65 protein-coding genes and 6 tRNA genes (2 of these 71 running past the window's edge) are annotated in these 56901 nt (G+C 54.6%); 55 read left to right on the forward strand and 16 right to left on the reverse strand.

Features of this window, described 5'->3' with window-relative positions:
* Window positions 1–1287, reverse strand: the 5' portion of a protein-coding gene (locus tag VMF88_12760; protein ID HTY11930.1) for an HDIG domain-containing protein. Its footprint begins 1101 nt before the window's first position; the window shows 1287 of its 2388 coding nt (coding positions 1–1287); its start codon is at window positions 1285–1287; its stop codon lies off the left edge, out of view.
* 175 nt (window positions 1288–1462) lie between these two features.
* Here VMF88_12760 and VMF88_12765 point away from each other — a divergent pair, with 175 nt between their 5' ends.
* From VMF88_12765 to VMF88_12805, 9 genes are all read left to right on the forward strand, one after another.
* Window positions 1463–3811: a DUF5686 family protein gene (locus VMF88_12765; protein ID HTY11931.1), complete on the forward strand. Its 2349-nt coding sequence runs from the start codon at window positions 1463–1465 to the stop codon at window positions 3809–3811.
* A gap of 81 nt (window positions 3812–3892) precedes the next feature.
* Window positions 3893–4600, forward strand: coding sequence for a hypothetical protein (locus VMF88_12770; protein HTY11932.1), 708 nt, complete (start codon window positions 3893–3895; stop codon window positions 4598–4600).
* 272 nt (window positions 4601–4872) lie between these two features.
* Entirely contained in the window at window positions 4873–5709 is an 837-nt protein-coding gene (locus VMF88_12775; protein ID HTY11933.1) for a T9SS type A sorting domain-containing protein, read from the forward strand.
* A 176-nt stretch (window positions 5710–5885) separates the two neighbouring features.
* Window positions 5886–7436: a T9SS type A sorting domain-containing protein gene (locus tag VMF88_12780; protein HTY11934.1), complete on the forward strand. Its 1551-nt coding sequence runs from the start codon at window positions 5886–5888 to the stop codon at window positions 7434–7436.
* A 240-nt stretch (window positions 7437–7676) separates the two neighbouring features.
* Window positions 7677–8510 (forward strand): undecaprenyl-diphosphatase UppP, encoded by an 834-nt coding sequence (gene uppP / locus VMF88_12785; GenBank protein HTY11935.1) that lies wholly within the window; start codon window positions 7677–7679, stop codon window positions 8508–8510.
* 95 nt (window positions 8511–8605) lie between these two features.
* Window positions 8606–9238: a VTT domain-containing protein gene (locus VMF88_12790; GenBank protein ID HTY11936.1), complete on the forward strand. Its 633-nt coding sequence runs from the start codon at window positions 8606–8608 to the stop codon at window positions 9236–9238.
* A gap of 33 nt (window positions 9239–9271) precedes the next feature.
* A complete protein-coding gene (locus VMF88_12795) occupies window positions 9272–9538 on the forward strand; it encodes a hypothetical protein (protein HTY11937.1) in 267 nt (88 codons plus the stop codon).
* Between the two features lie 97 nt (window positions 9539–9635).
* Window positions 9636–10223, forward strand: coding sequence for a MarC family protein (locus tag VMF88_12800; GenBank protein HTY11938.1), 588 nt, complete (start codon window positions 9636–9638; stop codon window positions 10221–10223).
* A 21-nt stretch (window positions 10224–10244) separates the two neighbouring features.
* Window positions 10245–10895: a prolyl oligopeptidase family serine peptidase gene (locus tag VMF88_12805; protein ID HTY11939.1), complete on the forward strand. Its 651-nt coding sequence runs from the start codon at window positions 10245–10247 to the stop codon at window positions 10893–10895.
* 5 nt (window positions 10896–10900) lie between these two features.
* Here VMF88_12805 and VMF88_12810 read toward each other — a convergent pair whose 3' ends face one another.
* The 15 genes from VMF88_12810 to VMF88_12880 all read right to left on the reverse strand — a co-directional run bounded on the left by VMF88_12810 (window position 10901) and on the right by VMF88_12880 (window position 26256).
* Window positions 10901–12019 carry a glycosyltransferase family 4 protein gene (locus VMF88_12810; protein HTY11940.1) on the reverse strand — a complete coding sequence of 373 codons (1119 nt, stop codon included), beginning with the start codon at window positions 12017–12019 and terminating at the stop codon, window positions 10901–10903.
* Window positions 12020–12063: 44 nt separating this feature from the next.
* Window positions 12064–12837, reverse strand: coding sequence for a class I SAM-dependent methyltransferase (locus tag VMF88_12815; protein HTY11941.1), 774 nt, complete (start codon window positions 12835–12837; stop codon window positions 12064–12066).
* Between the two features lie 78 nt (window positions 12838–12915).
* Window positions 12916–14055 carry a radical SAM family heme chaperone HemW gene (gene hemW, locus VMF88_12820; protein ID HTY11942.1) on the reverse strand — a complete coding sequence of 380 codons (1140 nt, stop codon included), beginning with the start codon at window positions 14053–14055 and terminating at the stop codon, window positions 12916–12918.
* 8 nt (window positions 14056–14063) lie between these two features.
* On the reverse strand, window positions 14064–14960 hold the full coding sequence (lepB, locus tag VMF88_12825; protein ID HTY11943.1) for a signal peptidase I: 897 nt from the start codon (window positions 14958–14960) through the stop codon (window positions 14064–14066).
* A 17-nt stretch (window positions 14961–14977) separates the two neighbouring features.
* On the reverse strand, window positions 14978–15877 hold the full coding sequence (gene lepB / locus VMF88_12830; protein HTY11944.1) for a signal peptidase I: 900 nt from the start codon (window positions 15875–15877) through the stop codon (window positions 14978–14980).
* Between the two features lie 97 nt (window positions 15878–15974).
* Window positions 15975–17777, reverse strand: coding sequence for a translation elongation factor 4 (lepA, locus tag VMF88_12835; protein ID HTY11945.1), 1803 nt, complete (start codon window positions 17775–17777; stop codon window positions 15975–15977).
* A gap of 265 nt (window positions 17778–18042) precedes the next feature.
* Entirely contained in the window at window positions 18043–19017 is a 975-nt protein-coding gene (locus VMF88_12840; GenBank protein ID HTY11946.1) for a formimidoylglutamase, read from the reverse strand.
* Between the two features lie 13 nt (window positions 19018–19030).
* The gene (locus VMF88_12845; protein ID HTY11947.1) at window positions 19031–19669 is read right to left on the reverse strand and encodes a cyclodeaminase/cyclohydrolase family protein; all 639 of its coding nucleotides are present in this window, start codon (window positions 19667–19669) and stop codon (window positions 19031–19033) included.
* Window positions 19670–19771: 102 nt separating this feature from the next.
* The gene (gene ftcD / locus VMF88_12850; protein ID HTY11948.1) at window positions 19772–20791 is read right to left on the reverse strand and encodes a glutamate formimidoyltransferase; all 1020 of its coding nucleotides are present in this window, start codon (window positions 20789–20791) and stop codon (window positions 19772–19774) included.
* Between the two features lie 85 nt (window positions 20792–20876).
* Window positions 20877–21497 (reverse strand): DUF429 domain-containing protein, encoded by a 621-nt coding sequence (locus VMF88_12855; protein ID HTY11949.1) that lies wholly within the window; start codon window positions 21495–21497, stop codon window positions 20877–20879.
* Window positions 21487–22725: an imidazolonepropionase gene (gene hutI, locus VMF88_12860; protein ID HTY11950.1), complete on the reverse strand. Its 1239-nt coding sequence runs from the start codon at window positions 22723–22725 to the stop codon at window positions 21487–21489. Before hutI ends, VMF88_12855 begins: the two co-directional genes overlap by 11 nt.
* A gap of 214 nt (window positions 22726–22939) precedes the next feature.
* Entirely contained in the window at window positions 22940–23317 is a 378-nt protein-coding gene (locus VMF88_12865) for a GxxExxY protein (protein HTY11951.1), read from the reverse strand.
* Between the two features lie 215 nt (window positions 23318–23532).
* Entirely contained in the window at window positions 23533–25218 is a 1686-nt protein-coding gene (gene hutU / locus VMF88_12870; GenBank protein ID HTY11952.1) for a urocanate hydratase, read from the reverse strand.
* Window positions 25219–25251: 33 nt separating this feature from the next.
* Entirely contained in the window at window positions 25252–25734 is a 483-nt protein-coding gene (locus VMF88_12875) for an adenosine-specific kinase (GenBank protein ID HTY11953.1), read from the reverse strand.
* A gap of 321 nt (window positions 25735–26055) precedes the next feature.
* Window positions 26056–26256, reverse strand: a complete 201-nt coding sequence (locus tag VMF88_12880) for a cold-shock protein (GenBank protein HTY11954.1) — start codon at window positions 26254–26256, stop codon at window positions 26056–26058.
* Between the two features lie 624 nt (window positions 26257–26880).
* Here VMF88_12880 and VMF88_12885 point away from each other — a divergent pair.
* From VMF88_12885 to rpsK, 46 genes are all read left to right on the forward strand, one after another.
* Window positions 26881–26953, forward strand: a tRNA-Thr gene (locus VMF88_12885).
* A gap of 11 nt (window positions 26954–26964) precedes the next feature.
* Window positions 26965–27050, forward strand: a tRNA-Tyr gene (locus tag VMF88_12890).
* A 414-nt stretch (window positions 27051–27464) separates the two neighbouring features.
* Window positions 27465–27537: transfer RNA gene (locus VMF88_12895), tRNA-Gly, on the forward strand.
* Window positions 27538–27629: 92 nt separating this feature from the next.
* Window positions 27630–27702: transfer RNA gene (locus VMF88_12900), tRNA-Thr, on the forward strand.
* A gap of 90 nt (window positions 27703–27792) precedes the next feature.
* Entirely contained in the window at window positions 27793–27942 is a 150-nt protein-coding gene (gene rpmG / locus VMF88_12905; protein HTY11955.1) for a 50S ribosomal protein L33, read from the forward strand.
* A gap of 19 nt (window positions 27943–27961) precedes the next feature.
* A tRNA-Trp gene (locus VMF88_12910) sits at window positions 27962–28034 on the forward strand.
* 46 nt (window positions 28035–28080) lie between these two features.
* Window positions 28081–28263: a preprotein translocase subunit SecE gene (secE, locus tag VMF88_12915; protein HTY11956.1), complete on the forward strand. Its 183-nt coding sequence runs from the start codon at window positions 28081–28083 to the stop codon at window positions 28261–28263.
* A gap of 5 nt (window positions 28264–28268) precedes the next feature.
* Window positions 28269–28817, forward strand: coding sequence for a transcription termination/antitermination protein NusG (gene nusG / locus VMF88_12920; GenBank protein HTY11957.1), 549 nt, complete (start codon window positions 28269–28271; stop codon window positions 28815–28817).
* A gap of 31 nt (window positions 28818–28848) precedes the next feature.
* On the forward strand, window positions 28849–29274 hold the full coding sequence (gene rplK / locus VMF88_12925; protein ID HTY11958.1) for a 50S ribosomal protein L11: 426 nt from the start codon (window positions 28849–28851) through the stop codon (window positions 29272–29274).
* Between the two features lie 64 nt (window positions 29275–29338).
* Entirely contained in the window at window positions 29339–30031 is a 693-nt protein-coding gene (gene rplA, locus VMF88_12930; protein ID HTY11959.1) for a 50S ribosomal protein L1, read from the forward strand.
* A 126-nt stretch (window positions 30032–30157) separates the two neighbouring features.
* Window positions 30158–30679, forward strand: a complete 522-nt coding sequence (rplJ, locus tag VMF88_12935; GenBank protein ID HTY11960.1) for a 50S ribosomal protein L10 — start codon at window positions 30158–30160, stop codon at window positions 30677–30679.
* A 49-nt stretch (window positions 30680–30728) separates the two neighbouring features.
* A complete protein-coding gene (gene rplL / locus VMF88_12940; protein ID HTY11961.1) occupies window positions 30729–31103 on the forward strand; it encodes a 50S ribosomal protein L7/L12 in 375 nt (124 codons plus the stop codon).
* A 331-nt stretch (window positions 31104–31434) separates the two neighbouring features.
* Window positions 31435–35226 carry a DNA-directed RNA polymerase subunit beta gene (gene rpoB / locus VMF88_12945; protein ID HTY11962.1) on the forward strand — a complete coding sequence of 1264 codons (3792 nt, stop codon included), beginning with the start codon at window positions 31435–31437 and terminating at the stop codon, window positions 35224–35226.
* Window positions 35227–35307: 81 nt separating this feature from the next.
* Window positions 35308–39609, forward strand: a complete 4302-nt coding sequence (rpoC, locus tag VMF88_12950; GenBank protein ID HTY11963.1) for a DNA-directed RNA polymerase subunit beta' — start codon at window positions 35308–35310, stop codon at window positions 39607–39609.
* Between the two features lie 132 nt (window positions 39610–39741).
* Complete coding sequence (rpsL, locus tag VMF88_12955) at window positions 39742–40113, forward strand: 30S ribosomal protein S12 (protein HTY11964.1); 372 nt, start codon at window positions 39742–39744, stop codon at window positions 40111–40113.
* Between the two features lie 6 nt (window positions 40114–40119).
* Window positions 40120–40587: a 30S ribosomal protein S7 gene (rpsG, locus tag VMF88_12960; protein ID HTY11965.1), complete on the forward strand. Its 468-nt coding sequence runs from the start codon at window positions 40120–40122 to the stop codon at window positions 40585–40587.
* A gap of 75 nt (window positions 40588–40662) precedes the next feature.
* A complete protein-coding gene (gene fusA, locus VMF88_12965; GenBank protein ID HTY11966.1) occupies window positions 40663–42765 on the forward strand; it encodes an elongation factor G in 2103 nt (700 codons plus the stop codon).
* Window positions 42766–42819: 54 nt separating this feature from the next.
* A complete protein-coding gene (tuf, locus tag VMF88_12970; GenBank protein HTY11967.1) occupies window positions 42820–44031 on the forward strand; it encodes an elongation factor Tu in 1212 nt (403 codons plus the stop codon).
* 63 nt (window positions 44032–44094) lie between these two features.
* A complete protein-coding gene (rpsJ, locus tag VMF88_12975) occupies window positions 44095–44403 on the forward strand; it encodes a 30S ribosomal protein S10 (GenBank protein HTY11968.1) in 309 nt (102 codons plus the stop codon).
* Window positions 44404–44514: 111 nt separating this feature from the next.
* Window positions 44515–45135, forward strand: a complete 621-nt coding sequence (gene rplC / locus VMF88_12980) for a 50S ribosomal protein L3 (protein ID HTY11969.1) — start codon at window positions 44515–44517, stop codon at window positions 45133–45135.
* A gap of 35 nt (window positions 45136–45170) precedes the next feature.
* On the forward strand, window positions 45171–45800 hold the full coding sequence (gene rplD / locus VMF88_12985; protein ID HTY11970.1) for a 50S ribosomal protein L4: 630 nt from the start codon (window positions 45171–45173) through the stop codon (window positions 45798–45800).
* A 24-nt stretch (window positions 45801–45824) separates the two neighbouring features.
* Window positions 45825–46103: a 50S ribosomal protein L23 gene (rplW, locus tag VMF88_12990; GenBank protein HTY11971.1), complete on the forward strand. Its 279-nt coding sequence runs from the start codon at window positions 45825–45827 to the stop codon at window positions 46101–46103.
* 27 nt (window positions 46104–46130) lie between these two features.
* Window positions 46131–46955, forward strand: coding sequence for a 50S ribosomal protein L2 (rplB, locus tag VMF88_12995; GenBank protein ID HTY11972.1), 825 nt, complete (start codon window positions 46131–46133; stop codon window positions 46953–46955).
* Between the two features lie 12 nt (window positions 46956–46967).
* A complete protein-coding gene (gene rpsS, locus VMF88_13000) occupies window positions 46968–47258 on the forward strand; it encodes a 30S ribosomal protein S19 (GenBank protein ID HTY11973.1) in 291 nt (96 codons plus the stop codon).
* 31 nt (window positions 47259–47289) lie between these two features.
* Window positions 47290–47646 (forward strand): 50S ribosomal protein L22, encoded by a 357-nt coding sequence (rplV, locus tag VMF88_13005; protein ID HTY11974.1) that lies wholly within the window; start codon window positions 47290–47292, stop codon window positions 47644–47646.
* Between the two features lie 62 nt (window positions 47647–47708).
* Window positions 47709–48347: a 30S ribosomal protein S3 gene (gene rpsC / locus VMF88_13010; protein HTY11975.1), complete on the forward strand. Its 639-nt coding sequence runs from the start codon at window positions 47709–47711 to the stop codon at window positions 48345–48347.
* A gap of 44 nt (window positions 48348–48391) precedes the next feature.
* A complete protein-coding gene (gene rplP / locus VMF88_13015; protein HTY11976.1) occupies window positions 48392–48814 on the forward strand; it encodes a 50S ribosomal protein L16 in 423 nt (140 codons plus the stop codon).
* Window positions 48815–48826: 12 nt separating this feature from the next.
* Complete coding sequence (gene rpmC, locus VMF88_13020; protein ID HTY11977.1) at window positions 48827–49036, forward strand: 50S ribosomal protein L29; 210 nt, start codon at window positions 48827–48829, stop codon at window positions 49034–49036.
* A gap of 26 nt (window positions 49037–49062) precedes the next feature.
* The gene (rpsQ, locus tag VMF88_13025) at window positions 49063–49323 is read left to right on the forward strand and encodes a 30S ribosomal protein S17 (protein ID HTY11978.1); all 261 of its coding nucleotides are present in this window, start codon (window positions 49063–49065) and stop codon (window positions 49321–49323) included.
* A gap of 20 nt (window positions 49324–49343) precedes the next feature.
* Window positions 49344–49712: a 50S ribosomal protein L14 gene (rplN, locus tag VMF88_13030; GenBank protein HTY11979.1), complete on the forward strand. Its 369-nt coding sequence runs from the start codon at window positions 49344–49346 to the stop codon at window positions 49710–49712.
* Between the two features lie 20 nt (window positions 49713–49732).
* Window positions 49733–50056 (forward strand): 50S ribosomal protein L24, encoded by a 324-nt coding sequence (rplX, locus tag VMF88_13035; protein ID HTY11980.1) that lies wholly within the window; start codon window positions 49733–49735, stop codon window positions 50054–50056.
* Window positions 50057–50207: 151 nt separating this feature from the next.
* Window positions 50208–50774, forward strand: a complete 567-nt coding sequence (rplE, locus tag VMF88_13040; protein HTY11981.1) for a 50S ribosomal protein L5 — start codon at window positions 50208–50210, stop codon at window positions 50772–50774.
* Window positions 50775–50792: 18 nt separating this feature from the next.
* A complete protein-coding gene (locus VMF88_13045) occupies window positions 50793–50978 on the forward strand; it encodes a type Z 30S ribosomal protein S14 (protein HTY11982.1) in 186 nt (61 codons plus the stop codon).
* A gap of 33 nt (window positions 50979–51011) precedes the next feature.
* Window positions 51012–51407: a 30S ribosomal protein S8 gene (gene rpsH / locus VMF88_13050; GenBank protein ID HTY11983.1), complete on the forward strand. Its 396-nt coding sequence runs from the start codon at window positions 51012–51014 to the stop codon at window positions 51405–51407.
* 45 nt (window positions 51408–51452) lie between these two features.
* The gene (gene rplF, locus VMF88_13055; GenBank protein HTY11984.1) at window positions 51453–52004 is read left to right on the forward strand and encodes a 50S ribosomal protein L6; all 552 of its coding nucleotides are present in this window, start codon (window positions 51453–51455) and stop codon (window positions 52002–52004) included.
* A gap of 38 nt (window positions 52005–52042) precedes the next feature.
* Window positions 52043–52411, forward strand: coding sequence for a 50S ribosomal protein L18 (gene rplR / locus VMF88_13060; GenBank protein ID HTY11985.1), 369 nt, complete (start codon window positions 52043–52045; stop codon window positions 52409–52411).
* A 36-nt stretch (window positions 52412–52447) separates the two neighbouring features.
* Window positions 52448–52518 (forward strand) — tRNA-Gln (locus VMF88_13065).
* Between the two features lie 55 nt (window positions 52519–52573).
* The gene (gene rpsE / locus VMF88_13070; protein HTY11986.1) at window positions 52574–53077 is read left to right on the forward strand and encodes a 30S ribosomal protein S5; all 504 of its coding nucleotides are present in this window, start codon (window positions 52574–52576) and stop codon (window positions 53075–53077) included.
* A gap of 5 nt (window positions 53078–53082) precedes the next feature.
* The gene (rpmD, locus tag VMF88_13075; protein HTY11987.1) at window positions 53083–53277 is read left to right on the forward strand and encodes a 50S ribosomal protein L30; all 195 of its coding nucleotides are present in this window, start codon (window positions 53083–53085) and stop codon (window positions 53275–53277) included.
* 52 nt (window positions 53278–53329) lie between these two features.
* A complete protein-coding gene (gene rplO, locus VMF88_13080) occupies window positions 53330–53821 on the forward strand; it encodes a 50S ribosomal protein L15 (protein HTY11988.1) in 492 nt (163 codons plus the stop codon).
* Between the two features lie 9 nt (window positions 53822–53830).
* Window positions 53831–55171, forward strand: coding sequence for a preprotein translocase subunit SecY (gene secY / locus VMF88_13085; GenBank protein ID HTY11989.1), 1341 nt, complete (start codon window positions 53831–53833; stop codon window positions 55169–55171).
* Between the two features lie 23 nt (window positions 55172–55194).
* Window positions 55195–55953: a type I methionyl aminopeptidase gene (map, locus tag VMF88_13090; protein HTY11990.1), complete on the forward strand. Its 759-nt coding sequence runs from the start codon at window positions 55195–55197 to the stop codon at window positions 55951–55953.
* An 11-nt stretch (window positions 55954–55964) separates the two neighbouring features.
* Window positions 55965–56183: a translation initiation factor IF-1 gene (gene infA, locus VMF88_13095; protein ID HTY11991.1), complete on the forward strand. Its 219-nt coding sequence runs from the start codon at window positions 55965–55967 to the stop codon at window positions 56181–56183.
* A gap of 25 nt (window positions 56184–56208) precedes the next feature.
* Window positions 56209–56322: a 50S ribosomal protein L36 gene (gene rpmJ, locus VMF88_13100; GenBank protein HTY11992.1), complete on the forward strand. Its 114-nt coding sequence runs from the start codon at window positions 56209–56211 to the stop codon at window positions 56320–56322.
* A gap of 58 nt (window positions 56323–56380) precedes the next feature.
* A complete protein-coding gene (gene rpsM / locus VMF88_13105) occupies window positions 56381–56764 on the forward strand; it encodes a 30S ribosomal protein S13 (protein HTY11993.1) in 384 nt (127 codons plus the stop codon).
* Between the two features lie 133 nt (window positions 56765–56897).
* Window positions 56898–56901: the beginning of a 30S ribosomal protein S11 gene (gene rpsK, locus VMF88_13110; GenBank protein HTY11994.1), read on the forward strand. The gene runs 350 nt beyond the window's last position; 4 of the gene's 354 nt are visible here — the first part of the coding sequence; its start codon is at window positions 56898–56900; the stop codon falls past the right edge of the window.

Genomic DNA, 56901 nt, shown 5'->3' on the forward strand with positions numbered 1-56901 from the left:
GATGCCCGCAACGATAAACGCCATCGTCACCGTGCAATAGTACGCCACCCGCGAATCGAAGATGATAGCGAGCAGCATCGAGGCGGCCGGGACGATGATGAGCAGTTCGATCGGGGCGTCCGCGCTGATGCGGAGCGTAAGGTACGCCAGCAGCGCTTCGAACAATACGATGAGCGCTATCAGCAGGATCTTTGAGTTGTCGTGGAAGATCCGCTTGCGGAAGAGGTAGAGATAGATTCCGAACAAGAACGAGATGGCGAAAATTTGCAGCCATTTTCCGGCGAAGGTCGTCACTTTATTGATATCGGCGCCGCGCTCCGCCTTCGCTTTGCGGAGCGAATCGAGCTTGAGCTTTACGTCGTCCGTGATGCGTTCGTGCGTCGCGACGATGCGCTCATTTTCCTGGACGATCCCGACGGTCCGCGGTACTTCATCCATCGCGATGGCGATCTCTTTATCCGTCTGGTCTTTCTGGAAAATAATGTTCGGCGATAGGAACGAAAGTGCGATCTTCACCGCGATCGACACGGTGTCATTTTCTTTTTTGTAACCGGAGATGAAGGTCTGCTGGACGCCGCGGCCGAGGTCGTCGACGTCGAGAAATTTGCTGATCGGGGTTATTTGCTCGTCGGTCCGCCTGCGAAGGGCGATGGTGATGCCGGAGCCGACCGACTCCTTGCGAACGTTGAGAATTCCCTGGAGGTACATCTCGTTCACCACCAGCAGCACGTCCCGGCGAAGCCGCCGGAGCGAGAACTGATAGCGGGGATTGTTCGGGAATGCGTCGGCGAACCGGAGACGCTGCAGCGTCTCCCACTCGCTTGCAGTAATGCTGACGGGGATGTTCCGGATGCGGCCGCTCAAGGCCGCCGAGTCGACGGCGCGTTCTCTGCCGTTCGCCCGCTTGTTCTTTTGGAAGAACTCCCGCTGTCGGAAAAGTGCGGCGCGGGTGTCGAGGACCGCTTGGAGCTCGTTGAAGAATTTTTCAAGCGAGTCGATGCTGCTGTGCGAAACGGCGACATCCTCCTCAAAAACCTTGTGGACGTTCTGGGCCGCGGCGGCTCGTTCCTGCTGATAATCCCGCTCCTCCTTGTAGATCGGGAAAAGGAAGGGGGCGATGAGGTCTTTGTCGGTCCAGATCGTACCGACGTGATAATCGGCTTCGATCGATTCGCCGCTCGGAAACATCAAAGCGATGAGGAACACAAAGAGGAAAAAAATTCCCCCTTTCATCATCCTGCTGTCCCGTTCTCCCAGCTTTGCTATGTAATCGGAGATCCTACTCATTCAAGGACGGATATTCTTCACGTGAATATGGGAAGAAAATGGAGGAGATGCAACCTGAACGCGGTGAGCGCGCTGAAGGAGTTTTTTTATTGTATCAGTGGTGATAGATTTATACATTTACGTTGTTTTGTTAAATTTTTTTCCATCAACGGCTGACAGGGGAGAGTCGCTCTCCATGGCGTTTCATCGCATTCTGATCCTCCTGACTCTGGCATTTTTCCCGTTCGTTGTCTTCACTCAGACCTCCTCCACGGTCTCCGGCGTCGTCCTTGATGCGTCGACGGGCAAGCCGCTCCCCGCGGCGACGATCCGTGTCGCCGGTCCGTCCAACATGGGAACGATCACCAACGAACGGGGGCAGTTTCAGCTCTCGCATCTCTCCGGGGATTCTCTTCTCATCATCAGCTATCTCGGCTACCGTTCGGACACGGTCAGCGCTTTCCCCCCGGGCGGCATGGAAATTCGTGCTTCGCTCCAGCCGGAGGCGATCAAGATGTCGGAGGTTGTGGTCACCGACGAGGACCCGGCGATAGAAATTATCCGCCGGGCGATCGAGAGCAAGCCGCGGTGGATGGGGGCCTTAAGGACATTCCGGTGCGAAGCATACAGCCGCCTGACCGTCAACTTCGATACCGCCGTCGGCGCAATTACCGAATCGTACCTTACCCTCTTTTGGCGGTCAAACGATTCGCTGAGAGAAGTTGTTCATCAGAAACGCCAAACGAAAAATCTCGGCGTGGGAGAGATCGTCAACCGGGTCGGACAGGTGACCAATTTCAACGACGATACGATCGTGACGGGGGGATTCAAATTCATCGGCCCGACCTCTCCCAACGCATTTTCCTTCTATGATTACAAGCTGATCCGAACGAGGACGATGGATGGAATGGATGTCTACGACATCAGTGTTATTCCAAAATCCCGCCTGAGGCCGCTCTTCCGCGGGAATATCTCGATCGCCGAAAGGAGCTACGCGGTCATCGATGTCGACTTTGAGCCGAATGAAGCGTACGCGATTCCCTTTTTGAAAGATGTCTCGTTCCACTACCTGCAGCAATTCCGTTTGTACGAAGACCGCTTCTGGATGCCGGTCGATTATAGAGTCAAGGGAAAAGCGAGCCTGAACCTGATGGGGCTATCCCTCCTCAAATTTTCCTTTGCCCGTTATGTGGTGATGTCCGACTACGCCATCAACCCTGAGTTCCCCGACAGCGTCGCCAAATTGCCGCGATTTACGGTCGCGCCGGAGGCGGCGCGGTTCGATTCGGCATACTGGCGCGAACATCCGCTTTTGCCCCTCAATGCGGACGAAGAACACGCCTACAAAACATTGGACAGCACTGCCACGCTCGAAAAACAGATCGGCAACAGGACAAAGGCGCTGAATTTTTTGGGAGGAGGCCTCAGCGTGCTCTCGTATGCCGACCTCCGCTTTAACCGTGTGGAAGGATTGTTCGCCGGCGGAAAATTCGATATCGACTCGGTGACCAACGCTATCGCACTTCGCGGCGGTCTGGGATACGGCTTCGACGACAAGCGGTGGAAATATTCCGCCGGCGGAACATACTACCCCGACTCCGGGCGTTCTTTCGGCATCGGAGGGGACGTTTACCGGAAACTTGACAACCGTCCCGACGAGGGCTACTACGATAATTTTCAAATACTTCTCGGTTCGCTTTTTTCAAAGGACGACTACCGTGATTATTTCCTTTCAAGAGGCTGGGACGGTTTTGTGGAAGGAAATTTTCTCCGGCGCGGCGAAACGCCGGACCTTCAGGTACAGCTCGGTTTCACGGATGAGAAACAAACCTCACTGAGAAATATTACGGAGTATAGCCTGTTGGATCGGGATCGGACATTCCGAACCAACCCGCCGATCGCTGACGGAACGCTTCATGCGCTGACGTTGACCGCCAACTACGGGAGTGAAACCGAGTATTTTTTCAGCAATCCGTATCTTACAGCCCACACGTCGGTGGAGTATTCGTCGAAGAGTCTGATGAACAGCGATTTCGGGTTCACGAGAATTGCGGGAGGCTTGAGGGCGAAATTTCCAACGTACGATATGAGCCTGTTCTTCAATCCGACATTGTCGATCAGTTTTAACGGCGGAATTCTTAGCGGCGACCGTCTGCCGCAGCGGTTGTTCAACCTTGAATCGAGTTACATCGGATCGGCGTGGTTCGGCGGACTGCGCGCCGCGGGGGTGAAAGAATTTTCCGGGGACCGGTTCGTTCTCCTTTCTGTCGAGCATAACTTCAGACGTTTGCCCTTCCTTGCAAGCGGAATTCCATTCCTCTATGAAAGTAATCTGGAGGTGATCGTATTCGGGTCCGTTGCGCAATCGTGGCTCACGCCGTCGGCGTTGGCGGGGCCGCCGACGTTCAACACGACGAATGGCTGGTATTATGAGGGAGGAGTAAGCTTGAGCAGGATCCTGGACCTCTTTCGCGTTGACCTGACATGGCGGGGGAAAGCGCCGCGATCACTTGCGTTGACGCTCGGAATCGGCGACATATTATGAGGGACACAAAGCCGCGAAGGCACAAAATGGGTTCTAAGTCTCCCTAAGTCTTCATGGTTCAAACTAGTAAAGGAGGATCGGATGTTTATCGGACATATAGCTGTCGCATTAGGAGCCAAAAAAGCGGCGCCAAAGGTCTCGCTCGGCACGCTCATCATGGCGGCGCAATTCGTCGACCTGCTCTGGCCGGTATTTTTGCTGCTGGGTCTGGAGCATGTCCGCATCGCTCCGGGGGACACTGCATATACGCCGCTCGATTTCTACGACTATCCGATCTCCCATAGCCTCCTGACGGGCATCGGATGGTCTCTTGCCTTTGGTTTAACATATTACGCCCTGCGCCGCTCGGCGAGAAATGCTTGGATCGTCGGAATATGCGTTTTGAGTCATTGGGCGCTCGATTTCGTCTCTCATCGTCCCGACCTGCAGATCATGCCGGGGATGAAATTGTATGTCGGCCTGGGTCTGTGGAATTCCGTTCCTGCGACGATTCTTGTCGAGGCGGGACTTTTTGCTGTAGGAATCATTTTGTACCTCCGCACAACATCACCACTCGACCGGATCGGGGTCTATGCGTTCTGGTCGTTTATCGCTTTTCTCGTCATTATCGCGGCAGGAAATATTGCGGGGGGTCCGCCGCCGAACGTTACTGTTCTTGCAATTGTTGCGATGGCGGTGTGGCTGCTGGTCCTTTGGGCGTATTGGATCGACAGGCACCGGGCGCCGGTTTCCGGCGCCAAGAGATCAATGGCACCGCATGTCCCGCCTTCGAAGTCAAGAATGCAGTGAAAAAAATCTGACTATTTCGTGACGGCGGTCGCATTGTTTCCTTGACAATCGACTAGATTTGACGGATATTTCTCCATCCAACCCCAGCTCCCAAGCGGGGACTCCTGAGTGCGGGGAATAAATAGCGAAGAGAAATTAGAAGCCTCTGCTGGCGAATGCCGGGAGAGGCTTTTTTATTTGGAGATATTCGACGGGGAGGATGTTTGTCATGGAGCTATTTCACTAAATTCACAAAAGATGGCCTTCATCACTTATCCAGACAGGAACAAACCATGAAAACTTTCTATCGCGTAATAGCAGTTGCGCTATGCCTCAGTGCGATCTCATCAGCCCAAACTAATTTTATCAAGAACGGAGGTTTCGAATCGTGGACGAATAATGTGCCGAATAACTGGGTTACCGATGCCTCCGCCTCCACCAAGACCACGACCGCTCACAGCGGCTCATACGCATTAAAGCTCAACACGTATTTGTATTTTGGCATCGCTGCTTATCCAGGCGCAATAACACAGTATATTCCAGTTACCGGCGCTACGTTCACACTGAGAGGCTGGTACCAATTGCATTCGGATAGCGGAGACGCAATGTCTGTCACCATGCTCGCATCAAAGGCGGGGGTGGATGTCGGTGCGGGGGACAAACGCTTTACAACTTCTACCACTGCATACACGGCGTTTACCGTAGGCATGGTCATGGATCCGAACACCACCGCGGATACATGTACGTTGTTGATATCGATGGAAGATAACGGAAGCGGCACTGCGCATGTGGGCTCGTATGCTATGTTCGATGACCTGGTCCTGGATAATACCACCGGAGTGGCCAGCGACGACTTTGCCCGTCCATCGAGCTACCAGCTTGCCCAGAATTATCCGAATCCGTTCAATCCATCGACCGAGATCGAGTTTACGATTGCGCAACAGCAGCATGTCAGTTTGCGTGTCTATAACGTGATGGGGCAGGAAGTTGAAACGCTCGTCGACGGACAACTCCCGCAAGGGCGTTACAAAAAAGTCTTCGACGCATCACGTCTCTCATCCGGCACATACTTCTATAAACTTGAGGCCGGCTCGTTCGCCCAGGTGAAGAGGATGATGCTGGTGAAGTAACAAAAAAACAGAACGCCGGCTTCGTGTTGAGGCCGGCGTTCTGTCGAAAAAACGGCACTGGGGACTCCGATTACTGTTCCCGTTCAAGCCTTCTCCTGCGCAGCAGGTTTGTATTGATGAGGTATCGAAGGGTACCGTAACGCATCAACAGACAATACCAAAGGGAAAAAAAGGACATGAAGTCGATAACGTATATCGCGGCATTATTAGCCTTTGTTTTTGTCGCCTGGCCGACGAACGCTCAGTGGTACCAGAAGGGTTTATCGGGCGAAAGAGTTACTGCCCTAGCGATAAAATCCAACGGCCATATTTTTGCTGGGACCTACTCAGACGGTTTGTTCAGATCGACCGACAACGGGGATAGCTGGACGCTGGTCTTGGGTTCCTCTCTTTATGGTGTGTATGAAGTTTTTTCGATCGCCTTTGACACTGGCGGAACTATCTATGCCGGGACCTATGGAGCCGGACTCTTTCGCTCGACAAATGACGGGGGAAGCTGGGCTTCGTTGAGCAGCGATTATGGGTCGAACAATCTTCCGGTCGACGACATTTATGCGGTCGGCATAACGAGCCCGGGGAAAATTCTTGCGATTGACGGATCCGGAAGTGTCGGCAACGTCTACAGTTCCACGGACAACGGCTCGACATGGACGGAAATAGTCTACAGCACTTGTTCCTGTTTGGCAACCGGGGTGAGCAATGCAGCGTACATAGGAGGAGGCAGCGAATGGTTCGAGTACACCTCAGATGGAGGCAACCACTGGACGTGGGAAGGGTCGGCATCGGGGTTGACCAGTGAACCGTACTGCCTCGCATGGACCCCCGCCGACCGCATATTTACGGGGACATCCGGGGGAGGGGTTTTCATGTCCAGCAATGATGGCGTGAGCTGGTCGAAAGTCAGCAGCGGCTTGACCACCAACTATATCAATTGCCTCGCGATCAAACACGACTCTTGCATTTTCGCAGGCACTGATGGGAGCGGGGTATTCTACTCAAAAAATAACGGAGGAAGCTGGACAAAGTACGATTCAAACCTCACTCAAACCAAAATCCTCTCTCTCGCCTGTGACAATGCCGGGAACCTTTATGCAGGAACGTACAGCGGCGGAGTCTGGAAAAAGAATCTCACAGACATCGGTCTTCCTGTTGAGTTAACGAGTTTCATCGCAAGTGCAAAAGACCTGACAATCACTCTGGCGTGGAGAACGGCCACGGAGGTCGATGATTTTGGCTTTGAAATAGAGCGAAAGAACGTCGGCGATATGACGGGCAACGGTAAAAATGAAACATGGTCTAAGATCGGTTTTGTTGCCGGAAGCGGCACATGTAATGATCCGCACAATTACAGCTATCTGGACGCTAATCTTTCAGCCGGGACATATGCCTATCGACTAAAACAAATCGACCACAGCGGCATGTTCAAATATTCGGGCGAGGTGACCGTCATAATTTCGCCCCCAACGGACTTTGCGCTGCATCAGAACTTTCCGAATCCGTTCAATCCATCGACCGAGATCGAGTTCACGATTGCGCAACAGCAGCATGTCAGTTTGCGTGTCTATAACGTGATGGGGCAGGAAATTGAAACGCTCGTCGACGGACAACTGCCGCAAGGGCGTTACAAAAAGGTCTTCGATGCATCACGTCTTTCTTCTGGAACCTATTTCTACAAATTGGAAGCCGGTTCGTTCGCCCAAATAAAAAGAATGATGCTGGTGAAGTAAATAATCGGCGGTGACCGGGCTACTCCGTTGCTGAAACGGAGTTTCAGACGCATGTCCAAAAAGTGAAACGAAGGCCGGATCATACCCGGCCTTCGCTTTTGCAAGATATTCGCCGCTTTCGCCGCCGCTGCTCATCTCATCCTTGCATCGCTTTCAAAATTTTGGTATCTTCAAGAGTGATTTTTACGAGGAGGAATAGGCGCCTCCTCTTTTTTTATCCATCCTCATCACGGTGCCCGAATGTCTCTTTTCTATTCAATTCTCCTTGGGATCATCCAAGGCATCACGGAGTTCCTTCCCATCAGCAGTACCGCGCACCTTACCATCGCCGGCTCTCTGCTCGGTTTGATAAATCCCGACCGTCCCGATGAATGGACGGCGTTCATCGCCGTGATTCAAATAGGGACAATGGCTGCCGTCGTGGTCTATTTTTTCAAGGACCTGGTCGAGATCCTCGAGGGATTCTTTGTGGACGGGATGAAATACATTCAATCGCCGTCGAAGGGGCTGGGGAGGGCGCGCATGGGATGGTATATAATTTTAGGGACCTTGCCCGTTGCGGTGATCGGCCTTGCGTTCAGGAAGATCATTGAGGGGACGCTGACGAAAAGCCTCACGGTGATAGGAACAAGCCTCATCGCCCTCGCGCTTATTTTATGGCTGGCCGAGAGGGTCGGATCGCGAAAAAAGGAGATGGCAGATCTCACTTGGCTCGACAGCCTCATCGTCGGTTTTGCCCAATCGCTGGCGCTGATCCCCGGATCGTCCCGATCTGGAACGACGATCACGGCAGGATTATTTTTGGGGATCAATCGTGCAGATGCCGCTCGCTTTTCGTTCCTGCTCAGTGTTCCCGCCGTTTTCGCGAGCGGAATGCTCGAGTTGTATGAAATGCGCCATTTTTTCCACGATCTCGGTGTTGCCAATGTTGTAGTTGCAACCATTGTCTCCGGCGTCGTCGGTTATGCGTCGATCGCCTTTCTGCTCCGTTACCTCAAGACGCATACAACATATCTTTTTATTTTTTACCGCATTGCGGTCGGAGCGGCGCTGTTGCTGATGTCAATGAAGTAACAAAGGAATGCCAAATGACGAGTGCCGAAGAACGAAGCAGCGCATAGAAATTTATTTTTCCTTTGCCACCCGGCATTTGTCACTCGAAAATCACCATGGAAGTACTGAGAGATCTTTTTCAAAAGCTTACCGACGTCAAGGCGCTTGTCCAATGGGCGGGGTATCCCGGGCTGGCATTGATCATCTTCTCGGAGACCGGACTGCTGGTCGGTTTTTTTCTGCCGGGAGATTCTCTGCTGGTCACGGCCGGACTATTTGCCGCGGCGGGATTCTTTAACGTCACTGTTCTTATTTTCCTGTTGATCGTTGCTGCGATCCTTGGAAACAGCACGGGGTACCTCATCGGTCAAAAAGGGGGGCATGCGCTGTACACCAGAGAGGAATCGCGGTTTTTCAAGAAGCAGCATTTGTTGAAAACGAAGGAATTTTACGAACATTACGGTCCGATCACCATCGTCATGGCGCAGTTCATGCCGTTCGCCCGGACGTTCGCGCCGGTTGTCGCAGGTATTGCCGAGATGAAGTACGTGCGCTTCGCTTCGTTCAATGTCATCGGCGCTGTCGGATGGATCACCAGCATGCTGCTCGTCGGATATTTTCTCGGCTCGACGATTCCGAATATCGACAAAAATATTACGTATGTTATCGCAGCGGTCATTCTGCTTTCGCTGCTTCCAGGCATCATCAAATATCTTCAGATCCGATCTTCTGCTCGAAGAGCGCCGTAACAGGACAAGTTTCATCAAAGAAAAGGTACTCGTATGACAACGGTTCCCCCGGCCAAGGTAAAGGAGTTCTCACCGTCGACGCTGGAAAAGATCGCTTATACCAGCGTCGCATCAATTCCAACACGCGAGCCGAATGACCAGAATCGTCTCGGCTTTTGTGTCTGGCAGTTTCTTTCCGAAAGAAAAGGAACGCTCGCTCAGGCCGTCCACACCTCCGGCGCACGGCTGCTGATTCCTGAGCCGGATGTTCTCAGGATCATCGGCGATTCGCTCAAACAGGCAGGCGTTATGATCGAGTAACATTTTTGCCGCAGCGACACCGGGACGCGAAAGGGTTTTTTGCACGCGCTGATAATGAATTTTTCGTGTCCCCTTGCCCTTGTGGCACTCGCGAACAATGAAATTTTCCATCCACAATCTCTTGATGGCGTTCATCCCCCTTTTTGTCGCCATCGATATTTTCGGGGCGCTCCCGGTGTTTATTTCACTCACCGCCGGAATGGCCGCAAGGACAAAGCGGCACCTGGTGATCGAGGCGACGCTCACCGCCGGCGCCGTTGCCCTTGTCTTCCTCGCGTCCGGAAAGCTGATCTTTTCCTTCCTCGGCATTACGGAGAATGATTTCCGCATCGGCGGGGGAATCGTGCTTCTCGTCTTCTCTGTGTATGAATTGCTTTTTGCGAAGGACACGCAGCGCGATCTGGAAGCTTCGGTCGGCGTTGTGCCGATCGGCATTCCGTTGATCATGGGACCGGCGGCGCTGACGTCCATCATCATTGTGGTGGATAATTACGGCTACTGGATGTCGATGGTGTCGCTCTTGATCAACCTGATCATCGTTTGGCTGGTGTTCCACTTTTCCGAGTTCGTCATGAAGGTGATGGGCGTTGCCGGGTCGCGTGCCTTCGGAAAAGTCGCTTCTCTTTTTATGGCGGCCATCGCCGTCATGATGATCCGCGTCGGCATTCAAAATATCCTCAGGTAAGATCTTCGCTTCAGCCTCACGATGAAGACATTCCGATCCGACCTTTTCTATAGATCTGTGAACCCGAAGCAGGCTGCGGGGGGTGGGTCTCCGGCCGTCATTCTTCTGCACGGACGGGGCGCTGATGAGAACGACCTGCTCGGCCTCTCGGAATATTTTGACGACCGTCTGGCGGTGTTCAGCGTACGGGCGCCGTATCCGTTCGAGTTTGGAGGATACACCTACTTTCAGCTGCTGGATGACAACTCCGCCGAGCCGGTCATGTTCATGGAGAGCTACCGGCGGCTGATGAAGTTTGCGGACGGCGTCGCGTCGCTTCCTGACATTGACGCGAAGAGAATTTTCCTACTGGGATTCAGCATGGGGACGATCATGGCATACGCGATGTCGCTGACGCATCCGGAGAAATTCGCAGGCGTGGTGGCGCAAAGCGGGTTCGTCCGCGAACATCCCGAATTACATTTTCAATGGAACGCGCTCGCTCGATGCCCTTTCATCATCACGCACGGCGTGTATGACCCGGTCATTCCGGTCGATGAGGCGCGAAAGACGGAAGCGCTGTTCTCGCAGTCGAACGCGAAGTTCGAGTACAGAGAATATCCGATGGGGCACGAGATCAGCGGGGAGAGTCTGGCAGATGTCTGCGGCTGGATGAAAAGAATGCTTGGGTGATCGGTTTACCGGCGGAAATGCTCGGATCGAACCCGTTCGATGACATCCATCGTCCGTTCGGCGGCGATGTCCCAGTCAAATTGCTTGGACCGGCGCACGGCGTTGCCGGCAAGACGCTGGCGCAAATGGCCGTCTCTCAGCATCAACAAAATTTTTTCTGCGAGCTGTTCGCGGTTTCCGTATTCGTATAGAAGCCCCGTCTCGCCGTCGACCACGGCGTCGCGCAGTCCCTGCACGTTGCTTGACACCGTTGGCGTGCCGCAGGCATTCGCTTCGATCGCCGTCAATCCCCACCCTTCCTTTGCCGACGTGTTGACGGCGACATGCATCTCGTTCAAGTGCCTGACTTTTTCCTCCTCGCTGACAAACCCCGTAAACCGAACGGCTTCCGACAGGCCGAGCTTGCCAGTAATGGCTTCCAACCGCTGCTTGTCGTCCCCATCTCCCACAATGACCAATTTTGCTTCGGCCATCTCCTGCCGGACGATGACAAACGCCTCAAGCAGATGGTCGACGCTCTTATATTTCTTCAGCCGTCCCACCATGCCGATGAGGGGCGCCGGGCTTTTGGGGATGCCGAGGATCTTGAACGAATTGTGGTCGACGCCGTAGTGGATGAGGTGCGTTCGCTCTTCGGCAAAACCAAGGTGGAGCATCTCCTTATGAGTGCTGGGAGAGCCGACGATGAATCGCAGCCGTTTGTAGACCGGGAGAGCCGCGCGTTCTGTTAGATAAACATACGATGCCGCGGGAAAGATCGCTTCGAGAAAGATGCTTGTTCCGAAAAGATGATGCGTGATGCCGAGGAGCGGCTCCTTCACAAAGAGGGGAGTGTAAAAAGGGATCTTGTTCATGTCGTCGACGATCAGGTCGAACTTCTGTGCCTTGAACGTGGAGAAATATTTTTGCGGAACAAGATAATTGAAGAACGACCGTCCCCCCTGGCGAATAACATGGATCCCGTTCATCTCCTCTTTTTCGGGGGCGTTGTCAAAACGGGAACAGAAAAGCGTGACATCGTGCCCCTTTGAGGCAATGCGCTCAAAGACCTCGTGCAGGTGGACCTCCGCTCCCCCCGCGAGAGGGTTCTTGATGTCCTGCCAATTGAAGATGAGGATACGCAAAGACGATTAAGAATTTGGAATTACGAATTGGGGAGGATTCTCAATTATTTTTTCTTTCCCACCAAACCGAATGATAAAGAGGTGTTGACGGCAATGGGGGTATCTCGCAGGGCTTCGCGGATGGATTTTCTCATTCCCGTCAGGGGCCGAATGAAGGTCGGATACAAAGGCAATTTTAGTCCGACCTTCAGGAGCGCCTCGCGCGTTGCCCGATAGAAGAGACTCGGGTACATCCATTCTCCGTATGTGTGCACGATCTGCAGGCCGAGCCGTTCCATCTCCCGCCGAAGTTCGCCCACGGAGAATTCCCGCTCCCATCCGGCGAACCACTTATTGATGGCGATCAGGAAATGCTTGATGACCGTATAGATGTGGTACCGCTGGGGGACATCGACGAGCAGCAGCCCGTCCTTTTTTGTGACGCGGATATTTTCACGAAGCAGCGCTTCCGCCTGCTGCGGCCTGAAGTGTTCCAGCAGCCCCTGATGAAAGACGATGTCGAATGTCTCATCCCGGAACGGAAGGCAGAACGTATCGCCGCCGACGATGGCGACCTCGATCTTTTCTTCGCCGGCTATTTTCTTCATGATCATCAGCGAGTTGATGGAATAGTCGAGCTGGAAAACCTCCGCTCCGCGCTCGACCAGCGGGAAGCTGTCGCGTCCGGTCCCGGCGCCGACCTCCAGTATTTTCTTTCCTTTCAGGTCGACGATCTTCGACAAGTTCCGCACGACGCGGTCGGAGTTCGAATAGACCTCCTGCAGATTCTTCTTTTCGTCCCAGAAATTTTCCCAGTGAGAACGGCGCGATTCTTTCATAGTCGGTCAATAAGTGAAAAAACTTGCTCAATATACTCTGAAAGCGGTCTAATTGCAATTGAACGCTGAAGGGAAGAGCTAGAGGAGCGACTCGGCGATCGCATCGCAGACCATGAAGCCCTTGCGCGTCAGCGCGATGCGCCGGTTGTCGATTCGCAGCAGTTGTTCGTCGGAGTACAATTTCAATTTCTCTCCCCGGGCCTCGAGCATATCGATGCCGTACAATTGCTGCAGCGTTGTCACGCTCAGTTCCCCCGTCCGCAATCCGAGGAAAACAGCTTCGCTGAACATTTTTTCTTTATCGACGACCTCCGACCCTGCCGCGGCAGACGCCCCTTTTTGTACCGCATCGCAATACTGCGCGATGCTCCGTGCGTTCCACCAGCGCCGTCCGCCGGTCTGACGGTCCTTCCAAAAAGAGTGAGCGGACGGACCAAACCCGAGATAGTTTGAGTGGTTCCAGTAATTCTTATTATGCCGGCACGAGAATCCCGGCCTGGCAAAATTGGAGACTTCGTACTGCTCGAATCCGAAATTCGCCATCATCTCCAGCGTTGTTTCATACATTGCCGAATCTCTTTTTTCCGAAAGCGGTTTCACCCTTCCTTCCTGGACCATGGCATAAAGAGGGGTATGTTCTTCGACGATCAGGCTGTACGCGGAAATATGTTTCGGCTGCAATGCGGCGGCACGTTGGAGGTTCTCCTTCCACCGGTCAAGTGTTTGTTTCGGGAGGGAAAATATCAGATCGACATTGAGGTTCTCGAAGCCGGCCCGGTATGCGTTCTCGACGCAGTCCGCCGCCTCTCCTGCGGTATGAATGCGGCTGAGAAATTTCAGCTCGTCCGGATGGAATGACTGAATGCCGATGCTGAGCCTGTTGACGCCCAGCGAACGGTACGCGCGGAGTTTTTCGAGGTCGGCCGTACCCGGATTCGTTTCCACTGTGACCTCTGCATCGGGATCGATCCGGAAGCTTGAATGCAGCCTGAGGAGGATTCTTTCAAGTGCAGACGGCGCAAGGAGCGACGGCGTTCCTCCGCCGAAAAAAATTGTCTCAAACGATTCTTTGCCCGCATACTCGGCGCCAGCCTCCGTGATCTCTTTTTCAAGCGCGCCGAGAAACCGCTCCATCGATTCCATATTCTCGATCGAATAGAAATCGCAGTAGAGGCATTTCTTTTCGCAGTACGGTATGTGGAGGTAGAGGCTTCCCATCGTTTTGCCTACCGGATCAAGGTTCCGATGCGCGACCAGCGAATTGCGAGGAATTTATCCGCGATGCTGCCGACGGGGACAGATGTGTCCCACGACCAATACACGAACATCGCCTTGCCGACGATATTCTCTTCGGGGACAAACCCCCAGTATCGGCTGTCCAGGCTGTTGTCCCGGTTATCTCCCATCGCGAATAGATAATCCCGTTCAATGACATACTGAGTGCTCACGACCCCGTCGATCGAGACCGATCCCGTTTGATCTGCCGTCACCCGGTGCCCTTCCCGTTCGATGAACGTTTCCCATTGTTGGATCGAACTGTTGGAAAGGCTGATGTCCATTCCTTTGAAAGGAACGATGATCGGTCCGTAATAATCGGGGTTGTAGGAACTCCCTTTGGGGAACATCACGCCCACCGATTCGTTCGGAAGGAAATTGCTCGGCGCAGTATACGGGGAGTGAACGGGGCGCGGAAATTCCCTGCCGTTCACAAAAACAATTTTATTAGAGATCAGGAGCGTATCGCCGGGAAGAGCGATGCAGCGTTTCACGTAGTTCACGCCGGCTTCCGGCGTCGTTTGGTCCCTGTCTCCCGGGTACTCGAAGACAACGACATCTCCGTGACGCGGCTGCATGAGCGCGGGAAGACGGAAGTGCGGGATTTCAATATTGGTAAACGGAAGGTACTTCGGCGTTTCCGCACCGTAGATGAACTTGTTGACAAAAAGAAAATCACCGACACGGAGCGTGTTCTCCATCGACGCGCTCGGAATGCGAAAAGCCTCGACGACAAACGTTTTGAGAAAGAACGCAACGAGAAGTGTCGCGCAAACGGTAACAACGTAATCGTTCAGCCGACGGCGCGCCGGTTTCCTGTCGTTAGCCTGCTCCTGATGTCCTTCCACTTCGCTCTGCACAAAGATTAACGGATCAGCGTTCCGAGCCTGTTCAGCCGCACTGAGAAGATCTTCTCAAAGATGTTGAAGATCGAGATGTCGGTATCCCACGACCAGTAGACGATCATCGGCGTTCCCACAATATTGTCGGCCGGAACAAATCCCCAGAACCTGCTGTCGAGGCTGTTGTCGCGGTTATCTCCCATTCCGAACAAATAATTCTTTTCGACAACGTAGGTGTTGTTCGGCTTTCCGTCGATCAGGATATTGCCGCTTCCGTCGAGAGAGGCTTTGTGTCCGTCCCGCTGGATGAATGTATCCCACATTGCAAGATTGCCCGCAGTAAGGGGGAGTTTCATTCCTTTGTACGGAATGACGATCGGGCCGTAATTATCCTCGTTGAACGGCGCCGTCGGCGGGAAGATCCGCTCGTCGGCATAGCTCGCCGGAAGCATCCTGGGGGAATTGAACTTCATGTTGCGCGGAATCGGCGCCCGCTGTCCGTTGACGTAAACAACCCGGTTGATGATCTGGAGCGTGTCCCCCGAGATCGCCATGCAGCGCTTCAGATAATACGTGAACGCATCCGGGTGCACTTCTTCGCGGTACCCCGGGAATTCGAAGACGATCACGTCGCCGCGGTGCACGGAGGTGAATGCCGGAAGCCTGAACCACGGCAGCCGCACGTCGGTGAACGGAATGTTGCGCGGCGAGCAGCCGCCGTAAATGAATTTATTCACCATCAGGAAATCGCCGGTCATCACTTCATTTTCCATCGACCCGGTCGGCACCATGAAGGACGCGATGACAAAATTATTCAGCAGCAAAAATCCGATGATGACGATCGCCGCCTCACGGAAAAAATCCTTCACTTTTTTCGAAAAGGGAACCGGACCTTCAGCTTTTTTTTCTTCTTGTTTGGCCATTTTTCGGTAGATTGATGATTGGTGGAATTTTGAGAAAGAATGCAAAACACAGAAGGCAGTATGATGAAACTTGTATTCTGACCTCTGCGTTCTGCCGTTATTCGTCCATCGACAGCACTGCGAGAAACGCTTCCTGCGGAAGTTCGACGCGTCCTACCTGTTTCATACGTTTTTTCCCTTCCTTTTGTTTCTCGAGAAGCTTCCGCTTTCTGCTGATGTCGCCCCCGTAGCATTTTGCCAGCACGTTTTTCCGCATGGCCGAAACCGTCGTCCGCGCGATCACTTTGCTGCCGATCGCCGCCTGAATGACCACTTCAAACATTTGACGCGGGATCAACTCCTTGAGTTTACTGCACAGTCTTTTTCCCATGTCGTACGACTTCTCCCGGTGAACGATCGTCGACAGGGCATCGACGGGGTCGCCGTTCAGAAGAATGTCAAGCTTGACGAGGTCCGACTCGCGATAGTCAAGGTAATCGTAATCGAGCGACGCATAGCCCCGCGTCAACGATTTGAGCTTGTCGTAGAAATCGAAGATGATCTCCGACAAAGGAAATTCGTAGGAGATGTCGGCGCGGGTCGGGTCGAGATAGTTCGTATTTTTATAGATGCCGCGCCGGTCCATGCAGAGCTTCATGATATTGCCGATATATTCCGTCGGCGTAATGATCTGGGCCTTGATGTACGGCTCTTCCATTCGTTCGACGCTTCCGATCGGCGGCATCTCCGCGGGATTGTTGACCGAGACGACCTCCTTATTCGTTTTTGTCACCCGGTATTCGACGTTCGGGACCGTGGTGATGAGATTTTGATTGTACTCGCGCTCGAGCCGTTCCTGGATGATCTCCATATGGAGCAGTCCGAGGAATCCCGCGCGGAATCCGAACCCGAGCGCCGTGGACGATTCCGGCTGAAAGATAAGCGAGGCGTCGTTCAGGCGGAGCTTCTCCAGCGAGTCCCGCAGCTCGGCAAAATCGTCACTGTTCGTCGGATACAATCCGCTGAAGACCATCGGCTTCACCTCTTTGTATCCGGGTAGAGGCTCGGTTGCGGCGTTTGCGACCGTCGTGACGGTATCGCCGACCTTGGTCTCATGGACATCTTTCAATCCCGCGATGAGATAGCCGACGTCGCCGGCGGTCAGGACGCCGATCCGCTTCCTTTTCATCTCAAGAATACCGACCTCTTCCGCTTCTGCGGTCGTGCCGTTGTAGAAAAATCTGATTTTGTCCCTCTCCTTCAGCGTTCCCTCGACAACGCGGATGTAGGCGATGGAGCCGCGGTATGAGTCGAACAGGGAATCGAAGATGAGCGCGCGGAGCGGCTGCGAGGCGTCTCCTTTGGGAGGGGGAATACGCTGCACGACGGCTTCGAGAATTTCCTCGATGCCGAGCTTCGTCTTCGCGCTCGCCAACAGAATTTCTTCTTCCTTGCACCCGATGAGATTGACGATTTCGTGCTTGACGGTATCGATCATCGTTTTCGCTGAAGGGAGATCGACCTTATTGATGACGGGAATAATTTCCAGCCCCGCCTCGATGGCAAGATAAAGATTGCTGATGGTCTGCGCTTCGACTCCCTGCGAAGCATCGACAACCAGGATCGCTCCTTCGCACGCGGCGAGCGAACGCGAGACCTCGTACGTGAAATCGACGTGCCCCGGCGTGTCGATCAAATTCAGCGTATAATGCCGCTCGTCCTTCGCCGTGTACTGCATCTGAATGGCATGGAGCTTGATCGTGATCCCCCGTTCCTGCTCCAGGTCCATGTCGTCGAGCACCTGATTCACGACAAGGTCCCGCTGCGTGATCGTGCCGGTCAATTCGAGCAGGCGGTCGGCGAGCGTGGATTTTCCGTGATCGATGTGCGCGATGATGCAAAAATTTCGGATGTGATTCATTTTTTGAAAATGCGTGGATGGTACTTCGTGAAGCGGGAAGTGGCAGGAACGCGCGTTCTGCCGTTCACCCTTCACTTGTTACCGGATCTCTCCAATTAAACGAAAATGCCCGCCGAAACATGTCGTGGGCAAATTTTCTTCACTAAGATACGATATTAGCGATGGAAGTGCAAGGATGGGAAGGACGCATCCATCAGGCGGAGGAACTATTGGCGGTTAAAATATTTTCCTCCGTCCACGGCGGAAACCTTCGGACCCGCAGTGGTCATCGGTTGGCAACGCCGGCAAGAAAATACATCACGACAAGCGCCGCAAGCTTGCTCGTTTTGCTGTCGACGTCGAATTTGGGGTTGACCTCGACGATGTCGATCGCTTTCACTTTTTGACGCAGGCCGGCAAAATGGGCGGCCTTCAGTAGTTCTTCGGCAGTGAGCCCCGTTGGGTATGAAGCGCTGACGCCCGGCGCGTCGCTGCTCTGCACCGAGTCGAGGTCGAAGCTGACGTACATTCGTTCGGAAGAGCTCGAAGCAATTTCGTACGCAATGTCGAGGATCTTTTCGATCTTTTCCTTCCGCACGTCTCCCAGGGTGAACACGGTCGCTCCCCGGTCGTTGAGCTCTTCGTAATGCTCCTTCGAATTGGCAAATGATTGTGCGCCGAGCTCGACGAAGTGCATCGGCGCGAGAGGGCTGTGCGTCGAATCCAGGATCTGCCGGAACGCGGTGCCGCTGTTTCGCTGCGGGTCCGATTTGCGGAAATTGAGATGCGTGTCGATGTTGATGGCTCCCGCGCTTGCGGCCTTTTTTGCGAAAGCGAGGAAGGTGGGATAGGTCGTGTCGTGTCCTCCTCCGAAGACGATCGGGAGGATGTTGTTCGCCACGAGCGATTCGGCGACCGTTTGGACGCGCTGGTGCGTCTCTTCCAGCGTTGCGCCGGTCTTGACATTGCCGAAGTCGAAGATGGCAAGGTCGGAAATTTGCTTGTTCCTTGAAATGGCGAACGGCGTGAACTTGTAGAGCGCTTTCCGGATTTCGTTCGGCGCTTCTTTTGCACCGACGCGGCCGCGGTTCCTTTTCACTCCCTCATCCTCCGGAACTCCCACGATGCCGATTTTAACGTCGGATGACAGATTTTCCTGCTGACGCCGGACGATGTCCCCCATTCGCGGGTCGGATTCGTCGTTGCGCGAAAAGAAAACGGCGTCCGGAGCCTCACTGAGCAACTTCCAAGCAATGTCCATCAAGCCCGTCCTTTCATGAGTGTGCGGGGGAAAGCGCCTCGTCCACGCGTTTAAGAATATCGTGGCTCATCGCTTCCACTCGTTTGCCGATGTTTTCTGCACGGGATGTTGTCTCCTGCACAAAAGCGGGATCTTTTATCGATCCGAGGTTGATCTGCACATTGAGCCTTGCGCCAAGACAGGCGGCGCGAAGGAGCAGCGCCGCAACGCCCGCGTCGGAAATTGAATTGACATTTCCTTTTTGGGCGGCGGACTGGGTCAATATAATCGCTTGTTCGCACAATTGCATGACTCTCAGAGGAATTTCTGTCGCGTTCTTGGTCGCGTACTGTACGGCCGTCGCCCGCTTCGCCTGTTCCTGCTCGGTGTCCTTGGGCAGAGTAAGCGCATTCATGACGGTGTTGAATGCTTCCGCATCTTCATCGACCAATCGTGCAAAGGCGTCCCTCAGATTTTCCGATTGCCTGAGGAGATCCTTCATCGTTTCCTGCACATCGGCATATTTCTTCCTGCCGATCGTGATATTGCATACCATCGAGGTAAGTGCCGCGCCCAACGCTCCAGCGAGCGCCGCAATGCTTCCGCCCCCCGGTGTGGGATCGCCCGATGCCGTATCGTTGATGAATTCATTGACCGTTTTTGTAGTCAGCATTTTCGCTCATCGTTGAGGTTTATCTTACACAAGGATGAAAAAGAATTTTTACACATTCAATGCTCGCTCTTTGCCCCTTCTCGTTTCCGTGTGATGCTTCTCTCACAATTGGTATTCTATCACTTTCTTCTGCGGATCGAACGGGTCCAATTGACTCAGCCCCAGCCGTTCTGCCGCAAGCGAGACCAAGCGTTCTTCCGACGATTCCTGTTTATTGTAAAATTTCCCCGCCATCAGCAGGGCCTTCAACGGTGTCAGGCCGACGATCTCGCTCCCGGTCGCTTCAACGCCAAGCGAATGGGCGATCCTTTTTACTTCCTCAAACGCAATATGCGGCGGCGTTGTTTCATAATCCACCAGATTGATGGAAACCTGAGCGATGTTGAATCGTTCGACGACCACCCCCATCGCTTTGACGGCCTTCAACGTTCCGGGAATTTTTATCGTTTCGCCTCGTTCATTCTTCATGGCTTTCCCGGACGCGTCCTTCTTCACCCGGCCGCTTTCGCGGATTTGCTGGGCGATTTCCTGCGCGATCGACGCATCGGGAGTATTGAGGTTGACATTGTACGCGATGAGGAATTTGCGTGCGCCGGTCACCGTCGCTCCCGATCTTTTATTGAAGGACGAGGGCCCGAAGTCCGGCTGCCATTTCGGGTCGAGAAGTTTTTCCGCGAGGCCTTCATATTCACCTTTGCGGATGTCGGCAAGATTTTTCCTGTCGGCCGACGCTGCAGCCGCTTCGTAAAGATAAACGGGGATCTTGAGCTCGGCTGCGACGCGCCTTCCATACGCTTTGGCAAGCTCTACGCATTCTGCCATTGACGATGCGGAAACGGGAATGAAGGGGACGACATCGGTTGCGCCGATTCTCGGATGCTCTCCTTTATGGTGCTCCATATCGATCAGCCGCGAAGCGGTCTTCGTCGATTGGAATGCTGCCTCAACGACGCCGTCCGGGTCGCCGATGAACGTGACCACAACGCGGTTGTAGTCTTTGTCGGGCTCGACATTCAGAAGCTTGACGTTGCCGACGGCGTGAATGCTCTCCGCGATCGCTTTAATCGTTCCCGCGTTTCGTCCTTCGCTGAAATTGGGAACGCATTCGACAATTGTTTTCATAGAGTTTTTTTGGTTGAAGATCTTTGTCTCCTGAATCCTGAATTCCCGCGCTGGAATACAGAATTCATGAGACAGAATACAACGCTCACGCAACCGTGAGGGGAATGATGATCGCTCCTTCTTTGAAATTTCCCAGAACTTCAGCTTTTCCCTTTATATACCAAAAACCTACCAGTGCTCCGGTAACGGCGTCAAGCTCGTCGCCGTTCATTTTTTGGTCGAGCCCCCGCACCCCGAGTCTTTCCAACCCTCTCCGAAGCCTCGGAAGCCCGTCCTGCTTGCGGCCGGTTTTCCAGACGTCCTGCGCTGCCCCCGGGTACATTTCGATGACGTCAAATCCTCTGCGGGTGAATTTCTTTTTCAGCATGATGCCCCGCTCAGTGAGCATCCTCATCGGTCCGAGAGTGATGGGAAAGAATCGAATCCCTCGTTTCAGCAGTTCGCGGTCGCACGGGCGGAAATGTTCGCCGTTTTTGTCGTCGAGCGATTTTCTCCCGGGGGGAAGATTGAGCGGTGCGTCGATCGCGATAAGATGGGGTTGGGAGCGGTCGATGAATTCCAGGATCTCTTCGTTCGAAAATAATGTTTTCCACTCGACCACGCGTTTTCCTCTCAAAAGGCAGACGCCGGTATTCCGCTTTGGGCTTCCGGCAAGGTCGATGCCCGCCACCAACGGCACAGTTTTTTTTCTGTCGTTAGAATTCAAGCACGGTCCCGTTCTTGATGATCTTCGATGCGAGATTACTGCCGTAATGGTACGGAATGTATCGGTAATTTGGAACATCGTAGAGGATGATGTCCGCTTGCTTTCCGACTTCGATGCTTCCCGTTTCATGGGAGAGTCCGAGGGCCGCGGCGCCGTTCAATGTGCATGCGGTGATCGCCTCTTCCGGCGTCATTTTCATTTGGGTGCAGGCGATGGTCATCATCATCGGCATGGAAAATGACATCGATGTGCCCGGATTGCAGTCCGACGCAATTGCCAGTGGTATGGTTGCATCAATAATGGTCCGGGCCGGAGCGTACGGCTGGTTCAGGAAAAACGATGCTCCCGGGAGAACTGTGGCGATTGTCGATGACCGCCTCAACGCTTCAATGCCGCTCGCCGAGAGATGCTCGAGATGGTCCACCGAGATTGCATTCAATTGAACTCCGAGCTCCGTTCCGCCGATCGCGGCAAGCTGGTCGGCGTGGAGTTTCGGAATGAGTCCGAACCTTTTCGCCTCGAGCAGGATCTGTTCCGTCTGGTGCAGATCAAAATATCCCTCATCGCAAAAAACGTCGCAAAAGACGGCAAGCTGCCGTTCGCCAATGTACGGCAGCATCTTGTTGGTGATAAGCTCGACGTATCTGTTTTTATCCTCGCTGAATTCGGGGGGAAAGGCATGCGCGCCCATGAATGTCGGAACGACCGTCATGTAATGGTCTCTTCGGAGATCGTGTATCACGTCGAGCATTTTCGATTCGGCTTCAGCGTTCAAACCATAGCCGCTTTTGATTTCGACCGTCGTTGTTCCCAGCTTCATCATTTCATTCAACCGCCGGCCTGCAGGCCTCAGCAGGTCTTTCTTTGCCGCGGCGCGTGTTGCGGTCATCGTTGAGAGAATGCCTCCTCCTGAGCCGGCAATATCGGCGTACGATTTCCCTTCGGCCCGCATGGCGAATTCATTTTCACGGCTTCCGGCAAAAACGGCATGGGTGTGCGAATCGACAAACCCCGGCAGGGCGACGCGGTTCGCGGCATCGAGCTCGTCAACGTCGCGCGGCGCCGATACCTCGCCGGCCGATCCAATCTGCCGGATGATGCCGTTCTCGATCAGCACGGAGGCATGTTCAACGACGTTCAACTCGCGCATTTCTTTCCCGGCCTTGAACGGTTTTCCGTTCGATGCGACAGTGACGAGCTGGCGGATATTTTTGATAAAAAGATTCATGTTTACTTTCCACGAAGAGCACGAAGACACACTAATTTTTACCTTCATGTTTACTTTCCACGAAGAGCACGAAGACACACTAATTTTTACCTTCGTGTTTGCTTTCCACGAAGGTCACGAAGGCGCACTAATTTTTACCTTCGTGTTTGCTTTCCACGAAGGTCACGAAGGCGCACTGATTTTTACCTTCGTGTTTCTTCGTGTCCTTCGTGGATCATTTTATATACCGTTTCCATTCCAATTTTCCAACACTTCCAAAGTTAATGAGAAGACCGACTCGTAAACCTGTAGCCTTGAGATAATTTAATATTTGCGATTCTTCTCTCCCTGTGAGTTCATCCAACGCCTTCAGTTCAACAATGATCTTGCCATAGCAAATGAAATCTGCAACATACTGCTTTTGTAAGATCAACTCCTTATAGCGGATGCATAAGTTTTTTTGAGGCTCAAACGGGATTTGCCTTTGTCTCATTTCAATTTCGATTGCTTCCTGGTAGACCGCTTCAAGAAAACCATGTCCCAGCTCCTTATGGACTTCGATCGCCGCCCCGATAATTTCAAAGACCTCTGCCTTGTATAGTAGTTCAGCCATATTCCCCCCGAAGCATAGATAAACTATTATTTGTCTTCGTGCCCCTTCGTGTCCTTCGTGGATTGGTATCCTTTGCAGTTCAAAACAGGGAGGCGCGGATATTTGACGAATGAAAGATCGGTCCTGCTTTTTTCACACATGTGAAACGTGCTTTGCCGTTCGTTCTTCACAAGCGTGTGGAAGCGGCATGTTTCGCACAACCCGATCGTCATGGCTCAGGAATTGGCTGCGGGCATCATCGGGATTTTCACGTGCCACTTTCCGGCGTTTTCGCGGGCGCGTTCGTATCCGGCGTCCGCATGACGGACGATTCCCATTCCCGGGTCGTACGTCAGAACGCGCTGCAGTCTGACCTCGGCCTCTTTTGTACCGTCCGCGACAACGACCATTCCGGCATGGATCGAATTCCCGATGCCGACTCCGCCGCCGTGATGTACGCTCACCCAGCTTGCTCCGCCGACCGCGTTCAGCAGCGCATTAAGGATCGGCCAGTCGGCGATGGCATCGCTTCCGTCCTTCATTTTTTCCGTCTCGCGATTCGGCGAAGCTACTGAGCCGCAGTCGAGGTGATCTCGTCCGATGACGATAGGCGCGCTCACTTCGCCGCGGGCAACGAGGTCGTTGAAGATCTTTCCCATCGCGGCCCGTTCTCCGTACCCGAGCCAGCATATCCGGGCGGGGAGTCCCTGAAAGGCGATTTGCTTCCGGGCTTGTTCGATCCAATTGCACAACGGTTTGTTGCCTGGAAATGTTTCCATCACGGCCCGGTCGGTACGAAAAATATCTTCCGGATCCCCCGACAACGCCGCCCAACGGAACGGCCCCTTGCCGTCGCAAAATAACGGACGAATATATTCCGGGACAAAACCGGGAATATCGAACGCTTTCTTGACACCGTACGCCAGCGCTTCGCCACGGATATTATTTCCGTAGTCGAAGACAACCACCCCTTTTTGCCGAAGCTTCAGCATCGCGCGGACATGTTCGGCGATCGACGCCTGTGCAAGCGCGATATATCTCTTTGGATTCGATCTCCGAAGCCCCAGCGCTTTATCGTAAGAAATTCCTGCCGGAACATAACCGTTCAGCGTATCATGGGCGGAAGTCTGGTCCGTAACCACATCCGGAAGAAATTTCCCTGCGGCGATCATCGGAATGATCTCCGCGGCGTTTCCCAGAAGTGCTACCGAAAGGGGCTGCTTCTTCGCTTTTGCTTCGCGGATCATTACCATCGCTTCGTCGAAATCTTCCGTCATTCTATCCACGTAACGTGTGCGGAGCCTCTTTTCGATCCGGCTGCGGTCAACTTCCACGACAAGGCATGCCGCGCCATTCATCGTGGCTGCGAGCGGCTGTGCGCCCCCCATCCCGCCGAGACCTGCGGTGAGCAAAAATCTTCCTGCGAGCGTTCCGCCGAAGTGCTGAGACGCGCACGCGGCGAACGTCTCATAGGTCCCTTGTAGAATTCCCTGCGTGCCGATGTAAATCCAGCTCCCGGCGGTCATCTGCCCGTACATCGTCAGGCCGAGTCCTTCGAGTCTCCGGAATTCGTCCCACGTCGCCCACTTCGGGACGAGCATTGCGTTGGAGATAAGAACGCGCGGTGCGTTCTCATGCGTACGGAAGATTCCAACCGGCTTACCCGATTGAACGAGAAGCGTCTCATCGCTGTCGAGATTTTTCAAACTCTCGACGATCGCATCGAAGCATTTCCAGTTGCGTGCGGCTTTTCCCGTTCCGCCGTAGACGATCAGTTCGTCCGGTTTCTCCGCAACGGCGGGGTCAAGGTTGTTCATCAGCATTCGAAGCGCTGCTTCCTGGATCCAACCTTTACAGGAGCGCTGCGTGCCATGCGGGGCGGTGATGGTACGCCCGGTGGTTGTTTGAGGAGGAGTTTTCATCGCCGAAACGCGTTGTCGTGGGGAAAAAATACGTTACAGCTTGTATCCGATCTTGCGCAGGAATTCTTTTCTTCCTTTAATGTCCGTTTCGGTCTCGATGCCTTTTGTTCTTACGCCGTCGATGACTCCCATAATGCCGCGGCCTTGTTCCGTATCGGCGATGATCACCTCAACCTGGTTTGCCGTGGCACAGTAGATGTTGCAGACCTCGGGAATGTTCTTGACGATGTTGAGGATGTTGACCGGGAATCCGTTCTCCATGAAGAGGATGAAGCAATGGCCACATGCGAGGGCCATAGCGTTCTTCTGCGCAAGGGTAATGAGCGCAGGGTCGTTTCCCGACCATCGTACCAATGCCGGCCCCGACGATTCGCAAAATCCGACCCCGAATTTTATCTGTGAATTTGTCTGAACGATGGCTTCATGAATATCTTCCACCGTTTTGATGAAATGCGATTGGCCCAAAATGAAATTCGTCGCTTCGGGTTTTTCTATCGTAATGGTTTTGATTTCCATAGGTTTCTCCAAACGAATTCGATCTCCTTCTGGAACTGCAGGCTGATAATATTGGCTCTCCGCGGCTAAACCGGGCGTGTCCCAGCTATGTCTATATATGTATTGTCGCTTGTTCAGATATTACGTTTCCCCGGCGACAGGAACTTCGCCGGATGAACAGTTCCCAGCCCAAAGGTAGAACTATTTAGAGCGAATTTCAATAATCAACCGCCAGGTTTGCGGGAAGGAGGATGCTGGAAAGAAGGGAAAGGTGTGGCGGGCAATAAAACGAAAAACCCCGTTCTTTCGGACGGGGTTTTTCGAACAGATTGCTAGCAAACGTTAAACCTTAGTAACATTGGCTGCCTGTAAGCCTTTCGGTCCTTTCTCGACGTCGAACTGAACTTTGTCTCCTTCGTTCAGTGTCTTATAGCCTTCGCCGATGATCGCTTTATAGTGCACAAAAACGTCTTCGCCGGATTCACGCTGAATAAAGCCGAAACCCTTTGCACTATTGAACCACTTCACTGTTCCTTTCTCCATGGAACAATTCCTTTCTGTAAAGATTTTTCAAAAAAACCTGTCCGAAATACTTTCGGACAAGCGTACGACCGGGTTTTGTTGCCTCTATAACGCAAAATCGCAGAAGTTGCAATCAGCTACTTGCTCAAAATTTGCCTACTCTGCGATTCTATTTGTTTGCCGATCTTGTCAGTGACCGGGGAGGTTCTTTTGAAAGACCTGGTTAGCAAAACAATACTCCGAGTGAACCCCGGAAGGCATTACAAGCGCAAAAAACGGTGTACTGTTGTTTGCGCTGGCAAAATAGGTTGTTTTTATTTTAGACGCAAGCATTTTTTTTATGACCAGAGGACGGGGGGTGTGAATGCCCCTTTGTTTGCAGGGGTATTCCCTAGGAGGGGGATTTTGTGCCCTGGGGCACGGGACCGCGTTTGCCAGATTTTGTCAGATTCCTGCCAAAAAAGAAAAATAGGTCGAAATATTATTGACTTTATTGCAAAATCTCTTATATTATGTGACTCTACCGGCAAAGCAAAAAGGCGTTACGCCTTTTAGAATTGGGCATTCATAAGACGATTTTTACCGCTGTTTCTTCTTTTCCCGCTTAATTCATTTATACAGCAGTGTAGATCCTTGTGCATTTTTGCTGGCGTAGCTCAGTTGGTAGAGCAGCTGATTTGTAATCAGCAGGTCGCGGGTTCGAATCCCATCGCCAGCTCACGGGTATAAGGGTAGGTAGCGAAGTGGTTAAACGCATCAGACTGTAAATCTGACGGCTCACGCCTTCGGAGGTTCGAATCCTTCCCTACCCACCAACCTGCGAAAAAGATCTCAGGCTGGTCGAGAGATGAAAGAAATTTTTTTTCGAGTTCGTGAGTTGGAAGAAGTCACTCAGTCGCAAAGGGATCACTTCGGGATTGGTCGCGGGCTCGAAGGAAAATTGAGAGGATGAGAATTCAATCGCGGGAGTAACTCAGTTGGTAGAGTCATCCCCCGAGAAGGGGGATTGGTCGCGGGCTCGAAAGAAAATTGAGAGGATGAGAATTCAATCGCGGGAGTAACTCAGTTAGTAGAGTCATCCCCCAAAAAGGGGGATTGGTCGCGGGCTCGAAGGAAAATTGAGAGGATGAGAATTCAATCGCGGGAGTAACTCAGTTGGTAGAGTCATCCCCCGAGAAGGGGGATTGGTCGCGGGCTTGAAAGAAAATTGAGAGGATGAGAATTCAATCGCGGGAGTAACTCAGTTGGTAGAGTCACAGCCTTCCAAGCTGTTGGTCGCGGGTTCGAGTCCCGTCTCCCGCTCAGAATGAGTTGTGAGGGATTGCACGTAAAAAGTGTCCGTGCGTTGTTGAAGTGCTCAGTCGGACAAAAATATTCAGGGTGCTGAGTTTGATGCTTGCGTAGCTCAGTTGGTAGAGCACTTCCTTGGTAAGGAAGAGGTCATCGGTTCAATCCCGATCGCAAGCTCGAAAGAAAAGGGAAGAGGTCGTCACGTCAACGGCGGACCTCGTGCTTGGAAGAAGAACACTATAAGAACATCATGCTGCGGAGCGTACGGTGAGAGACATCATAACTTTGGAATGCACGGTTTGCAAGAACAGGAATTATTCCACGACGAAGAATAAGAAAAAGCAGACCGGCCGGGTCGAATACAAAAAATATTGTCGTTTTTGCGCAAAGCATACTCCGCATAAAGAGACGAAGTAATTGCGTCGCCGAATACCCTACGTGTGTAGCTCAATTGGTAGAGTAGCGGTCTCCAAAACCGTTGGTTGGGGGTTCGAGTCCCTCCACACGTGCGAAGGTTGTGCAGATGGTTCACTTACATTCAAACGAGCCTGAACGATGAAAGAGAAGATAATCGGTTTTTTTACGGACGTCTATAAAGAAATGAGCAAAGTGACGTGGCCCAAACGGAATGAACTTCAGGATTCGACGGTGCTTGTCCTCGTCGTGTGTCTGATCATCGCGGCCTTCGTCTACCTTGTTGACACTATCGTGAGCCAGGCGCTCAAAGGAATTTTCTAAACCCTATGGTAGAAACAGCGGTCGATAGAAAGTGGTATGTTGTCCGGACGTATTCGGGACACGAGAACAAAGTGAAAGCCTATCTTGAGAGCGAGGTCGCGCAGGCGGGGCTTCAGGAGAAGATCGCCAAGGTCCTCGTCCCGTCTGAAAAGGTCTTTGAAGTGAAGGATGGAAAAAAGAAAAGCAAGACGAAGAATTTTTTCCCCGGATACATTCTTGTCGAAGCCTTCCTGGACGAAAAGACGAAGTACATCATCCTCAATACGCCGTCCGTGATGAGTTTTGTCGGCTCGAAAGAAAAGCCGGTACCCCTGCAGCCGGACGAAGTGCGGCGCCTGATCGGAAAGATCGAACAGAAAGGGGACGTCGAGCAGATCGAGGTTCCGTTCCATATCGGCGAACCGGTGAAAGTGATCAGCGGCCCGTTCAATAATTTTTCGGGGTTTGTCCAGGAAGTGAATGAAGAACGAATGAAGCTGAAAGTCATGGTCAGTATTTTCGGAAGGAAGACTCCCGTCGAGCTTGACTTCAGCCAGGTTGAAATCGAAAAATAACTGTTGAATCTATTCTGAAAGAGCGTTTCGTATGGCAAAGAAAGTAGTAGGTTTCGTAAAGCTTCAAATTCCGGCCGGACAAGCCAACCCCGCACCGCCGGTCGGTCCCGCCCTCGGTCAAAAAGGCGTGAACATCATGGAGTTCTGCAAGCAATTCAACGCAAAAACGCAGGACAAAATGGGGCTTATCATCCCGGTCATCATCACCGTCTATTCGGATAAATCGTTCACCTTCATCACAAAAACTCCTCCGGCCGCAGTGCTGCTCATTAAAGCCGCCAAGGTCGAAAAGGGTTCCGGTGAGCCGAATCGCGTGAAAGTAGGGAAAGTGACCCGCGCCCAGGTCAAAGAGATCGCGGAGATGAAGATGCCGGACCTCAACGCCGCCAGCCTCAATGCCGCCATGAGCATGGTGGAAGGAACTGCAAAAAGCTTAGGAATCACCGTCGAAGGTTAATTTATTCACGTGGGAGTCCCGCCACGGGCTGGACGCTTGCACCACTATATATAGAGGATGTCCTATGAAACACGGAAAACGCTTCAAAGCAGGCCTCGCCAAAGTCGATCTAAAAAAATTCTATACTGTAGAAGACGCCGTCGCCATCGTTAAAGAGGCAGCCACGGCAAAATTCAACGAATCGGTCGATATCGCCGTTCGTCTCGGCGTCGATCCCAAGAAAGCAGACCAGGCTATTCGCGGAACCGTCTCGCTTCCCCACGGCATCGGCAAGGAAGTCCGGGTGCTCGTGATGGCGAAGCCGCCCAAAGATGCCGAAGCCAAAGCGGCTGGCGCCGACCATGCCGGACTGCAAGAGTATGTTGAAAAAATTCAAGGGGGATGGGCGGACATCGACGTCATTATCGCCGCTCCGGACGTAATGGTGGAGGTCGGCAAGCTCGGAAAGATTCTCGGTCCCCGCGGCCTCATGCCGAACCCGAAGAGCGGCACCGTGACCGCAGACGTGGCAACGGCTGTCAAAGAGGTGAAAGCCGGAAAGATCGAGTTCCGCGTGGACAAGGCCGGGGTTGTGCATGCCACCGTCGGCAAAGCGAACTTTGAAAAAGAGAAATTGGCCGAGAACGTAAAGGCTTTTCTTGCGACCATCGGCCGGCTGAAACCCGCCAGCGCCAAAGGGCAGTATGTCAAGAGCATTGCAGTCTCATCCACGATGGGCCCCGGCGTTCACATTGACCGCGGCGTCGTCCAGGCATAGAGTTTTTCAGGGATTCTTTACAAAGAATATTACGCACTCACTTAATTCATTTTTTTGCGGGTGATGCCTCCGCGCAAGCGGGGGGCTTCTCATCGCCTGTAAGAAGTTCAAGAGTAAAAACGAACTATGAAAAGATCAGAGAAAGAGGAGATCATTGCCGAAGTGCGGGAGAAGATCTCCCGGGCGAAAGGGATGTTCTTCACCGATTTCACCGGCATCACCGTGGAGCAGGCGACAGAGCTCCGCAGCGAATTCCGCAAGTCGGGCATCGACTACAAGGTCGTGAAGAATACGCTTGCCCGGAAAGCACTCGAAAGCGTGACAGGGTACGATGCGGTGTACAAGAACCTTGCCGGCCCGACCGGCATCGCGTTCAGCTACAACGACCCCGTAACACCGGCAAAGATCATCAAGAAGTTCCACGACAAGAACGAAAAGCTTTCCTGCAAAGCTTGCGTTATCGACCGTCAGGTGTTCGACGGGTCAAAGCTCGATGAATTGTCGAGGCTCCCGTCGCGCAACGAGATCGTCGCAAGCATTCTTGGTTCTCTTCAGGCTCCGGCCTCCGGCATCGTCGGCGCGATCAACGCCGTGATGAGGGACCTCGTCGGAGTGATCGATGCGATCGAGAAAAAGAAAGCAGCCTAGTTGTTGTCGGTTCATATGAAATCTAATTTACTTTAAGGAGAACAGCACAATGTCAGCAGTAGCAGAATTAGTTGAAAAGATCGAAAAACTCACCCTGCTTGAAGCAGCCGAATTGAAAAAAGCGCTCGAAGAAAAATTCGGCGTCACGGCGGCAGCCCCGGTCATGATGGCCGGACCCGCGGCAGCAGCGGCCGCCCCGGCGGCTGAAGCACAGACGGAATTTACCGTTGTGCTGAAGGAAGCGGGCGCGCAGAAGATCAACGTCATCAAAGTCGTCCGCGCGGCAACCGGACTCGGCTTGAAAGAGGCGAAGGACCTCGTTGACGGCGCGCCGAAAAGCGTGAAAGAAGGAGTCAACAAGGACGACGCAGAAAAGTTGAAGAAGGAGCTCGAAGAAGCAGGCGCAAAGGTTGAACTGAAGTAACGGCGCCGGGAACGAGCTCTTTTTGAACTTTTTCTGAAAGGTCCGTGTTACGTGTACAGATTCTTGACTCGATGTTAACAACTGGACAAGCCGATGGCATCCGCCGAAGGGCGGAACACGCTATCGGCTTGTTCAGTCTCATCGAGCGTGAGGCGGATTGAAGCGAAAGGTTCAGCGGAAGCCGAAAAGAAGCGGTGTGAGTCGAGTTCACCCTCAAAAAGTTTTGTTCTCCTCGATGAACATTGCGAGCTTTTCCTTCCCCGTGGAATTACGATTTCTCAGAATATTGTCTAACAACTAAAGGGTCGCACGACCCGAAGGAGCGGTTGCATTGAAAAACCAATCCAATGGATCAAACGGTCAGGACAACGGCCGGGTGTCTTTCGCAAAAATCCCCACTGTTGTCGAGTATCCCGATCTGCTGAACGTCCAGATGGAATCGTTCGAACATTTTCTGCAGGAGCACATCCCGCCGCACAAGCGGAAGAATAAGGGGCTGCAGCAAGTGTTCATGATGAATTTCCCAATCAGCGACACGCGCGAGAATTACCTTCTCGAGTTCATGGAATACTACGTCGAGAAGCCGAAGTACTCGATGCGCGAATGCCAGGAACGCGGGCTGACGTACGCCGTTCCGTTGAAGGCGAAACTCCGTCTTTCGTCGAAAGCCGAAAACGGCAAGGACTTTTCGGACACGATCGAAGAGGTGGTCTACCTCGGCAACCTGCCGTACATGACGGACCGGGGAACGTTCATCATCAACGGCGCGGAGCGCGTCATTGTCAGCCAGCTCCACCGGTCGCCAGGCGTCTTCTTCGGCGAATCGGTCCATCCGAACGGCACGCCGATCTTCTCCGCGCGCATCATCCCGTTCCGCGGATCGTGGGTCGAGTTCACGACGGACATCAACAACGTCATGTACGCCTACATCGACCGGAAGAAAAAATTCCCCGTCACAACGCTCCTTCGCGCCCTCGGCTATTCCTCGGACGACGAGATCCTGGAGCTGTTCGGCCTTGTAGAAGAAGTCAAGGTTGCCGACATCGACCTGAAGCAGTATCTCGGCCGCATCATCTGCGGCGATATTGTCGACCGGAAGACCGGCGAGATCATCATCAACAAGGATGCGACGCTCAGCGAGGACATGATCAAGAAGATCAAGAAGGCGGAAGTGAAGAAGATCCGCTTCTTGAAATCCGAAGAGACCGCGGAGCGTTCGGTCATCGCCAACACCATCCAGAAGGACAGCGTCCACAGCGAAGAGGACGCGCTCGAAGCGATCTACCGTCAGCTCCGTTCGGGCGACGCGCCGGATCTCGACACCGCGAAGAACCTCATCGACAAATTATTTTTCAACCCGAAGCGCTACGACCTCGGCGACGTCGGTCGCCACCGGCTCAATTCCAAATTGAAGCTGGACATTCCTCTTACGACGACGACGCTGACGAAGGACGACATCATTGCGATCATCAAATACTTACTCGACCTGCAGCAGGGCAAAACGTCCGTCGACGACATCGACCACCTGGGCAACCGCCGCGTAAGGACGGTCGGCGAACAGATCGCCGCGCAGTTCAACGTCGGCCTTTCGAGAATGTGCCGCACCGTCCGCGAGCGGATGAACATCCGCGACCAGGAAGCGTTCACGCCCGCCGACCTCGTCAACGCACGGACGATCACCAGCGTCATCAACGCATTTTTCGGAACGAACCAGCTCTCGCAGTACATGGACCAGACGAATCCGCTGGCGGAGCTGACGAACAAGCGCCGTATGTCGGCGCTCGGTCCGGGCGGCTTGACGCGCGAGCGCGCCGGCTTCGAAGTGCGCGACGTGCACTACACGCACTACGGACGGCTGTGCCCGATCGAAACCCCCGAAGGTCCGAACATCGGATTGATCTCCTCGCTCTGCATGCACGCACGCGTGAACGAGTTCGGCTTCATCGAGACGCCGTATCGTCCGGTGCGGAAGGGAAAAGTTTCGGAGTCCGAGATCGAATACCTCAACGCCGAGCAGGAGGACGAGTACATCATCGCCCAGGCGAACGTGCCCCTCGATGAACGCAACAGGTTCAAGACCGACCGCGTGACGTCGCGCCATCGGGGCGATTTCGTCGTCCATCCGCCCGATGACATCCAGTACATGGACGTTGCGCCGACACAGATCGTCAGCGCTGCGGCTGCGCTCATTCCCTTCCTCGAGCACGACGATGCGAACCGCGCTCTGATGGGGTCGAACATGCAGCGCCAGTCGGTTCCGCTTCTCCGTCCCGCGGCGCCGATCGTCGGGACCGGGCTCGAAGAAATGGTCGCCCGCGATTCCCGCACCTGCGTCATCGCTGAACGGGCCGGGGTCGTCGAGAACGTCTCCGGCGACAAGATCACGGTCGTCTACGACATCGACGAGACGAACACCGAGGCCCTGGTCAGTTTCGAGGACAAGCGCCGCGTGGAATATTATCTGACAAAATTTTTCAGGACGAACCAGGATACCTGCATCAACCAGAAAGCGATCGTCGTCCCCGGCCAGCGCTTCAAGAAAGGCGAAGTGCTCGCCGACGGCTGCGCGACCGACCGGGGCGAGCTCGCATTGGGCCGCAACGTGCTGGTGGCGTTCATGCCGTGGCGCGGGTACAATTTCGAGGACGCCATCATCATGAACGAACGGATCGTGTCGGAGGACGTGTACACGTCGATCCACATCGAAGAGTTCGAGCTCCAGGTACGCGACACCAAGCGCGGCGAGGAAGAGCTGACGCGTGAAATTCCGAACGTCAGCGAAGAAGCAACGAAGGACCTCGACGAGAACGGCATCATCCGCGTCGGCGCCGAAGTGAAGGAAGGCGACATCCTCATCGGCAAGATCACGCCGAAAGGGGAGACCGACCCGACCCCGGAAGAGAAGCTCCTGAAGGCGATCTTCGGCGAGAAGGCCGGCGACGTCAAGGATGCGTCGTTGAAAGCCCCCCCGGGAATGAAGGGCATTGTCATCGAGACGAAGCTCTTCAGCCGCAAGAAGAAAGATGCGGAAACGAAGAAGGACGACAAAAAACACCTCGACCTTCTCGAGAAGCAGCGCCGCAAGGATATCAAGGACCACTACGAAAAGTTAGGACGAAAGCTCGACCTTTTGCTGAACGAAGAGAAGTCGATCGGCGTGCGCGACAAGGACGGCAACGTCGTCTTCCGCAGCGGCACGCAGTTCAAGGAAGGGACATTCTCGTCGTACGACAACCTCGAGAAGCTCGACTACTCGCAGGATTGGGTGGACGACAAGCGAAAAAACAACTTGCTCGTCCGCGTCTTTGAAAATTATTTCGATACGCTCAACCATATCGAAGAAGCGTACAAACACGAGAAGAATAAGATCATGCTGGGCGACGAACTTCCTCCGGGAATCGTTCAGCTCGCCAAGGTCTATGTCGCGAAGAAGAGAAAACTGTCGGTCGGCGATAAGATGGCCGGGCGACACGGCAACAAAGGCGTCGTGGCGGCGATCGTCCCGCGGGAAGACATGCCGTTCATGCCGGACGGGACACCGGTGGACATCGTATTGAATCCGCTCGGCGTGCCGTCGCGTATGAATCTCGGCCAGCTGTTCGAGACCGCGCTCGGCTGGGCGGGTGAAGCGCTCGGCGTGAAATTTTCCACCCCGATCTTCGACGGCGCAAGCTGGGAAGACGTGCAGGAGCAGCTGAAGAAAGCGAACCTCCACCCCGAATCCCGCAGCGTGCTGTTCGATGGAAGAACGGGGGAGCGGTTCGACCAGGAGGTCACTGTCGGGTTCATCTATATGATGAAGCTCTCCCATCTTGTCGACGACAAGATCCATGCGCGCTCGATCGGACCATACTCCCTCATTACGCAGCAGCCCCTCGGCGGCAAAGCGCAGTTCGGAGGACAGCGGTTCGGAGAGATGGAAGTTTGGGCGCTGCAGGGGTACGGCGCGTCGCACGTGCTGCAGGAAATTCTTACCGTCAAATCTGACGACGTTGTCGGCCGCGCGAAGGTCTACGAGGCGATCGTCAAAGGAGACAACCTGCCGGAGGCGAATATTCCGGAATCGTTTAATGTGTTGATTCGCGAACTGCAAGGGCTGGGACTCGAGATGAAGATCGAGTAAGCGAAAGGACGGTTGGACAGGCGGCGCGCTACGGTAGCGATGCCGCCGTTCGTTGAACACTTCATAATTGGAGATTGGCGTATGCCTTACACACAACACGATACAAACGTTAAAAGAAATTTTACAAAGATTACCGTGAGCCTCGCCTCTTCGGACGCAATTTTGCAGCGCTCCTACGGCGAAGTGACCAAGCCCGAAACGATCAACTACCGCTCATTCCGCCCGGAGAAAGACGGGTTGTTCTGCGAAAAGATCTTCGGGCCGGTGCGCGATTGGGAATGCCATTGCGGAAAATATAAACGTATCCGCTATAAAGGCATCATCTGCGACCGTTGCGGCGTTGAAGTGACGCAGAAGAGCGTCCGGCGCGAGCGGATGGGACACATCAGCCTTGCGGTGCCGATCGTTCACATCTGGCACTTCCGGTCGCTGCCGAGCAAGATCGGCTACGTGCTCGGTCTCAGCAACAAGGACCTCGAGCGCATCATCTATTATGAGTCATACGTCGTTGTCAATCCCGGTACGACGGGTCTGCAGAAGCAGGACCTGATCACCGAAGACCAGTATTTCGAGATCCTTTCGTCGCTTCCGGAAAAAAATCAGGACCTCGAGGACGACGACGCGAAGAAATTCATCGCGAAGATCGGCGGCGAAGCGGTGAGAGACCTTCTGAAGCGCGTCGACATCGAGACATTGTCGGCGGAACTCCGCATGCAGGTGAAAGAAGAGACTTCGACGCAGAAGAAAACCGAGGCGCTGAAGCGTCTTCGCGTCATCGAATCGTTCCGCGAGATCGAAGGAGGTACGCCCAACAAACCCGAGTGGATGGTGCTGAACGTGATCCCGGTGATCCCGCCGGAGCTTCGGCCGCTTGTTCCCCTCGAAGGGGGACGGTTCGCGACGTCCGACCTGAACGATCTCTACCGGCGCGTCATCATCCGGAACAACCGTTTGAAGAGGCTGATCGACATCAAAGCTCCGGAGGTCATTCTTCGCAACGAGAAGCGCATGCTGCAGGAAGCGGTCGACTCGCTGTTCGACAACTCGCGTCGTGTCAATGCGGTGCGCAGCGACAACAACCGTGCGCTGAAATCCCTCTCCGACATGCTGAAGGGAAAGCAGGGGCGATTCCGCCAGAACCTGCTCGGCAAACGCGTTGACTACTCGGGACGCTCGGTGATCGTCGTCGGCCCGGAATTGCAATTGCATCAATGCGGTCTCCCGAAAGACATGGCGGTCGAATTGTTCAAGCCGTTCATCATCCGCAAGCTTATCGAGCGCGGCATGGCGAAGACGGTGAAGAGCGCCAAGAAAATGGTCGACCGGAAGGGGCAGGAAATCTGGGAGATCCTCGAGAACATCATCGACGGACACCCGGTGCTGTTGAATCGTGCTCCGACGCTTCACAGGCTCGGCATCCAGGCCTTCCAGCCGGTGCTTGTCGAAGGAAAAGCGCTGCGTATTCATCCGATGGTCTGCACGGCGTTCAACGCCGACTTCGACGGCGACCAGATGGCGGTGCACATCCCGCTGTCCTACGACGCGCAGCTGGAAGCGCGTGTCCTCATGCTTTCGAGCCACAACATTCTGTCGCCCGCAAGCGGCGCGCCGATCGTGACGCCGACGCAGGATCAGGTGCTCGGCTGCTACTATCTGACGAAATCGAGAGCCGGTGATGTCGGTGAAGGGAAGATCTTCTCATCGCCGGAAGAGGTGATCATCGCCCATAACGAAAACAAAGTATCGCTCCATGCGCGCATCAAAGTCCGCATCGGAGGGAAGCTCATCGAAACGACGACCGGCCGAGTTCTCTTCAGCAGGATCGTGCCGAGCGAGATCGGCTTCGTGAACGAGCTTCTGAACAAGAAACGTCTGGTGCAGATCATCGCGACGGCATTCCGCAAATGCGGAAACCTCCGCACAGCCCAGTTCCTCGACGAGCTCAAAACCCTCGGGTTCTTGTATGCCACGAAGGGCGGGCTCTCTGTGAGCGTTGCCGACGTCGCGATCCCGAAAGAGAAAGAGGAGATGATCAACAAGTCGCTGAAGGACGTCGATTCGGTCGAGCGGCAGTATCAGAACGGGTTCATCACCAACGGCGAGCGGTATAATAAAGTGATCGACATCTGGACCCGCACGACGAGCAGGGTTGCGGAGAAACTATTCGATTCGCTCCAGCATTCGCGCGAAGGCTTCAACTCGCTCTATATGATGATCGATTCGGGCGCGCGCGGTTCGAAAGAACAAGTGCGCCAGCTGGCGGGTATGAGAGGGTTGATGGCGAAACCGCAGAAATCCCTCTCCGGCGCGACGGGCGAGCTGATCGAGAATCCGATCATTGCGAATTTCCGTGAAGGCCTCTCCATTCTTGAATATTTTATCTCGACGCACGGCGCCCGAAAAGGTCTCGCCGACACGGCGTTAAAGACCGCCGATGCAGGGTACCTGACCCGGCGCCTTGTCGACGTTGCTCAGGACGGGATCGTGTCGATCGAGGATTGCGGAGCGATCCGAGGCGTTCTCACCGGCGCGCTGAAAGAAGGGGAGGACGTGAAGGAACCGCTGTCGGAAAGAATTCTCGGCAGGGTGGCTGTCCACGATGTTGTCGATCCGCTGACGGAAAAAGTCATCGTGAAGTCGGGCAATATCATCGATGAAGACATCGCGCAGGCGATCTCGGAAACGTCGATCGAGCAGGTGGAGATCCGCTCGGTCCTCACGTGCGAAGCAAAGCGCGGCGTGTGCGCGAAATGCTACGGCAGAAATCTCACCACCGCCAAGCTTGTGGAAGTCGGAGAAACGGTCGGCACCGTGGCCGCCCAGTCGATCGGAGAACCGGGGACGCAGCTGACCCTCCGGACATTCCATACCGGCGGCACGGCGAGCTTGATCGCGGCACAATCGCAGATCGTTTCGAAGTTCGACGGCCATGTCAAGTACGAAGGGTTGAAGTCGATCACCGTGAAGACCGAGGAAGGCTCGAAGATCCTCTCGCTCGGCCGAAGCGGCGTCGTCAATGTTCTCGACGACGACAACCGCGTGCTGACGAAGTACGATATTCCGTACGGCGCCGTCCTTCAGATGAAAGACGGGTCAAAGGTCACAAAAGGCGAGCTGATCTACGAATGGGATCCGTACAACGCCGTCATCATCTCCGAGCATTCCGGCATCATCAAGTATCAGGACCTGAAGGAAGATGCGACGTACCGCGAAGAGCCGGACGAGCAGACCGGCCACATCCAGAAAGTGGTCATCGATTCGCGCGACCGAACGCTCAGTCCTTCCATCCTCGTTACGAACAAAGGAGGCGCGAAAGTCGCCAACTATATCATCCCGACGCGCGCGCATATGATGGTTGACGACGGCGAAGAGATCGCCGCGGGAACCGTCCTCGTAAAGATCCCGCGCGACAGCGGCAAGACGCGCGACATTACAGGAGGTCTGCCGAGAGTGACGGAGCTTTTCGAAGCGCGTTCGCCAGCCGACCCGGCGATCGTCAGCGAGATCGACGGCATCGTCCGGTTCGGCGGACAAAAGCGGGGATCCCGCGAGGTGATCGTGGAGAGCCACGACAAGCAGGATCAGAAGACGTATCTTATTCCGCACGGCAAGCACATTCTCGTGCAGGAGAACGATGTCATCCGCGCCGGCGAGCGCATCTCCGACGGCGCGATCGACCCGCACGACATCCTCCGCATCAAAGGGACGAGCGCGGTGCAGGAATACCTTGTCAATGAGATCCAGGAAGTCTACCGCATGCAGGGGGTGAAGATCAACGACAAGCATATCGAGACGATCGTCCGCCAAATGATGCAGAAGGTGCGCATCAGCGACTCCGGCGACACCCGTTTCCTTGAAGGAGACTACGTCGACAAAGTGCGTTTCGCCGAAGAGAATGAGCGGCTTCAAGGAATGGTCTACATCGAGAACAAGGGAGATACCAAGTTCAAGAATATGACCGTGATGGAGAAGAAGAAGGCGAAAGAGGCGAACACCGAGATCAAGAAGAAAGGGAAGAAGGTCGCGGAGTTCAGAGATGCCGAGCCGGCGATGTCCGAGCCGATCCTTCTCGGTATCACCGCAGCGTCTCTCTCGACCGACAGTTTCATTGCCGCGGCTGCGTTCCAGGAAACGACCAAAGTGCTGACGGACGCCGCGATCGAGGGAAAGGTCGACTACCTTCTCGGCTTGAAGGAAAACGTCATCATGGGACATCTCATACCCGCAGGAACAGGGCTGAAGAAATTCCGCGATGTTCTTGTGGCTTCCAAGGAGACCCCGGCGGCCGTAGAAAAGCCCGTTGAAGAGCCGGAAGCGGCAACCGAGGAAGAGGAAGTCGTGGTTGTCAAGAAGACCCGGAAGAGAACCAAGACCGTCGCATAACGAAGCCGAGGCTGTTTCTGCGGTTGGAAGCAATTTACCGCAGAAACAGCTTGACTTATTTTTCACATTTTTGTATATTGTTAGGCTAATTTTTTATTCGATGCATTGTCACGGTTATTCCGGAGCAAAGTTTTGCCAACGATAAATCAGTTAGTCCGATCAGGCCGCAGAAGCATTCTTTTCAAAAGCAAAGCGCCCGCCCTTGCAGGGAATCCCCAAAAGCGGGGTGTCTGTACACGAGTCTATACCACGACCCCCAAGAAACCTAATTCGGCGCTGCGCAAAGTCGCACGTGTTCGGCTGACCAACGGCATCGAAGTCACTGCGTATATTCCGGGCGAAGGGCATAATCTGCAGGAACACTCAATTGTTATGATTCGCGGCGGCAGAGTAAAGGACCTGCCGGGAGTCAGGTATCACATCATTCGAGGAACGCTCGATACAGCTGGAGTGAACGAGCGAAAACAAGGAAGGTCAAAGTACGGCGCCAAGCGCCCGAAGTAATCGCCTATGAGAAAGAAAAGAGCAGATAAAAGGCCGATCCTCAGCGATCCGAAATTTAATGATCCACTGGTAGCCCGTTTCATCAACAACATTATGAAGCAGGGGAAAAAGAACCTTGCTCAATCGATTTTTTATGATGCACTTCAAGTAATAGGTGATCGTACCAAGTCCAACGCTATTGATGTTTTCAAAAAAGCAGTGAACAATGTTGCCCCCGTGATCGAAGTCCGAGCACGGCGCGTTGGAGGGGCAACCTATCAAGTCCCTACAGAAGTTCGTCCCGAACGGCGAACCGCTCTTGCCATCCGCTGGCTTATCAACTATTCGAAAGAACGTTCGGATAAAGCAATGTCGTTAAAGCTTGCTTCGGAGTTCATGGCGGCTGCGAACGGCGAAGGAAATGCCGTAAAGAAGAAAGAAGATACGCACCGCATGGCCGAGGCAAACAAGGCTTTTGCGCATTTCAAGTGGTAACATAATGCGGTAACCCGCGTTGCACGTTGAACCTGTCGTTGAAGTACTGTCTGCAGTTGAGGAGTTTGGAGTGTTATGCCCAGAAAATATTCGCTTGAGCGAACACGAAATATAGGCATTATGGCGCACATCGATGCGGGTAAAACCACAACGACTGAGCGCATTCTCTATTATACGGGCGTTCTGCATCGGATGGGGGAAGTGCACGACGGTGCGGCGACCATGGACTGGATGGAGCAGGAAAAAGAACGGGGCATCACCATTACCTCCGCAGCGACGACCTGTTTCTGGAGAGACCATTATATCAACATTATCGACACCCCGGGGCACGTCGACTTCACAATCGAAGTCGAGCGTTCGCTGCGCGTTCTGGACGGCGCCGTTGCGCTCTTCTGCTCCGTCGGCGGTGTTGAACCCCAGTCGGAAACAGTATGGCGCCAGGCCGATAAGTACGGCGTTCCCCGCATCGCGTTCGTCAATAAGATGGACCGCGTCGGCGCGGATTTTCTCGGTGCCGTGCAGATGATGAAAGACCGCCTCGGCGCCAATGCGGTGCCGATCCACCTGCCGGTCGGCGAAGGGGACCTCTTTACCGGCATCATCGATTTGATCACGATGAAGGCCCGCATCTTCCACGAAGAGTCGAACGGCATGACGTGGGAAGATATCGCAATCCCGCATGACCTGCAGAAGCTCGCCGCCGACTACCGGACAAAAATGCTCGAAGCGGTCTCGGATGAGGACGACACTCTCCTCGAAAAATATCTCGAGGGAAAAGAGATCAGTTCTAAAGAAATTATTGCCGTCCTCCGGAGAGCGTGTCTGAAGACGAGCATCATTCCTGTGCTGTGCGGCTCGTCGTTCAAGAACAAGGGGGTCCAGATGCTGCTCGACGCCGTCGTCGATTTTCTCCCCTCGCCCATAGACATTAATAAGGGGGAAATTTCCGGCCATCATCCGAACATGAAAGATATGATCGTCCGGAAAGTGACGGACAGCGAGAAGTTTACGGCGCTTGCCTTCAAGATCATGACCGATCCGTTCGTCGGAAGGCTGACGTATTTCAGGATCTACACGGGAAGTGTCAAAGCGGGATCGTACTTGTATAATTCCAGCAGCGACAAGAAGGAGCGTCTTGGACGCGTTCTTCGCATGCACGCGAACCATCGTGAGGACGTGGACGAAGGATTTGCCGGCGATATTCTTGCGGCGATCGGGTTCAAAAATACGCGTACCGGCGACACGCTCTGCGACGAAGACGATCCGATCATTTTAGAGAAGATGACATTCCCGGAACCCGTCATCCACCAGGCGATCGAACCGAAAACGAAGGCCGACCAGGAGAAGATGGGCGAGGCGATGCAGAAGCTTTCGGAAGAAGACCCGACGTTCCGCGTATCGACGAACGAGGAGACCGGCCAGACGATCATCGGCGGAATGGGCGAACTTCATCTTGAGATCATCGTGGACCGCATGAAGCGGGAATTCAAGGTCGAGGCGAACGTCGGCCGTCCCCAGGTTGCGTATAAAGAAACTGTCCGCAAAAAAGTACAGGCTGAAGGAAAGTTCATCCGTCAGTCCGGCGGCAAAGGACAATTCGGCCATGTCTGGATCGAGCTCGAGCCGAACGAAAAAGGGAAGGGCTACGAATTCGAGGATGCGATCGTCGGCGGCGTGGTGCCGCGCGAGTTCATCAAGCCGGTGTCGGTCGGCATTCAGGAAGCGATGAAGAACGGAATCCTTGCGGGGTACCCTGTAGAGGACATCAAAGTGAAGTTGTTCGACGGCTCATACCACGAGGTCGATTCGTCCGAAATGGCGTTCAAGATCGCCGGCTCGATGGCGTTCCAGGCGGCCGCAAAAAAAGCGAATCCCGTCATCCTTGAGCCGATCATGGCCGTTGAGGTCGTTACGCCGGAGGAATATCTCGGCGATGTGATGGGGGACCTGAATTCGCGGCGCGGAAAGATCGAAGGCATCACCCCGCGCAAGGATGCGCACGTCGTCAAGGCGACCGTGCCGCTCTCCGAGATGTTCGGCTACGCGACGTCGATGCGATCGATGACACAGGGGCGCGCGCTCTATACTATGCAGTTCTCGCATTACGACGAAACGCCGAAATCGATATCCGATCAAATCATTGAAAAAGTAAAGGGCAAGGAAGCAGTCACCGCCTGATTTCTGACAGAGAGTAAAAACACCTCGTTCCCAATTACGTAAGGAGACATTCTCATGGCAAAAGAAAAATTTGACCGCAGCAAGCCGCACGTGAACGTCGGAACCATCGGCCACGTTGACCACGGCAAGACAACCTTGACCGCCGCGATTACCATGGTGCTGGCAAAGAAGGGGCTTTCGCAGATCCGAACATTCGACAGCATCGACAACGCGCCGGAAGAAAAAGCGCGTGGGATCACCATTGCTACGGCACACGTCGAGTACTCGACCGACAAGCGCCACTACGCGCACGTCGACTGCCCGGGCCATGCCGACTACGTGAAGAACATGATCACGGGCGCCGCCCAGATGGACGGGGCCATCCTTGTTGTTGCCGGAACGGACGGACCGATGCCGCAGACGCGCGAGCACATTATTCTCGCACGCCAGGTCGGCGTTCCCCGCATCGTTGTTTTTTTGAATAAAGTTGACGCCGTCGACGACCCGGAGCTGCTCGACCTCGTCGAGATGGAAATGCGCGACCTGCTCAAGGCGAACGAATTCCCCGGCGACCAGATCCCCATCATTCGCGGCTCGGCGTTGAAAGCCATGGAAGCGGCATTGCGGCCGGATTCGAAGGTCGACGACCCCGCCTTCAAATGCATCATGGATCTCATGGATGCGATCGACTCGTACGTTCCGCTTCCGCAGCGCGATTCCGAAAAGCCGTTCCTCATGCCGGTCGAAGACGTCTTCTCGATCACCGGACGCGGGACGGTCGGCACGGGGCGTGTTGACCGCGGCCGCGCCAAAGTCGGCGACGAAGTCGAAGTGATCGGACTCGGCCAGCACAAGAAGACGGTCATCACCGGTGCAGAAATGTTCCGCAAGGAACTCGACGAAGTTGTCGCGGGCGACAATGCCGGACTGCTGCTGCGCGGCATTGAGAAGAACGATCTCGAGCGCGGTATGGTCATTGCGAAGCCCGGCTCCATCACCCCGCACAAAAAATTCAACGCGCAGGTGTACGTGCTCAAGAAAGAAGAAGGCGGACGTCACACACCGTTCCTGAACGGCTACCGCCCGCAGTTCTACTTCCGGACCACGGACGTGACCGGCGTCGTCACCCTTCCGCAGGGAGTGGAAATGGTGATGCCGGGGGACAACGTCGACAACATGCAGATCGAACTGATCTCCACCATCGCCATGGAAGAGAAGCTGCGCTTCGCTATCCGTGAAGGCGGCCGCACGGTCGGTTCGGGCGTTGTCACAAAGATCATCGAATAAAAGCTGTTTAACTTTTGAGCCGCGTCCCGCTCTTAACGGATCGCGGCTCGCACGGAGTTCCAAGTGGCTGGTCAAAAAATTCGCATCAAATTAAAATCGTACGATCACAACCTGATCGACAAATCGGCCGAGAAGATCATCAAGACGGTGAAATCGACCGGCGCGGTGGTCTCGGGTCCGATTCCGCTGCCGACGAAGCGCACGCTGTACACCGTGCTCCGTTCGCCGCACGTCGATAAAAAATCCCGCGAGCAGTTCGAGACGCGCGCCCATAAGCGCCTCATCGATATTCTTACCTCCGGCACGAAGACGGTCGACGCGCTGATGAAGCTCGACCTTCCCGCCGGCGTCGACGTGGAAATCAAAGTGTAAGGTGCGGTGAGGAATGCAGGCGGGAGCCCGCCGTCAACGGGCCCTTCGATCAGAAAAGATTTTTGACTAACCGGTTTCGCAAAAAGTGCAGATACCGAAGGAGTTTAACCAGTGAGTGGTATACTAGGAAAAAAAGTCGGCATGACGAGCATCTTCGATGACAACGGGGTTTCGATCCCGTGCACCGTCATCGAAGCCGGTCCTTGTTATGTAACTCAAATACGAACGAAGGAAAAGGACGGATACGAAGCCGTCCAGCTCGGTTTCGACGAGAAGCCGGAGCGCCTCGTGAACAAGCCCTCGAAGGGACACTTTGCGAAAGCAAGCGTCAAAGGGCTGCGGCTGCTGAAAGAGTTCCGCGATTTCAAAGCGGGCGATATTGCCGTCGGCAAAGAGGTGAAGGTCGACCTCTTCACGAAAGGGGACAAGGTCTCCGTGACCGCGAAATCCAAAGGCAAGGGATTTCAGGGCGTTGTCCGCCGGCATCATTTCTCCGGAGTCGGCATGACGACACACGGCCAGTCGGACCGTGTCCGCGCGCCGGGGTCCATCGGCTCGTCCTCGTATCCGTCACGGGTCTTCAAAGGGATGCGCATGGCGGGTAGGATGGGGTTCAGGAATGTGACCGTGAAGAACCTCACGGTCGTCCAGGTCATCCTGGAATCCAACCTCATCCTCGTCAAGGGATCGGTTCCCGGGGCGATCAATACGTACGTTGAGATCACGAAGTAATTTCCCACGAGATCGAAAAAGAAAGTACGACAAAGATGAAAGTTGATGTGCTAAAGAAAGATGGAACGAAGTCCGGCGAGACGGTGACGCTTGCGCCCGAGATCTTCGAAGTGACGCCGAACGACCATGCGATCTACATGGCCGTGCGCTCCTACATGGCGAATCAGCGGCAGGGGACGCATCAGACGAAAGAGCGGAGCGACGTCCGCGGCGGCGGCAAAAAGCCGTTTGCACAGAAGAAAACGGGACGTGCACGCCAGGGGACAAGCCGTTCTCCGTTGATGGCCGGAGGCGGCACCGTGTTCGGTCCGCATCCGCATGATTACGTGGTGAAGCTTCCCCTTAAAGTGAAGCGCATGGCCCGGAAGTCGGCTCTTGCCTATAAGGCAAAGGAAGCCAGCATCGTTGTTGTCGAGGATTTCAGCTTCGACGGGCCGAAGACAAAAGAGATGGCGGGGGTGCTGAAGGCCCTGCAGGTTGCCTCCAAGAAGGTGCTGTTCCTCGTCCCGAAAAAGGACGACAACGTCCTGAGGTCGGGCCGGAACATTCCGAAGTTGAACATCCTTGAGGCGGCCAAGGCATCGACATACGAAATTGTGGACAGCGCCGTGCTTGTGATGCAGAAGAGCGCGGTCGACATTCTCCAGAAAACGTTTTCCAATTAACGCGAGCGACCGATGAGTGTACTATTGAAACGACCCCTGATCACCGAGAAGATGACTGCGCTTGCAGACAAGCGGCAGTACGCGTTCGAGGTGGACATCAATGCGAACAAGATCGATATTGCCCGCGCGATCGAGAAAAAATTCAACGTGACCGTCGAGAGCATCCGGACGATCGTCTCGAAGGGGAAGCACAAGGCGCAGATGACCAGGCGCGGACGCGTCCCCGGCAGGCGTGCCGATTTCAAAAAAGCCATCGTGACGCTGAAGCAGGACCAGAAAATCGACTTCTTCGAAAACGTGTAAAACGTACCAAGCAACGGAAGCAGAGTTATGGCATTACGAAAATTAAAACCGACAACAGCCGCGACACGATATTACACGATCTCGACGTTCGAGGAAATCACGAAGTCGACGCCGGAAAAATCGCTGCTCGGGCCGATCAAGAAATCCGGCGGCAGAAACAGTTACGGGCGGGTCACCTCGCGTCATCGCGGGGGCGGGCACAAAAGAAAATACCGCATCGTGGATTTCAAGAGGGACAAGCGGGATATCGCCGCGAAGGTCACGGCCATCGAGTACGACCCCAACCGTTCTACGCGCATCGCTCTTGTGCAGTACGCCGACGGCGAGAAGCGCTACATCCTTGCCCCCGAAGGGCTGAAGGTGAACGACCGGATCGTTGCCGGGAACGAAGTTGAGATCAAGACCGGCAACGCGATGCCCCTGAAGGCGATTCCTGTCAACACTCAGATCCACAATATTGAAATGCGGGAAGGCAAGGGGGGACAGATCGCGCGCAGCGCCGGGAATTTCGCGACGGTCCAGGCAAAGGAAGGCGATTTCGTCCTTCTCAAGTTTCCTTCGGGAGAGGTCCGGAACATCCGCAGCGGATGCTACGCCACGATCGGGATGCTCGGGAACATCGACCATGAGAACATCAGCGTCGGCAAAGCGGGCCGCTCGCGCTGGCTCGGTCTCCGCTCGCATGTCCGCGGGGTCGCCATGAATCCGGTCGACCATCCGATGGGCGGCGGCGAGGGAAAAACTTCGGGCGGCGGTCATCCGGTGAGCCCGTGGGGACAGAAATCCAAGGGATTGAAAACGCGCAAGAAGAAAAAAACATCCAGCAAGTACATTGTCAAACGCCGCAAGTAAAGAGCAGAGCCTATGAGTCGATCAGTAAAAAAGGGACCGTTCATCGATCCCAAGCTGCAGCAAAAAGTCGAAGCGCTCAACAAGAGCAACAAAAAGCAGGTGATCAAGACATGGTCCCGCTCATCGACGATCGCCCCTGATTTTGTGGGCCACACGTTCGCCGTGCACAACGGGAACAAGTTCATCCCGGTCTACATTCAGGAATCGATGGTCGGCCACAAGCTCGGCGAGTTCGCGCCGACGAGAATTTTCCGGGCGCACCCCGGCTTAAAGACCGAAGCGACAACGGCACCGGCTGAATAAGAGTATTCGCGCACAGATTCTGGAGTTTTTCATGGAAGCAAAAGCAATCAACAGATACATCGGAACATCGCCGCGCAAGATGCGGCTCGTGGTCGATTTGATCCGCGGGAAATCGGTCGGCGAAGCGCTCAACATTCTCCATTTCTCGCCGAAGCATGCGTCGAAAACGGCGGAGAAAGTGCTCCGGTCGGCGATCTCGAACCTTCAGAACAAGGACGACGCAGGGCGGATCGACACCGACGATATCTACGTGAAGGAATGCTACGTGGATGGCGGCGCAACGATGAAGAGAATTCTTCCCGCGCCGATGGGGCGCGCGTTCAGAATGCTGAAACGCTCCAATCACGTGACGATCGTCGTTGCTCAACGGGACGCAAAGAAGAAATAGGTCCACCGCCACAAGGGCATGGTATGACACACATTCATTTATTCCGGTTTTAGGAGAACACAGTGGGACAAAAAACGCACCCGGTCGGTTTTCGCTTAGGCGTCATCAAGACGTGGGATTCAAACTGGTTCGATGAAAAAGGCTTCGCCGCGAAGCTTAACGAAGATGTGATGATCCGAAACTACGTCCGCAACCGCCTCAAGAAGGCCGGCATTTCACGGATCCAGCTCGAGCGGACCCCGAAGAACGCGCGCATCACCATTCATACCTCCCGTCCCGGCATTGTCATCGGCAAGAGCGGAAAAGAAATTTCACAGCTCGAGGAAGAGCTGAAAAAGATCACCAACAAGGAAGTGAAGATCCTCATCAGCGAGATCAAACGTCCCGAACTCGATGCGCAGCTCGTCGCGGAGAACATTGCGTCGCAGCTTGAAGGGCGCATTTCGTTCCGGCGCGCGATGAAGCAGGGGATCACGGCGGCCATGCGTATGGGCGCCGAAGGCGTGCGCGTGATGTGCAGCGGCCGTCTTGGCGGGGCTGAAATGGCCAGGCGCGAACAGTACAAAGAAGGACGCATCCCTCTTCACACGCTCCGCGCCGACATCGATTATGCCAACGCGACCGCCCAGACGATCTACGGACTGATCGGCGTCAAGGTGTGGATCTGCAAAGGCGAAGTTCTCGGAAACGCTGCGCGGTAATGGTCGGTTCTGTCGTACGATTTTGATACTGGAGATTACGAATTATGTTAATGCCGAAAAGAGTCAAGTACAGAAAAGCGCAGCGCGGGCGCATGCGCGGAAAAGCGACACGCGGCGCGACAATCGCGTTCGGCGATTTCGGGTTGAAGGCGATCGAACCGGGCTGGATCACCCAGCGGCAGATCGAGGCCTCGCGCGTTGCGCTCACCCGCATGATGAAGCGGGAGGGAAAAGTATGGATCAGGATCTTCCCCGACAAGCCGGTGACCAAGAAACCCGCCGAAACCCGTATGGGAAGCGGCAAAGGAAACCCCGAGTTCTGGGTGGTCGTGATCAAGCCCGGACGCGTGATGTTCGAGATCGGCGGCGTACGGAAGGAAATGGCGAAGGAGGCCCTGACGCTCGCGGCGCACAAGCTCCCGATCAAAACCAAGTTCGTGACACGCATCGATTACGATGCCCATTAACAGAGTCTGCCCATGAAAACATTCGAAATCAAAGACCTCTCCGATTCGGAGTTGCAGAAAAGAATCGCGGACGACAAAGAGACGCTCGCGCACATGAAGTTCCAGCAGGCGACGAAGCAGATCGAGAACACGGCAAAGCTCAAGCTCATCCGGCGCGACATTGCGCGGATGATGACCATGCTGAACCAGCGGAAACGCAAAGCGGAAGCCGCGAAGCCATAATCAGAGCACGGAGACCCGACCAGACAATGGAAACAAGAACCACTCGACGAAAAACACGCGTTGGCAAAGTGATCAGCACCAAGATGATGAAGAGCATCGTCGTTGCTATTGAACGGCGCGTTCCTCATGCACTGTACAAAAAATATTTCCGCCGCACGACGAAGCTCATGGCGCACGACGAGAAAGGCGAGGCCGGACTCGGCGACACCGTCCGTATTATGGAGACTCGCCCGCTGAGCAAAAACAAACGATGGCGTCTGGTGGAAGTGGTGGCAAAAGCGAAGTAACCGGTATTCAGGAGTATCTCATGATCCAGGAAGAAACAAATTTAGTCGTTGCAGACAATTCGGGAGCGAAAAAAGTGCGGTGCATCCGCATCCTCGGCGGTCACGACCGCCGGTACGCCAGCGTCGGCGACCTCGTTGTCGTCTCCGTCAAGTCTGCGATTCCCGGCGCGGGCGTTAAAAAAGGCGAGGTCTCCCGCGCCGTCGTCGTCCGCACGAAGAAGGAAGTCGGACGCAAGGACGGATCGTACATCCGTTTCGACGAGAACGCCGTCGTCCTGATCACTCCGCTGAACGAGCCGCGGGGAACGCGCATCTTCGGCCCCGTCGCGCGCGAGCTTCGCGAGAAACAGTTCATGAAGATCGTCTCTTTGGCACCAGAAGTTCTATAACGAAAACCGAAAGCAACGCTATGCAAGTTCGAAAAGATGATATCGTCATCGTAAAATCCGGGAACAACTCGGGCAAGGAAGGCAAAGTGCTGAAAGTGTTCCCCGCGACGAACAGGGTGATCGTCGAAGGCGTCAACATCATTAAGCGCCATACGCGTCCCTCGCAGCGCAACCCGCAGGGGGGCGTCGTGCAGAAGGAGGCGTCGGTCAATTCTTCGAACGTGATGGTGAAGTGCCCGAAGTGCAATACGGCGACGCGCGTGGGATACCAGCACGTCACCGACGCGACGTCGGGAAAGAAAAAATCGATGAGGATCTGCCGTAACTGCGGCGAGATGTTTTAAGAACTGCCGGGCAACGTTCCGGACCGATCAACGGTGCTATGCGAACAACATAGCACATCTCTAGAAGGTGCAGCACATGGGAAAAGAAAAGAAACCAGCACAGAAACAGGAACAGAAAGAGGCGAAGGCCTCGCATGCGCGGGAGGCGGGAGTGTACCCCCGTCTGCTCGAGATGTACAAGAAAGACCTGGCGCCGGTCATGATGAAGCGGTTCAACTATAAGAGCGTGATGCAGGTGCCGCGGCTCGAAAAGATCTCCCTGAACATGGGCGTCGGCGCCGCAACGCAGGACGCGAAGTTGATCGAGACCGCCGCGAAAGAACTGGAATTGATCACCGGACAGAAACCGGCGATCACGAAAGCAAAGAAAGCGATCTCGAATTTTAAGCTCCGGCAGGGGGTGCCCATCGGCGCCCGCGTGACGCTCCGGGGGAGACAGATGTATGAATTTCTTGACCGGCTTGTCAATGTTGCGATGCCGCAGATCCGGGATTTCCGCGGAGTGCCGGACAAATCGTTCGACGGCCGCGGCAATTATACGCTCGGCATCAAAGAACAGATCATTTTCCGCGAGATCGACGCGGACAAAGTAACGAAAATCAACGGCATGGATATCACCTTTGTCACGACGGCGAAGACGGACCTCGAGGCGATGGAGCTGCTCAAAGGGTTCGGCATGCCGTTCGTCAAACGCGATACAGTTCAAAAAGCAAATTAATTTACCCAAGGAGCGTTCGTGGCACGATTAGCGATGGTTGTTAAAGCAAAGAAAACACCGAAACATCCCACCCAGAAACACAACCGGTGCAGCCTCTGCGGAAGGTCCCGCGCCTATATGCGGAAATTCGGCATCTGCAGACTTTGCTTCCGCTCCATGGCGCTCGACGGGAAAATCCCCGGAGTGACGAAAGCAAGCTGGTAACAGCGCGATCAACAATTAGGAGAATGCGTATCAATGTCAATGTCCGATCCCATAGCTGATTATCTCACGCGAGTCCGCAATGCCCTGCGCGCGCGCCACAAGAAAGTCGATGTCCCTGCGTCGAACCTGAAAAAAGAAATTTCGCGCATTTTGATGGAACAGAAATTCATCGCAAGCTACACGACGGTCGACGATACGAAGCAGGGAATCATCCGTATCCAGCTGAAATACAACGATACAACGAGCGTGATCAGCGGACTGCGCCGCATCAGCCGCCCCGGCATCCGCCGGTACCACAACGCGGGCGAGCTGCCGCGCGTCAACAACGGCCTCGGCGTTGCGGTGATGTCGACGTCCAAAGGATTGATGACAGACAAACAGGCGCGCAAAGAAAATGTCGGCGGCGAAGTTCTGTTCTACGTGTGGTAATACCATCAGAGGTCAGTCAGAAAAAGAGTTTGAAGGAGTCTTACAGTGTCACGAATCGGCAGAAAACCAGTAGTCATTCCCAAGGGAGTGAAAGTCGAAGTGAAGAACGGCAAAGTGAAGGTCACCGGAACGAAGGGTGATCTGACCGTGGCCATTCATCCCGATGTCACCGTCGAGGTCAAAGGCGAAGAGGTCCATGTCTCCCGCCACTCCGATTTCAAGGAGCAGCGGTCGCTGCACGGATTATTCCGCGCGCTGATCGCCAATATGGTCACCGGCGTGACGACGGGCTTCACCCGCAAACTGGAGATCGTCGGCGTTGGCTACCGTGCGGAACTGAAGGGAAAGGTCCTTCAGCTCGCACTCGGTTACTCGCATCCGATCGCGTTCCGTCCCCCCGATTCAATCAAGGTTGAAGCGCCGACGCAGACGAGCATCGTCATCAGCGGCATCGACAAGCAGCTCGTCGGCCTGGTCGCGGCAAAAATACGGTCCCTCCGTCCCCCCGAACCGTACAAAGGGAAGGGGATCAAGTACGAAGGAGAGTACATCCGCAGAAAAGCCGGCAAGACAGCGGCCACTGCCGGTACTAAATAATCAACGGGTTCGATTCACAGTTACCGTTACGAGCAGGTATGATCAACAAAGAGACGATACAGCGCCGGATAAAGATCAAAGCGACGATCCGGAAAAAAATCTCGGGGACGGCAGAGCGCCCGCGCCTGACCGTGTACCGCAGCCTGGGAAACATCTACGGGCAAATCATCGACGATGCGGCGGGAAAGACCCTTGTCGCGGCCTCATCGATATCGAAGGAAGTCAAAGCCGAGCTGGCGGGAGCGAAATCAAAGAAGGCGAAGAGCATCCTCGTCGGAAAGATTCTCGCGAAAAAGGCGCTGGAAAAAAACATCAAGAACGTCGTGTTCGACCGGAACGGATTGCTGTATCACGGCCGTGTGAAAGCGCTGGCGGACGGTGCACGTGAAGGCGGCTTAAAATTTTAAGATGTGATTGCTGCTGGAAGGAATCGCCCGCTCTCTTGTCGGGTCGTCTAATGGCAGGACAACGCCCTTTGGAGGCGTATGTAGAGGTTCGAATCCTCTCCCGACAGCAAGAAACGCAAACGACGCTGTAAAAACTCATTAACGGAGTGAAGAGGTTTACCCTTGGCACGTATTAAAGCAAACGAGTTCGAACTTAAGGACAAGCTGGTCCACATCAACCGCGTCGCAAAAGTGGTGAAAGGCGGACGCAGGTTCAGTTTCAACGCGATCGTTGTTGTCGGCGACGGCAACGGCCATGTCGGCATCGGCCTGGGCAAAGCGAATGAAGTGGCGGACGCGATCTCCAAAGGAATCGACGACGCGAAAAAGAACGTCGTATCGGTATCGATCGTGAACGGCACGATCCCCCACGAAGTGATCGGAAAGTTCGGCGCGGGAAAAGTGCTGTTGAAACCGGCATCTCCCGGAACGGGACTGATCGCCGGCGGCGGCGTCCGCGCGCTGCTCGAATCGGCAGGCGTGAAGGACGTCCTCACGAAACAGATGGGCTCTTCCAACCCGCACAACGTGGTGAAAGCGACATTGGCCGGACTGCTCAGCCTTCGGGACGCCAAAACGGTGGCGCAGGAGCGCGGGGTCTCACTTCAGGAATTATTCCAGAATTAACCATTATGGCAGCGCACAAAAAGATAAAAATAACGCAAATCCGCAGCGTGGTCCACACGCTGAAGAGCCACAAACGCACTATCGAGGCGCTGGGGCTCGGACGTCCCAACTACTCCGTTATTCACACCGACACGCCGCAGATCCGCGGGATGGTGAATGCAGTCCGTCACCTTGTTGTCGTCGAAGAAGTGAAATCATAATTGCAGCGGGGTCCGCCCGGCGGGCCTCATCAGTGATCAAAGGAATATTACCATGGCGGCGATTTTAAGCAACTTACGGTACGCAAAAGGCTCGCGGAAAAAGACGAAGAGGATCGGGCGCGGTCAGGGCTCGGGACACGGCGGCACGGCGACACGCGGGCACAAAGGGCAGGGTTCCCGTTCGGGTTCGGGTCTGAAGCGCGGGTTTGAAGGGGGACAGATGCCGCTCACCCGGCGTCTGCCGAAGTTCGGGTTCCGGAATCCGTTCCGGGTCGAGTACCGCGTCGTGAACGTCGAAGTGCTGCAGAAGCTCGCGACGGACGGAAAAGTCAAAGACGAAGTTACGCCGGAGATCCTGTACTCGCTCGGCGTCGTGTCGAAGAAGAACGAGCCGGTGAAAATTCTCGGCGACGGCGAACTGAAAGCAAAATTGACGATCTCGGCGCACAAGTTCAGCAAGTCTGCGGTGGAGAAGATTACGGCGGCCGGCGGGAAAGCGACGGAGATACAGACTCAGAAACCCGCCGCAGCGAAAAAATCATAAGACATCTCCATGAGCAAATTAGACGAAAATATCCGCAACATCTTCAAGATTCAGGAGCTGCGAACGCGCGTGCTGTTCACGGCGGCGCTGTTGATCGTCGTCCGCATCGGTTCGCACGTCACGCTCCCCGGCGTCGATGCTTCGGTGCTGGCGGAATCGATGCGCAACCAGGCGTCGAACACGCTCTTCGGTCTCTACGATTTGTTCGTCGGCGGCGCGTTCAGCCACGCGGCGATTTTTGCGCTCGGCATCATGCCGTACATCAGCTCCTCGATCATTATCCAGCTGCTTGGCGCGGTCGTCCCCTTTTTCCAAAAACTTCAAAAAGAAGGCGAGAACGGGCGGAAGAAGATCACGCAGTACACGCGGTACGGCACGGTGCTCATTTCGATGCTGCAGGCGTGGGGCGTCAGCGTGCGCCTGGTGAGCCTGAATGCCGCGGGCGTATCGATCGTGCCGCAGCAGCTGCAGGGGTTCGGGTTCGCGCTCAGCACGATCATCGTGCTGACGACGGGAACGATGTTCATGATGTGGCTGGGAGAACAGATCACGGAGCGGGGAATCGGCAACGGCATCTCGCTCATCATTTTCATCGGCATCATCGCCCGGTTTCCGGTCGCTCTTCTCGACGAGTTCCAGCTCGTCAATTCCGGCGCCCGGCCGATCATTGTCGAGCTGGTGATCTGGGCATTCATGCTGCTGATCATCGCCGGCGTCGTGATGGTCACGCAGGGAACACGGCGTATTCCGGTGCAGTATGCAAAGCGCGTTGTCGGCAGAAAGGTCTACGGGGGCGTCACCCAGTATATTCCGATGCGCGTGAACACGGCGGGCGTTATGCCGATTATCTTCGCGCAATCGATCATGTTCATCCCGAGCACGGTCCTGACGTTCTTCCCGGACAGCGATTTTGTCGCGTCGATCGCCGGATATCTCGAGCACACGTCGTTCACCTACTCATTCTTCTACGGCTTGATGATCGTGTTCTTCACCTATTTCTACACGGCGATCGCCTTCAACCCGAAGGACGTCGCGGACAACATGCAGAAGCAGGGAGGGTTTATTCCCGGGATCCGGCCGGGCAAGCACACGTCGGATTTCATCGACAATATTTTGACGAAGATCACGCTGCCGGGCTCGATCTTCCTGGCCATCATCGCGATTCTGCCGGCATTCATGGTGCGGTTCGGAGTGACGACCAGCTTCGCATCGTTCTTCGGCGGAACGAGCCTGCTGATCATCGTCGGCGTTGCGCTCGACACGCTTCAGCAGGTTGAATCCCACTTGCTCATGCGGCATTATGACGGGTTCATGAAGAGCGGCAAGATCAAAGGACGAATCGGCCGGTAATTTTGGGCGGCGGTGCGGTACTCATGGTGACGATCAAAACAGAAAAAGAAATTGCCCTGATCAGGGAAAGCTCGCAGATCGTCGCCGATGTTTTGAGGCTGCTGGAGAAACAGATCTATCCCGGGGTCGCGACGAAGGACCTCGATTCGCTCGCCGAGGATTTCATCCGGAGCAGCGGCGGGGCTCCGGCGTTCAAAGGCTACGGGAGCGACCGGAACAATCTTTTTCCCGCATCGATCTGCGTCTCGATCGACAACGAAGTGGTTCACGGGATTCCGGGCAACAGGGTGTTGAAAGAAGGAGAGATCGTCTCTCTCGATGTCGGCGTCGTGAAGGAGGGATTTTTCGGGGACGGGGCGTGGACATTTCCCGTGGGAAAAGTTTCGGAAGGGAAGGCGCGGCTGATGAGGATCACTCAGGAGTCGCTCGACAAAGGCGTTGAACAGGCGGTCGAAGGAAATTATCTCCATGATATCTCGCACGCCGTCCAGCATCATGTTGAAGCTGCGGGATTTTCGGTGGTAAGGGATCTGGTGGGACACGGTATCGGCACGGATTTGCACGAAGACCCGCCCGTTCCGAACTACGGCAAAGCGAAGACCGGTCTGAAGCTGAAGGAAGGAATGACGCTCGCCATCGAACCGATGGTGAATTTTGGAGCGTACGACGTGCGGACCGGCAGGGACGGATGGACGATCGTGACGGCGGACAATACGCCGTCGGCACATTTCGAACACACGGTCGTCGTTCGAAAAAACAGGGCGGAGATTTTAACTCAGTAAACGCATCGGCAATGGCAAAGCAAGGAGCAATCAAAGTTGACGGAACGATCACGGAAACGCTGCCCAATGCTTCATTCAAAGTCAAGCTGGACAACGGGCACGAGATCCTTGCGCATATTTCCGGCAAAATGCGGATGAACTACATCAAGATCTTGGTCGGTGATAAAGTGACGGTGGAGCTTTCGCCGTACGACCTGTCGAAGGGACGCATCACCTACCGGTACAAGTGAGCGAGCAGGAAGAAAGGAACAGACAATGAAAGTGCGGGCATCAGTCAAGCGGTTATGCGAAAACTGCAAAGTCATCCGGCGCAAAGGCGTCGTGAGAGTGATCTGCAAAAACCCGAAACACAAACAGCGTCAGGGATGATCCCCCGGCGGGATCAGTGCCGTTGAGGCCAAGAGTCGATTAACAAGGAGAACATCACGTGGCTCGTATAGCTGGAGTCGATTTACCAAAAAACAAGCGGTCCGAAATCGGGCTGACGTACATTTACGGCATCGGCCGGACAACGTCGCAGCAGATCCTCACGAAGGCAGGGGTCGATCTGAACAAAAAGATCGGCGACCTGAACGACGACGAAGTGTCGAAGATCCGTACGATCATCCAGGCGGAGTACAAGACCGAAGGAGCGATGCGGAGCGAGATGCAGATGAACATCAAGCGTCTCATGGACATCGGGTCGTACCGCGGGCTGCGTCACCGCAAAGGCCTCCCCGTACGCGGACAGCGGACGCGGACAAATTCGCGCACCAGGAAAGGGAAGAGAAAGACGGTCGCCGGGAAGAAGAAAGTGCTGGCGAAGAAATAATCAATCTCAACCAAAGAACGATCTTTGGCTGAAAGGAGTAAACGTGGCAAAAGAACAGACACAAGCGCCGGCGAAAGCCCCGGCATCAGCGCCGGGCGCGGCGGCGGCGCCTGCTGCAAAGAAGAAGAAAAAGATCC

Source organism: Bacteroidota bacterium, from assembly GCA_035506275.1.
Classification (GTDB): domain Bacteria; phylum Bacteroidota; class Ignavibacteria; order UBA10030; family UBA8401; genus JAGVPT01.

Excerpts from the sequence above, each read along its gene's own strand:
- rpoC (HTY11963.1), top strand. The coding sequence starts at position 35,308 with ATGCCTTACACACAACACGATACAAACGTTAAAAGAAATTTTACAAAG.
- VMF88_12795 (HTY11937.1), top strand. The coding sequence starts at position 9,272 with ATGACAACGGTTCCCCCGGCCAAGGTAAAGGAGTTCTCACCGTCGACG.
- VMF88_12780 (HTY11934.1), top strand. The coding sequence starts at position 5,886 with ATGAAGTCGATAACGTATATCGCGGCATTATTAGCCTTTGTTTTTGTC.
- rplJ (HTY11960.1), top strand. The coding sequence starts at position 30,158 with ATGAAAAGATCAGAGAAAGAGGAGATCATTGCCGAAGTGCGGGAGAAG.
- VMF88_12880 (HTY11954.1), bottom strand. The coding sequence starts at position 26,256 with ATGGAGAAAGGAACAGTGAAGTGGTTCAATAGTGCAAAGGGTTTCGGC.
- VMF88_12775 (HTY11933.1), top strand. The coding sequence starts at position 4,873 with ATGAAAACTTTCTATCGCGTAATAGCAGTTGCGCTATGCCTCAGTGCG.
- rpmC (HTY11977.1), top strand. The coding sequence starts at position 48,827 with ATGAAAACATTCGAAATCAAAGACCTCTCCGATTCGGAGTTGCAGAAA.
- rplD (HTY11970.1), top strand. The coding sequence starts at position 45,171 with ATGAAAGTTGATGTGCTAAAGAAAGATGGAACGAAGTCCGGCGAGACG.
- infA (HTY11991.1), top strand. The coding sequence starts at position 55,965 with ATGGCAAAGCAAGGAGCAATCAAAGTTGACGGAACGATCACGGAAACG.
- VMF88_12765 (HTY11931.1), top strand. The coding sequence starts at position 1,463 with ATGGCGTTTCATCGCATTCTGATCCTCCTGACTCTGGCATTTTTCCCG.
- rplB (HTY11972.1), top strand. The coding sequence starts at position 46,131 with ATGGCATTACGAAAATTAAAACCGACAACAGCCGCGACACGATATTAC.
- secE (HTY11956.1), top strand. The coding sequence starts at position 28,081 with ATGAAAGAGAAGATAATCGGTTTTTTTACGGACGTCTATAAAGAAATG.
- rpsG (HTY11965.1), top strand. The coding sequence starts at position 40,120 with ATGAGAAAGAAAAGAGCAGATAAAAGGCCGATCCTCAGCGATCCGAAA.
- VMF88_12840 (HTY11946.1), bottom strand. The coding sequence starts at position 19,017 with ATGGACATTGCTTGGAAGTTGCTCAGTGAGGCTCCGGACGCCGTTTTC.
- rplK (HTY11958.1), top strand. The coding sequence starts at position 28,849 with ATGGCAAAGAAAGTAGTAGGTTTCGTAAAGCTTCAAATTCCGGCCGGA.
- fusA (HTY11966.1), top strand. The coding sequence starts at position 40,663 with ATGCCCAGAAAATATTCGCTTGAGCGAACACGAAATATAGGCATTATG.
- rpsS (HTY11973.1), top strand. The coding sequence starts at position 46,968 with ATGAGTCGATCAGTAAAAAAGGGACCGTTCATCGATCCCAAGCTGCAG.
- VMF88_12800 (HTY11938.1), top strand. The coding sequence starts at position 9,636 with ATGAAATTTTCCATCCACAATCTCTTGATGGCGTTCATCCCCCTTTTT.
- nusG (HTY11957.1), top strand. The coding sequence starts at position 28,269 with ATGGTAGAAACAGCGGTCGATAGAAAGTGGTATGTTGTCCGGACGTAT.
- tuf (HTY11967.1), top strand. The coding sequence starts at position 42,820 with ATGGCAAAAGAAAAATTTGACCGCAGCAAGCCGCACGTGAACGTCGGA.
- VMF88_12815 (HTY11941.1), bottom strand. The coding sequence starts at position 12,837 with ATGAAAGAATCGCGCCGTTCTCACTGGGAAAATTTCTGGGACGAAAAG.
- VMF88_12865 (HTY11951.1), bottom strand. The coding sequence starts at position 23,317 with ATGGCTGAACTACTATACAAGGCAGAGGTCTTTGAAATTATCGGGGCG.
- rplO (HTY11988.1), top strand. The coding sequence starts at position 53,330 with ATGGCGGCGATTTTAAGCAACTTACGGTACGCAAAAGGCTCGCGGAAA.
- hutI (HTY11950.1), bottom strand. The coding sequence starts at position 22,725 with ATGAATCTTTTTATCAAAAATATCCGCCAGCTCGTCACTGTCGCATCG.
- VMF88_12845 (HTY11947.1), bottom strand. The coding sequence starts at position 19,669 with ATGCTGACTACAAAAACGGTCAATGAATTCATCAACGATACGGCATCG.
- uppP (HTY11935.1), top strand. The coding sequence starts at position 7,677 with ATGTCTCTTTTCTATTCAATTCTCCTTGGGATCATCCAAGGCATCACG.
- VMF88_12805 (HTY11939.1), top strand. The coding sequence starts at position 10,245 with ATGAAGACATTCCGATCCGACCTTTTCTATAGATCTGTGAACCCGAAG.
- VMF88_12770 (HTY11932.1), top strand. The coding sequence starts at position 3,893 with ATGTTTATCGGACATATAGCTGTCGCATTAGGAGCCAAAAAAGCGGCG.
- ftcD (HTY11948.1), bottom strand. The coding sequence starts at position 20,791 with ATGAAAACAATTGTCGAATGCGTTCCCAATTTCAGCGAAGGACGAAAC.
- VMF88_12790 (HTY11936.1), top strand. The coding sequence starts at position 8,606 with ATGGAAGTACTGAGAGATCTTTTTCAAAAGCTTACCGACGTCAAGGCG.
- rplV (HTY11974.1), top strand. The coding sequence starts at position 47,290 with ATGGAAGCAAAAGCAATCAACAGATACATCGGAACATCGCCGCGCAAG.
- lepA (HTY11945.1), bottom strand. The coding sequence starts at position 17,777 with ATGAATCACATCCGAAATTTTTGCATCATCGCGCACATCGATCACGGA.
- rplL (HTY11961.1), top strand. The coding sequence starts at position 30,729 with ATGTCAGCAGTAGCAGAATTAGTTGAAAAGATCGAAAAACTCACCCTG.
- hutU (HTY11952.1), bottom strand. The coding sequence starts at position 25,218 with ATGAAAACTCCTCCTCAAACAACCACCGGGCGTACCATCACCGCCCCG.
- lepB (HTY11944.1), bottom strand. The coding sequence starts at position 15,877 with ATGGCCAAACAAGAAGAAAAAAAAGCTGAAGGTCCGGTTCCCTTTTCG.
- rplA (HTY11959.1), top strand. The coding sequence starts at position 29,339 with ATGAAACACGGAAAACGCTTCAAAGCAGGCCTCGCCAAAGTCGATCTA.
- rplX (HTY11980.1), top strand. The coding sequence starts at position 49,733 with ATGCAAGTTCGAAAAGATGATATCGTCATCGTAAAATCCGGGAACAAC.
- rplR (HTY11985.1), top strand. The coding sequence starts at position 52,043 with ATGATCAACAAAGAGACGATACAGCGCCGGATAAAGATCAAAGCGACG.
- rpsH (HTY11983.1), top strand. The coding sequence starts at position 51,012 with ATGTCAATGTCCGATCCCATAGCTGATTATCTCACGCGAGTCCGCAAT.
- rpmD (HTY11987.1), top strand. The coding sequence starts at position 53,083 with ATGGCAGCGCACAAAAAGATAAAAATAACGCAAATCCGCAGCGTGGTC.
- rplP (HTY11976.1), top strand. The coding sequence starts at position 48,392 with ATGTTAATGCCGAAAAGAGTCAAGTACAGAAAAGCGCAGCGCGGGCGC.
- VMF88_12875 (HTY11953.1), bottom strand. The coding sequence starts at position 25,734 with ATGGAAATCAAAACCATTACGATAGAAAAACCCGAAGCGACGAATTTC.
- secY (HTY11989.1), top strand. The coding sequence starts at position 53,831 with ATGAGCAAATTAGACGAAAATATCCGCAACATCTTCAAGATTCAGGAG.
- hemW (HTY11942.1), bottom strand. The coding sequence starts at position 14,055 with ATGGGAAGCCTCTACCTCCACATACCGTACTGCGAAAAGAAATGCCTC.
- rpmJ (HTY11992.1), top strand. The coding sequence starts at position 56,209 with ATGAAAGTGCGGGCATCAGTCAAGCGGTTATGCGAAAACTGCAAAGTC.
- rplN (HTY11979.1), top strand. The coding sequence starts at position 49,344 with ATGATCCAGGAAGAAACAAATTTAGTCGTTGCAGACAATTCGGGAGCG.
- rpsQ (HTY11978.1), top strand. The coding sequence starts at position 49,063 with ATGGAAACAAGAACCACTCGACGAAAAACACGCGTTGGCAAAGTGATC.
- map (HTY11990.1), top strand. The coding sequence starts at position 55,195 with ATGGTGACGATCAAAACAGAAAAAGAAATTGCCCTGATCAGGGAAAGC.